This window comes from Streptomyces sp. NPDC042002 (assembly GCF_055588305.1).
Genome location: NZ_JBVJCT010000028.1, coordinates 1 through 54000, shown reverse-complemented (window position 1 = coordinate 54000; position 54000 = coordinate 1). Strand labels below are relative to the sequence as shown.

The 54000-nt window shown below is 69.7% G+C and carries 41 protein-coding genes; 27 read left to right on the top strand and 14 right to left on the bottom strand.

The features are described 5' to 3' along the window. Nucleotides 1–145: 145 nt before the first annotated feature. Nucleotides 146–1105 carry a hypothetical protein gene (locus ACZ6KY_RS30670; RefSeq protein ID WP_469313517.1) on the bottom strand — a complete coding sequence of 320 codons (960 nt, stop codon included), beginning with the start codon at nucleotides 1103–1105 and terminating at the stop codon, nucleotides 146–148. 136 nt (nucleotides 1106–1241) lie between these two features. Here ACZ6KY_RS30670 and ACZ6KY_RS30665 point away from each other — a divergent pair, with 136 nt between their 5' ends. From ACZ6KY_RS30665 to ACZ6KY_RS30615, 11 genes are all read left to right on the top strand, one after another. Then, nucleotides 1242–3893, top strand: coding sequence for a valine--tRNA ligase (locus tag ACZ6KY_RS30665; RefSeq protein WP_469313516.1), 2652 nt, complete (start codon nucleotides 1242–1244; stop codon nucleotides 3891–3893). Nucleotides 3894–4235: 342 nt separating this feature from the next. After that, nucleotides 4236–5774, top strand: a complete 1539-nt coding sequence (gene folC, locus ACZ6KY_RS30660) for a bifunctional tetrahydrofolate synthase/dihydrofolate synthase (protein ID WP_469313515.1) — start codon at nucleotides 4236–4238, stop codon at nucleotides 5772–5774. 5 nt (nucleotides 5775–5779) lie between these two features. Continuing rightward, nucleotides 5780–6163 carry a DUF4233 domain-containing protein gene (locus ACZ6KY_RS30655; RefSeq protein ID WP_469313514.1) on the top strand — a complete coding sequence of 128 codons (384 nt, stop codon included), beginning with the start codon at nucleotides 5780–5782 and terminating at the stop codon, nucleotides 6161–6163. A 185-nt stretch (nucleotides 6164–6348) separates the two neighbouring features. Beyond that, nucleotides 6349–6762 (top strand): nucleoside-diphosphate kinase, encoded by a 414-nt coding sequence (gene ndk, locus ACZ6KY_RS30650; RefSeq protein WP_469313513.1) that lies wholly within the window; start codon nucleotides 6349–6351, stop codon nucleotides 6760–6762. A 439-nt stretch (nucleotides 6763–7201) separates the two neighbouring features. Continuing rightward, a complete protein-coding gene (locus ACZ6KY_RS30645) occupies nucleotides 7202–8221 on the top strand; it encodes a rod shape-determining protein (RefSeq protein ID WP_355851969.1) in 1020 nt (339 codons plus the stop codon). 207 nt (nucleotides 8222–8428) lie between these two features. Next, the gene (gene mreC, locus ACZ6KY_RS30640) at nucleotides 8429–9367 is read left to right on the top strand and encodes a rod shape-determining protein MreC (protein WP_469313512.1); all 939 of its coding nucleotides are present in this window, start codon (nucleotides 8429–8431) and stop codon (nucleotides 9365–9367) included. A gap of 18 nt (nucleotides 9368–9385) precedes the next feature. After that, entirely contained in the window at nucleotides 9386–10060 is a 675-nt protein-coding gene (mreD, locus tag ACZ6KY_RS30635; protein WP_469313511.1) for a rod shape-determining protein MreD, read from the top strand. Nucleotides 10061–10256: 196 nt separating this feature from the next. After that, nucleotides 10257–12515, top strand: coding sequence for a penicillin-binding protein 2 (mrdA, locus tag ACZ6KY_RS30630; protein ID WP_469313510.1), 2259 nt, complete (start codon nucleotides 10257–10259; stop codon nucleotides 12513–12515). Between the two features lie 34 nt (nucleotides 12516–12549). After that, a complete protein-coding gene (rodA, locus tag ACZ6KY_RS30625) occupies nucleotides 12550–13746 on the top strand; it encodes a rod shape-determining protein RodA (RefSeq protein WP_469313509.1) in 1197 nt (398 codons plus the stop codon). Nucleotides 13747–13888: 142 nt separating this feature from the next. Next, a complete protein-coding gene (locus tag ACZ6KY_RS30620; protein WP_469313508.1) occupies nucleotides 13889–15400 on the top strand; it encodes a CYTH and CHAD domain-containing protein in 1512 nt (503 codons plus the stop codon). Nucleotides 15401–15554: 154 nt separating this feature from the next. Next, entirely contained in the window at nucleotides 15555–17525 is a 1971-nt protein-coding gene (locus tag ACZ6KY_RS30615; RefSeq protein ID WP_469313507.1) for a TIGR03960 family B12-binding radical SAM protein, read from the top strand. Between the two features lie 157 nt (nucleotides 17526–17682). Here the strand turns inward: ACZ6KY_RS30615 and ACZ6KY_RS30610 are convergent, their stop codons facing one another. Continuing rightward, entirely contained in the window at nucleotides 17683–18153 is a 471-nt protein-coding gene (locus ACZ6KY_RS30610) for a VOC family protein (RefSeq protein WP_469313506.1), read from the bottom strand. 649 nt (nucleotides 18154–18802) lie between these two features. On the opposite strand from ACZ6KY_RS30610, the gene ACZ6KY_RS30605 reads away from it, so the two are divergent. Continuing rightward, complete coding sequence (locus tag ACZ6KY_RS30605; RefSeq protein WP_469313505.1) at nucleotides 18803–20137, top strand: PP2C family protein-serine/threonine phosphatase; 1335 nt, start codon at nucleotides 18803–18805, stop codon at nucleotides 20135–20137. A gap of 50 nt (nucleotides 20138–20187) precedes the next feature. Here ACZ6KY_RS30605 and ACZ6KY_RS30600 read toward each other — a convergent pair whose 3' ends face one another. The 10 genes from ACZ6KY_RS30600 to ACZ6KY_RS30555 are packed head-to-tail and all read right to left on the bottom strand — an operon-like array spanning nucleotide 20188 to nucleotide 25758. After that, nucleotides 20188–20466 carry a gas vesicle protein K gene (locus tag ACZ6KY_RS30600; protein WP_469313504.1) on the bottom strand — a complete coding sequence of 93 codons (279 nt, stop codon included), beginning with the start codon at nucleotides 20464–20466 and terminating at the stop codon, nucleotides 20188–20190. Then, a complete protein-coding gene (locus tag ACZ6KY_RS30595; protein WP_469313503.1) occupies nucleotides 20463–20690 on the bottom strand; it encodes a gas vesicle protein in 228 nt (75 codons plus the stop codon). Before ACZ6KY_RS30595 ends, ACZ6KY_RS30600 begins: the two co-directional genes overlap by 4 nt. 3 nt (nucleotides 20691–20693) lie before the next feature. Next, nucleotides 20694–21506 (bottom strand): GvpL/GvpF family gas vesicle protein, encoded by an 813-nt coding sequence (locus ACZ6KY_RS30590; protein WP_469313502.1) that lies wholly within the window; start codon nucleotides 21504–21506, stop codon nucleotides 20694–20696. A gap of 51 nt (nucleotides 21507–21557) precedes the next feature. Next, complete coding sequence (locus tag ACZ6KY_RS30585) at nucleotides 21558–21890, bottom strand: gas vesicle protein (RefSeq protein ID WP_469313501.1); 333 nt, start codon at nucleotides 21888–21890, stop codon at nucleotides 21558–21560. After that, nucleotides 21883–22956: an SRPBCC family protein gene (locus ACZ6KY_RS30580; protein WP_469313500.1), complete on the bottom strand. Its 1074-nt coding sequence runs from the start codon at nucleotides 22954–22956 to the stop codon at nucleotides 21883–21885. Before ACZ6KY_RS30580 ends, ACZ6KY_RS30585 begins: the two co-directional genes overlap by 8 nt. Before the next feature lie 6 nt (nucleotides 22957–22962). Continuing rightward, nucleotides 22963–23910, bottom strand: a complete 948-nt coding sequence (locus ACZ6KY_RS30575; protein ID WP_469313499.1) for a histone protein — start codon at nucleotides 23908–23910, stop codon at nucleotides 22963–22965. A gap of 7 nt (nucleotides 23911–23917) precedes the next feature. Then, nucleotides 23918–24172: a gas vesicle protein GvpG gene (locus ACZ6KY_RS30570; RefSeq protein ID WP_469313498.1), complete on the bottom strand. Its 255-nt coding sequence runs from the start codon at nucleotides 24170–24172 to the stop codon at nucleotides 23918–23920. A 1-nt stretch (nucleotide 24173) separates the two neighbouring features. Further along, on the bottom strand, nucleotides 24174–24923 hold the full coding sequence (locus ACZ6KY_RS30565) for a GvpL/GvpF family gas vesicle protein (protein WP_469313497.1): 750 nt from the start codon (nucleotides 24921–24923) through the stop codon (nucleotides 24174–24176). A 3-nt stretch (nucleotides 24924–24926) separates the two neighbouring features. Further along, complete coding sequence (gene gvpJ / locus ACZ6KY_RS30560) at nucleotides 24927–25397, bottom strand: gas vesicle protein GvpJ (RefSeq protein ID WP_469313496.1); 471 nt, start codon at nucleotides 25395–25397, stop codon at nucleotides 24927–24929. 40 nt (nucleotides 25398–25437) lie between these two features. Then, nucleotides 25438–25758, bottom strand: coding sequence for a gas vesicle protein GvpO (locus ACZ6KY_RS30555; protein ID WP_469313495.1), 321 nt, complete (start codon nucleotides 25756–25758; stop codon nucleotides 25438–25440). A 335-nt stretch (nucleotides 25759–26093) separates the two neighbouring features. Here ACZ6KY_RS30555 and ACZ6KY_RS30550 point away from each other — a divergent pair, with 335 nt between their 5' ends. From ACZ6KY_RS30550 to ACZ6KY_RS30540, 3 genes are all read left to right on the top strand, one after another. Next, a complete protein-coding gene (locus ACZ6KY_RS30550; protein WP_469313494.1) occupies nucleotides 26094–26708 on the top strand; it encodes a PH domain-containing protein in 615 nt (204 codons plus the stop codon). 314 nt (nucleotides 26709–27022) lie between these two features. Beyond that, nucleotides 27023–28015, top strand: coding sequence for a phospholipase D-like domain-containing protein (locus ACZ6KY_RS30545; RefSeq protein WP_469313493.1), 993 nt, complete (start codon nucleotides 27023–27025; stop codon nucleotides 28013–28015). 414 nt (nucleotides 28016–28429) lie between these two features. After that, nucleotides 28430–28864 (top strand): barstar family protein, encoded by a 435-nt coding sequence (locus ACZ6KY_RS30540; protein ID WP_469313492.1) that lies wholly within the window; start codon nucleotides 28430–28432, stop codon nucleotides 28862–28864. 141 nt (nucleotides 28865–29005) lie between these two features. Here ACZ6KY_RS30540 and ACZ6KY_RS30535 read toward each other — a convergent pair whose 3' ends face one another. Further along, on the bottom strand, nucleotides 29006–29788 hold the full coding sequence (locus tag ACZ6KY_RS30535) for a hypothetical protein (protein ID WP_469313491.1): 783 nt from the start codon (nucleotides 29786–29788) through the stop codon (nucleotides 29006–29008). A gap of 258 nt (nucleotides 29789–30046) precedes the next feature. On the opposite strand from ACZ6KY_RS30535, the gene ACZ6KY_RS30530 reads away from it, so the two are divergent. The 10 genes from ACZ6KY_RS30530 (at nucleotide 30047) to ACZ6KY_RS30485 (ending at nucleotide 46195) form a co-directional block, all read left to right on the top strand. Further along, nucleotides 30047–31189, top strand: coding sequence for a tetratricopeptide repeat protein (locus tag ACZ6KY_RS30530; protein WP_469313490.1), 1143 nt, complete (start codon nucleotides 30047–30049; stop codon nucleotides 31187–31189). A 90-nt stretch (nucleotides 31190–31279) separates the two neighbouring features. After that, nucleotides 31280–32476, top strand: coding sequence for a hypothetical protein (locus ACZ6KY_RS30525; protein ID WP_469313489.1), 1197 nt, complete (start codon nucleotides 31280–31282; stop codon nucleotides 32474–32476). Nucleotides 32477–32524: 48 nt separating this feature from the next. After that, complete coding sequence (locus ACZ6KY_RS30520) at nucleotides 32525–33313, top strand: TIGR03936 family radical SAM-associated protein (RefSeq protein ID WP_469313488.1); 789 nt, start codon at nucleotides 32525–32527, stop codon at nucleotides 33311–33313. Between the two features lie 260 nt (nucleotides 33314–33573). Next, nucleotides 33574–37629, top strand: a complete 4056-nt coding sequence (locus ACZ6KY_RS30515) for an Rne/Rng family ribonuclease (RefSeq protein ID WP_469313487.1) — start codon at nucleotides 33574–33576, stop codon at nucleotides 37627–37629. A 401-nt stretch (nucleotides 37630–38030) separates the two neighbouring features. Beyond that, the gene (locus tag ACZ6KY_RS30510) at nucleotides 38031–39146 is read left to right on the top strand and encodes a DegT/DnrJ/EryC1/StrS family aminotransferase (protein WP_469313486.1); all 1116 of its coding nucleotides are present in this window, start codon (nucleotides 38031–38033) and stop codon (nucleotides 39144–39146) included. After that, a complete protein-coding gene (locus ACZ6KY_RS30505; protein WP_469313485.1) occupies nucleotides 39143–40168 on the top strand; it encodes a Gfo/Idh/MocA family protein in 1026 nt (341 codons plus the stop codon). Before ACZ6KY_RS30510 ends, ACZ6KY_RS30505 begins: the two co-directional genes overlap by 4 nt. Then, nucleotides 40158–41741 carry a glycosyltransferase family 4 protein gene (locus ACZ6KY_RS30500; RefSeq protein WP_469313484.1) on the top strand — a complete coding sequence of 528 codons (1584 nt, stop codon included), beginning with the start codon at nucleotides 40158–40160 and terminating at the stop codon, nucleotides 41739–41741. The genes ACZ6KY_RS30505 and ACZ6KY_RS30500 overlap by 11 nt, the downstream gene beginning before the upstream one ends. Continuing rightward, nucleotides 41738–43417, top strand: a complete 1680-nt coding sequence (locus ACZ6KY_RS30495; RefSeq protein ID WP_469313483.1) for a glycosyltransferase family 2 protein — start codon at nucleotides 41738–41740, stop codon at nucleotides 43415–43417. Before ACZ6KY_RS30500 ends, ACZ6KY_RS30495 begins: the two co-directional genes overlap by 4 nt. Nucleotides 43418–43426: 9 nt before the next feature. Beyond that, on the top strand, nucleotides 43427–44710 hold the full coding sequence (locus ACZ6KY_RS30490; protein ID WP_469313482.1) for a nucleotide sugar dehydrogenase: 1284 nt from the start codon (nucleotides 43427–43429) through the stop codon (nucleotides 44708–44710). A 183-nt stretch (nucleotides 44711–44893) separates the two neighbouring features. Beyond that, a complete protein-coding gene (locus ACZ6KY_RS30485; RefSeq protein WP_469313481.1) occupies nucleotides 44894–46195 on the top strand; it encodes a hypothetical protein in 1302 nt (433 codons plus the stop codon). A 155-nt stretch (nucleotides 46196–46350) separates the two neighbouring features. On the opposite strand, the gene ACZ6KY_RS30480 is transcribed toward ACZ6KY_RS30485, so the two are convergent. After that, nucleotides 46351–46953, bottom strand: coding sequence for an acyltransferase (locus ACZ6KY_RS30480; RefSeq protein WP_469313480.1), 603 nt, complete (start codon nucleotides 46951–46953; stop codon nucleotides 46351–46353). A gap of 1632 nt (nucleotides 46954–48585) precedes the next feature. Here ACZ6KY_RS30480 and ACZ6KY_RS30475 point away from each other — a divergent pair. Further along, nucleotides 48586–49983, top strand: coding sequence for an integrin alpha (locus tag ACZ6KY_RS30475; RefSeq protein ID WP_469313479.1), 1398 nt, complete (start codon nucleotides 48586–48588; stop codon nucleotides 49981–49983). Between the two features lie 62 nt (nucleotides 49984–50045). After that, nucleotides 50046–53684, top strand: coding sequence for a LamG-like jellyroll fold domain-containing protein (locus ACZ6KY_RS30470; protein ID WP_469313478.1), 3639 nt, complete (start codon nucleotides 50046–50048; stop codon nucleotides 53682–53684). The last annotated feature ends 316 nt before the right edge of the window (nucleotides 53685–54000 follow it).

The following is a 54000-nucleotide window of genomic DNA, read 5'->3' as shown; positions in this document are numbered from 1 at the left end:
CCCCTGCCCCCCAACACACGGCGGGACCGGGAACGGGAGAAAAAGAAGACGGCGCACCCAAACAACGACAAAGGAGGGGCACCCAAAAAAACCCCCCCCGCCCGCCCCTTGTCCGTTGCGTTCACCGCAGGACGGTCGGCCCAGGTCAGGAGACCGGGACCCGGACGTCCTTGCGCAGCTTCACGGCGATGTCGGCCGCGGCCTCAGGGGTGCTGCCCTTGCCGGCCATCATGCTCGCGAAGTCGATCGGCATCACCAGGCCGAGCGTGCTGTGGTCGCCCCAGATGCAGACCGGCATCGTGAACGAGCTGGGGCCGGACGAGGTGTTCTTGATCTTGACTTCCTGGCACTTGAGGACGGCACCGTCGAGACCGCTCGGGGTGTACGCCTTCGGACTGCCGACGAACTCGCCGTCCTTGGTGCCTTCCTTCTCCTGGCTCTTCTTCATGCCGGCGAACATGTTGTCGACGGCCGCACCCGGGTCGTCGATGGTGCCCCAGATGCCGCCGAACGAGAGCTGCTTCATCGCGAGCGGGTTGCTCTTGTCGCCCGACTGGTAGGTCGCGTTGACGTCCTTGGGGTTCTTCACGCCCCAGCCCTCGGCGTCCTTCAGGTCCGACTTGGTCATGCCGTTGTCGTCGCCGCTGTCGGTGGACTTCTTGTACGCGCTGTCGAGGACCGACGCCGGCGTCGTCAGCTTGTGCGGCCCGTCGTCCGCGACGGAGCTGCTGCCGCTGCCGCCGAGTACGAGGTACGCCCCCACCGCGATGGCCGCCACCACGGCCACGCCGCCGATTATCAGGCCCGTCCGCTTCTTGCCGCCGGACGGTTCGGGTGGCATCGGGACCGTGCCGTAGGGGGGCTGCTGGCCGTACGGAGGGGTCTGCGGCGGGGCGCCCTGGGGGTAGCCGTACCCGGGCTGCGCGGGGGGAGGCTGCTGGGGGTAGCCGTAGCCGGGCTGCGCGGGGGGAGCCTGGGGCGGGTAGCCGTAGCCGGGCTGAGGGGCCTGCGGCGGCTGGCCGTAGGGGCCCGGCTGGCCCGGCTGACCGTAAGGTCCGGGCTGCTCGGGCTGCCCGCCGTACGGGCCCGGCTGGTTGTAGCTCATTCCTGGGTTCCCCTCCAGATACTTATGCGTTCCGAACATCCTGGCGCACAGGTCAGGCCCCAAAGCCCCCGGGGACCGCACCGTTACGAAGTAATCGCGTTTCGGGACAGGGCCATGACGCCTCTAAACTGATCCCGTGACCGAAAACGCTCAGCAGCAGCCACCAGAGCCCAACGCCGAACTGCCGACCCAGTACGCGCCGGCCGATGTAGAGGGGCCGCTGTACGAGCGCTGGGTGGAGCGCGGCTACTTCGAGGCGGACGCGAAGAGCGACAAGCCTCCGTTCACGGTCGTCATCCCGCCGCCGAACGTCACCGGCAGCCTGCACCTCGGACACGCCTTCGAGCACACCCTCATCGACGCCCTCACCCGCCGTAAGCGCATGCAGGGTTTCGAGACGCTGTGGCAGCCCGGCATGGACCACGCCGGCATCGCCACGCAGAACGTCGTCGAGCGGGAACTCGGCAAGGAGGGCAAGTCGCGGCACGACCTCGGCCGGGAGGCGTTCGTCGAGCGCGTCTGGCAGTGGAAGGCCGAGTCCGGCGGGCAGATCTCCGGGCAGATGCGCCGCCTCGGTGACGGCGTCGCGTGGTCGCGCGAGCGCTTCACCATGGACGAGGGTCTCTCCCAGTCCGTCCAGACCATCTTCAAGAAGCTCTACGACGACGAGCTGATCTACCGCGCCGAGCGCATCATCAACTGGTGCCCGCGCTGTCTCACCGCCATCTCGGACATCGAGGTCGAGTACCAGGACGACGACGGTGAGTTGGTCTCCATGAAGTACGGGGAGGGGGACGACTCCATCGTCGTCGCCACCACCCGTGCCGAGACCATGCTCGGTGACACCGCCGTCGCCGTTCACCCGGGCGACGAGCGGTACAAGCACCTCGTCGGCAAGCTCATCCGCCTGCCGCTGACCGAGCGTTCCATCCCGGTCGTCGCCGACGAGCACGTCGACCCCGAGTTCGGCACCGGCGCCGTCAAGGTGACGCCCGCCCATGACCCGAACGACTTCGAGATCGGGCAGCGCCACAACCTGCCCAACATCGCCGTGATGGACGAGCACGCGGTCATCACGGTCCCGGGTCCCTTCCAGGGCCTGGACCGTCTGGAGGCCCGTTCCGCCATCGTCGGCGCGCTGCGCGCCGAAGGCCGGATCGTCGCCGAGAAGCGGCCGTACAGCCACTCCGTGGGCCACTGTTCGCGCTGCAAGACCACCATCGAGCCGCGGCTTTCCATGCAGTGGTGGGTCAAGGTCGGTCCGCTGGCGAAGGCCGCGGGCGACGCCGTCCGCGACGGCCGCGTCAAGATCCACCCGCAGGAGATGGAGAAGCGGTACTTCGACTGGGTCGACAACCTCCACGACTGGTGCATCTCGCGGCAGTTGTGGTGGGGCCACCGCATCCCGGTCTGGTACGGCCCGAACGGTGAGATCGTCTGCGTCGGTCCCGACGACGAGGCGCCGACGGGCGAGGGCTGGCACCAGGACACCGACGTCCTCGACACCTGGTTCTCCTCCGGCCTGTGGCCGTTCTCCACGCTCGGCTGGCCCGAACAGACCGAGAGCCTCGCGAAGTTCTACCCGAACTCCGTCCTGGTCACCGGCTACGACATCCTCTTCTTCTGGGTCGCCCGGATGATGATGTTCGGCCTGTACGCGATGGACGGCACCCCGCCGTTCCACACCATCGCCCTGCACGGCATGGTCCGCGACCAGTTCGGCAAGAAGATGTCCAAGTCCTTCGGGAACGCGGTCAATCCGCTGGACTGGATGGACAAGTACGGCAGTGACGCACTGCGGTTCACGCTCGCGCGCGGCGCCAACCCCGGTGTCGACGTGCCGATCGGCGAGGACTGGGTCCAGGGCTCGCGCAACTTCGCCAACAAGATCTGGAACGCCACCCGTTTCGCGCTGATGAACGGCGCGACGGTCGAGGGCGAACTCCCGCCCGCCGACGAGCTGTCGGCCACCGACCGCTGGATCCTGTCCCGGCTGAACGCCACGGTCGCCGAAGTCGACGCGCTCTACGACGACTTCCAGTTCGCCAAGCTGTCGGACGCGCTGTTCCACTTCGCGTGGGACGAGGTCTTCGACTGGTACGTCGAGCTGTCCAAGACGACGTTCATGGCCGGCGGCGAGCCCGCGAAGGTCTCCGGCCGGGTCCTCGGCGAGGTCCTGGACGTGACGCTGCGGCTGCTGCACCCGATCGTCCCGTTCGTCACGGAGACCCTCTGGACCACCCTCACGGGCGGCGAGTCGGTCGTCATCGCGGACTGGCCGACGTCCGTGTCCGTCCCCGGCGCCGCCGCGGCGGGCGGCTTCCGTGACACCGCCGCCGAGCAGGAGATCGAGAAGCTCCAGCAGGTCATCACGGAGGTCCGCCGCTTCCGTGCCGACCAGGGCCTCCAGCCCGGCCAGCGGGTCCCGGCCCGGCTGACCCTCGACGGGACCGCGCTGGCCCCGCACGAGGCGGCCATCCGTCAGCTGCTGCGACTCCAGCCGGAGGGCGAGAGCTTCTCGGCCACGGCGACGCTGCCGGTCGCGGGAGCCACGGTCGCGCTCGACCTGTCGGGCACGATCGACATCGCCGCGGAGCGCAAGCGGCTGGCCAAGGACCTCGCCGCCGCCGAGAAGGAGAAGGCCGCGGCGAACGGCAAGCTCGGCAACGAGGCGTTCCTCGCCAAGGCCCCGGACAACGTCGTGGACAAGATCCGCGGGCGGCTCGCCAAGGCGGACGAGGACATCGCCCGTATCCAGGAGCAACTGGAGCGCCTGCCCGAGGCGTAGCCGCTCGACCCTGCCCAGGCGAAGGCCCTCCGGACCGTTCGGTCCCGGGGGGCCTTCCGCCGTACCCGGCCGTACTTTTCCTCGCCCCCTCCGCCCCTTCCCGTCCCGTTCCCGGGGACCGCGCCCCCAGACCCGCGCTTCGGCCCGACGGTCTCGTCCTCCATCGCCGGACGGGCTAAGACTCTCCAGCGCCGGACGAGAGAAAAACAGCCCCTCCGGCGATTGAGGAGCGGGGGGCCGGGGCCAGCACCCCCGTTACGGGACGGGTAGGGGCGGAGGGGGCGAAAACCCCCACACGCCCCCACACGCCCGCACACCCCGCCGTCTCCGTAGACTGGCCCCGTGAGTGACCTCCCCCCGCACGACAGCAGCGCGTCCGACGAGTCGGAACACCCTGACCCGCACGGCCTCTTCGACGAGATCGTGGCCAACGAGACCGACCGCGACCCCGACCTCGCGGTGATCGAGGCCGGCAGCCGCACCCTGCGAACCCGGGGCGCCGACGGCCCGCAGGCCGACGTACCCGGGCGGCCCTTTGACCCCGAGGTCGACAAGGCGCTGCGCGAGGTGGAGGCCGAGCTCGCCACCCGCTGGGGCGAGACCAAGCTGGAGCCGTCCGTCAGCCGGATCGCGGCGCTGATGGACGTCCTGGGGGAGCCGCAGCGCGCGTACCCCTCGATCCACATCACGGGCACCAACGGCAAGACCTCCACCGCCCGCATGGTCGAGGCGCTGCTCGGCGCCTTCGACCTGCGCACCGGGCGCTACACCAGCCCCCACGTCCAGTCGATCACCGAGCGGATCAGCCTGGACGGGGTGCCGGTCTCCGCCGAGCGGTTCGTCGAGACATACAACGACATCAAGCCCTACGTCGAGATGATCGACGGGCAGCAGGAGTACCGGCTGTCGTTCTTCGAGGTGCTCACCGGCATGGCGTACGCCGCCTTCGCCGACGCGCCCGTGGACGTGGCCGTCGTCGAGGTCGGGATGGGCGGCAGCTGGGACGCCACCAACGTGATCGACGGGGACGTCGCCGTCGTGACCCCCATCGACCTCGACCACACCGACCGGCTCGGTGAGACGCCCGGCGAGATCGCCGTCGAGAAGGCGGGCATCGTCAAGCAGGGCGCCACCGTCATCCTGGCCCAGCAGCCGGTCGACGCGGCCCAGGTGCTGCTGAAGAAGGCCGTCGAGGTCGACGCGACGGTGGCCCGCGAGGGACTTGAGTTCGGTGTCGTGGGGCGCCAGATCGCCGTCGGCGGGCAGCTGCTCACCCTGCGCGGCCTCGGCGGGGAGTACGAAGAGGTCTTCCTCCCGCTGCACGGCGCCTACCAGGCGCACAACGCGGCCGTGGCGCTCGCCGCGGTCGAGGCGTTCTTCGGTGTCGGCTCGGCACACGCCCAGCGGCTCGACATCGACACCGTGCGCAAGGCGTTCGCCTCGGTCACCTCGCCGGGCCGCCTGGAGATCGTGCGGCGCTCGCCCACCGTCGTGCTCGACGCCGCCCACAACCCGGCGGGCGCCCGCGCGACCGCCGAGGCGGTGAGCGAGGTGTTCGACTTCAGCCGGCTGATCGGGGTCGTCGGCGCGAGCGGCGACAAGAACGTGCGGGGACTGCTCGAGGCCTTCGAGCCGATCTTCGCCGAGGTCGTCGTCACGCAGAACTCCAGCCATCGCGCGATGGACACGGACGAACTGGCCGGGATCGCCGTCGAGGTCTTCGGCGAGGACCGGGTCCAGGTCGAACCGCGGCTCGACGACGCCCTGGAGGCCGCGATCACACTCGCAGAGGAAGAGGGCGAGTTCGCGGGCGGGGGCGTGCTGGTCACCGGATCCGTCATCACGGTCGGCGAGGTCCGACTGCTCCTGGGGAGGGGCTGACTCTCATGCGTACGCTCTGTGCTTCCACACTGATCGGCGAGTTCTTCGTCATCGGCTTCGCCGGGCTCGTCGCCATGAAGGAACCCGATCTGTCCACGGCCACGGTCTGGACGGTCTGCGGGATCCTCATGGCGCTGAGCGTGCTGCTGTGCGGCATGATCACGCGGCCCGGCGGTGTCCAGCTCGGCTGGGCACTACAGATCCTGCTGATCGCCGGCGGCTTCGTCGTTCCGTCGATGTTCGTCCTGGGCCTGGCCTTCGCCGCCCTGTGGTGGGCCTCGGTCCACTACGGCCGGAAGATCGACGAGGCCAAGGCCAGGTTCGCCGCACAGCCGCAGTCTCAGCCGCAGCCCCCGGCACAGGCCGAGCCGGGCGGCAACCCGGCGTAGCCGGGCGCACCCCGGTGTCAGGGGCTTGCGCCGGCCCCGCGCGGCGCCCCGGCGCGCGGCTTCGGCGGACAGGAGCGTGTGCCGGTGCCCCGTGTGCCGTTACCACCTGACGCTGTGTGACAGCCACCCGGACACGCCCTGTAGCCTCGTTCATCCGCACAAGTGTGACCCGAAGGAGCCATCCCGTGAGCCAGCGCACCCTCGTCCTTCTCAAGCCCGACGCCGTCCGTCGCGGCCTGACCGGCGAGATCATCAGCCGTATCGAGCGCAAGGCCGGCTGGCAGATCACCGCGCTGGAGCTGCGGACCCTGGACCAGGACACGCTGGAGCAGCACTACGGCGAGCACAAGGGCAAGCCCTTCTACGAGCCGCTGGTGGAGTTCATGGCCTCCGGCCCGGTCGTGGCGCTGATCGTCGAGGGCGAGCGGGTCATCGAGGGCGTGCGCGCCCTGGCCGGCCCGACCGACCCGATCGCCGCCGCCCCCGGTTCCATCCGCGGCGACTACGGTGTGATCGTCCGCGAGAACCTGATCCACGCCTCGGACTCCGAGGAGTCGGCCGACCGCGAGGTGAAGATCTTCTTCCCCGGCCGCGTCTGAGCGTACGGACGACTGTCCCCGCGTGCGCGCCCCCGTGTACGCACGGTCACCGTCTCGCGTACGGACGGTCGCGTCCGAGGCCGCGGGCGGTCTCGGTGAGGCCGCCCGGACGATCTCCGGAGCACACCGGGCAGCACTTTTTGAAGAAATTTTCTGAGACGGCGTCAGCGCCGCTCTGACAGTCTGACCTGGGACGGCCGTGAAAAATCCGGCCGTCCCGTGGCATATGCGCTCTGATCGAGGGAACGCGTGACCCCGATGGCCCGTCTCCACAAGCGAGTCGGTCCGCCATCTGCTGACAATGGCGAAGACCCTCGCGCAGTGTTCGTGTATGCGCGTCTACGATGGAAGCGTTCACGTCGCTGCACCAACCTCGCCGTCCTAAAAAGCCGTCAAAGCTCCACTTGGGAAGGCCAGACGAATCCTGATGGGGAACTCAATGTCGTTCATCGGCCGTGACATGGCTGTCGACCTCGGGACCGCCAACACGCTGGTGTACGTCAGGGGTCGAGGGATCGTACTCAACGAGCCGTCCGTCGTCGCGATCAACACCAACACCGGCGGGATCCTCGCGGTGGGCGCGGAAGCCAAGAAGATGATCGGGCGGACGCCGGGCAACATCGTTGCCGTGCGCCCGCTGAAGGACGGCGTCATCGCCGACTTCGAGATCACCGAGCGCATGCTCCGCTACTTCATCCTGAAGATCCACAAGCGCCGCTACCTCGCCCGCCCCCGTGTCGTGGTCTGTGTGCCCTCCGGCATCACCGGCGTCGAGCGCCGCGCCGTCATCGAGGCGTCGTCCCAGGCCGGCGCCCGCCAGGTGCACATCATCGAGGAGCCCATGGCCGCGGCCATCGGCGCCGGCCTGCCGGTCCACGAGGCCACGGGCAACATGGTGGTGGACATCGGCGGCGGCACCACGGAGGTCGCGGTCATCTCGCTCGGCGGCATCGTCACCGCCCAGTCCATCCGCGTCGCGGGTGACGAACTGGACAACGCGATCATCCAGTACATCAAGAAGGAGTACAGCCTCCTTCTCGGTGAGCGGACGGCCGAGCAGATCAAGATCACGATCGGTTCGGCGTACGACCTCGACACCGAGGAGCACACCGAGATCCGCGGCCGGGACCTGGTGTCCGGACTGCCCAAGACGGTCGTCATCTCGGCGTCCGAGGTCCGCAAGGCGATCGAGGAGCCGGTCAACGCGATCGTCGACGCCGTGAAGACGACGCTCGACAAGTGCCCGCCCGAGCTCTCCGGTGACGTGATGGACCGCGGAATCGTTCTGACCGGCGGCGGAGCCCTGCTGCGCGGCCTGGACGAGCGACTGCGCCGCGAGACCGGCATGCCGATCCACATCGCGGAGGACCCGCTGGACAGCGTGGCGCTCGGCTCCGGCAAGTGTGTCGAGGAGTTCGAGGCGCTCCAGCAGGTTCTGGACGCCCAGCCGCGCAGATGAAGTAACACTTCGATTCCGCCGTACGAGATCAGCCCTTCTCGTGCGGCGGATCGTTGGTATGGAGGCATAAACTCCTGCGACATAGAGTCATAACCTCCCCCATAACACCCCCCGTCACACCCCAGCCTCATCGCACCGTGGGCATCCTTTTCGCCCAGGGTGCGCCCCTGTTGACCCAACACGACGAGGAAGGCACGGCCGCCGCACGTGAGGGACACACGAGAGAGCCGGCTGCTCCTGGTGCTGCTGATCGCCATCGCGTTCGCACTGATCACGGTGGACATCCGCGGCGGGCAGGACTCACCGGTCGACGGTGCCCGCCAGGCCGCCGCGACGGTCTTCGGCCCGATCGAGAACGGGGTGTCGTCCGCGGTCGACCCCGTCGGCAACGCGATCTCCGCGGTCCGCGACTCGGGCGGACGGCATGATCGGCTCGCCCAACTGGAGCACGACAACGCGGCGTTGAAGGCGAGGCTCGGCAGCAACGACCGCAACCGCAGCCGCCTCAAGCAGCTCGACAAGATGATCAAGGTGGCGGGCGAGGGCCAGTACGGCATCAAGGGTGCCGAGGTGATCGCCATAGGGGCGGCCCAGGGCTTCTCCTGGACCGTCACCATCGACGTCGGCGCCGAGGACGGCATCCAGCGCGACATGACCGTCCTGAACGGCGACGGACTGGTCGGCCGCGTCACCACCGTCGGCCCGGACACCGCGACCGTACTGCTCGCCAACGACCCCGACTTCACCGTGGGCACGCGCATGGAGTCGACCGACGAACTCGGCTTCGCCTCCGGCCAGGGCGACCGCCCGCTGCGCGTCGAACTCCTCAACGCCAAGGCGAAGATCAAGAAGGGCGACCGGCTGGTCACCTTCGGCTCGCAGGCCGACAAGCCGTTCGTGCCCGGCGTTCCCGTCGGTGTCGTCTCCCGGGTCGACCCGTCCGGCGGCGACCTGACCCGCACGGTCTACGTGACGCCGTTCGTCTCGTTCACCAGGCTCGACATCGTCGGTGTCGTCGTCGCGGCACCCAAGAGCGACCCGCGCGACACCGTGCTGCCCCCGAAACCCAGACCGACGCCCACGCCGACCGTGACCGTGACGGTCACCCCCTCGGCGAGCGCCCCCGCCCTCGGCCAGCAGCAGTAGCAGGAGGAGCCGAATCCCATGCGTTTCAACCGGATGCTGCTCTCCGTCACCCTGGTGGTCGTCGCCCTGGTGATCCAGGTGAGCGTTCTTGCCCGACTCCATCTCCCGGGCGCCGTCCCGGACCTGGTGCTGCTGACCGTGCTCGCCCTCGCCCTGGTCTACGGCCATGTCGGCGGCGCGCTCATCGGCTTCGGCGCCGGTCTGCTCTCCGACCTCGCCCCGCCCGCCGACCACGCCGCCGGGCGCTACGCCCTCGTGCTCTGCGTCATCGGCTACCTCGCCGGCCTGGCCAAGCCGGAGAACGGCCGCCTCAAGTCGGCCACCGGACCGATGGCCGTGGTCGTCGCCGCCGCGATCGGCTCCACCCTGCTGTACGCGAGTGTCGGCGCCCTCGTCGGCGACACCGCCGCCCGCCATGTCGGGCTCGACAGCCTGCTCCTCACGGCCGCCGTCTACGACCTGCTGCTCGCGCCCTTCGTCGTCCCGGTGCTGATGGCACTGGCCCGGCGTGCCGAGAACGATCCGCTCGCCGACGGCGGTTCGGCGTCCAAGGGGGCCGACGTCGCGTCGGGCTGGCTGTCCTCCGGCGGCACCGGTCTGCGCATCGGCAGCCAGCGCGGCGGACTGCGCGTGAAGGCGGCCAAGGCACGGGTCGCCCGCGCCGGACGCATCAAGGGGGTCAAGCGGCTGTGACGACAGCGAGGAGCGCCGGCCGGCGGACAGGTCAAGCGCCGCACGGGTCATGGCACTTGACCGACCGCGGTGTCACCGCGCACAGGTTCGCCGTGTACTCGTATGACTCGTACACACACTGAGAGGGGGAGGCAGCAGCTGTGACCAACGCCCACCCGTCGCCCACCACCACCCTTCCAGGGGATGGGCCGCGCCCATGACCAACATTCCCGAGACCGGCCGGACCCCACGGGTCCAGATCCGGCTCGTCGTCATCCAGATTCTCGTACTCTCCCTCCTCGGCACCCTCGGCGGACGCCTCTGGTTCCTCCAGATCCGCAACGGCGACCAGTACGCCAAGGAAGCGTCCGGCAACCACGTCCAGCAGGTCGTCGAGCCCGCCGTACGGGGCTCGATCCTCGACGCGCGGGGCGTTCCGATCGCCGACAACGAGACCCGGCTCGTGGTCTCCGCCTCGCGCACCGACCTGCTGAAGATGCCGGACGACGGGAAGGCCGTCCTCACCAAGCTCGCCGGCGTGCTGGGCCTCAAGGCCGAGGACGTCATCCAGAAGGTCCGCCTCTGCGACGCCAAGACGCCGCAGCCGTGCTGGAACGGCTCGCCTTACCAGCCGATCCCCATCACCGACAAGGCCACCGCGCGCCAGGCCCTCCAGATCCGCGAACGCTCCGAGGACTTCCCCGGCATCACCGCCGAGCCGGAGGCCGTACGCCGTTACGCGGCACCCGGCAAGTCCAACGCCGCGCAGGTGCTCGGCTACCTCTCGCCCGTCACCGACGACGAGATCACCAAGGCCAAGGACACCGACTCGCCCTACCTCCGCTCCGACCAGGTCGGCCGCTCCGGCCTGGAGCGCGAGTACGACAAGGCGCTGCGCGGCAAGGCCGGCGTGACCCGCTACGAGGTCGACAACCTGGGCCGCGTCATCGGCAAGGCCAAGAGCGACAAGGCCGAGCCCGGCGCCAACCTCGTCACCAGCATCGACGCCCGCGTCCAGCGCGTCGCCGAGTACGAACTGAACGACGCGATGAAGGTCGCCCGGACCCAGTTCGACAAGATCACCGGCGAGAACTACAAGGCCGACTCCGGCGCGGTCGTGGTGATGGAGGCCAAGACCGGCCGCGTCGTCGCCATGGCGTCCCAGCCGACGTACGACCCGAACGCCTGGGTCGGCGGCATCTCCGGCAAGGACTACACCGCGCTCACCGGCAAGAAGTCCAACTACCCGCTGCTGAACCGCGCCATACAGGGTCAGTCGGCGCCCGGCTCGACGTTCAAGGTGGTCTCCACCGCCGCCGCGGTCCAGGCCGGTTACGCCTTCGACGGCCACTACCCCTGCACCAGCTCCTACTCCGTCGGCAGCCAGGTCTTCAAGAACTTCGAGGGGGAGAGCTTCGGCCCCATCTCGCTCGGCCGGGCCCTGGAGGTCTCCTGCGACACCGTCTTCTACGGACTCGCCGACAACGAGTGGAAGAAGGACGGCGGCATCAACCCGAAGAAGACCCCCAAGGACTACTTCTACAAGACCGCCCACCAGTTCGGACTCGGCAAGGCGACCGGCATCGACCTCCCCAACGAGGTCACCGGCCGCATCCCGGACCGCCAGTGGAAGCTGAACTACTGGAAGGCCAACAAGGTCGCCTGGTGCAAGAGCGGCAAGAAGGGCGGCACCTACGTCCAGCGGATCGAGTACGAGAACTGCCTCGAAGGCAACAAGATGCGCGAGGGCGACTCGATCAACTACTCCATCGGACAGGGTGACACCCTCCTCACCCCGATCCAGGAAGCCGCCATGTACTCCGCGGTCTCCAACGGCGGCACCCTGTACGCCCCGACCATCGGCAAGGCCATCGTCAGCGCCGACGGCAAGACCGTCCAGGACATCAAGCCGAAGGTGAACGGCAAGCTGCCGGTCAGCAAGGCGACGCTCAAGGGCATGAACGAGGCCTTCGCGGGCGTCGTGACCCGCGGTACCGCCGCCTGGAAGTTCGGCGGCTGGCCGCAGGACAAGATCCCGCTGCACGCCAAGACCGGTACCGCCGAGGTCTACGGCAAGCAGACGACGTCCTGGCTCGCCACGTACTCCAAGGACTACACGATCATCATGACGATCTCCCAGGCCGGTACGGGCTCGGGAGCGTCCGGTGAAGCCGTGCGCAAGATCTACAACGCCCTCTACGGAGTCTCCGCCGACGGCGCCATCGACAACAAGAAGGCCCTCCTGCCGACCCCGCAGAAGAGCCTGCCGAAGATCCAGACCGACGGCTCGATCGACGCCCCGGCCATCTCCAAGGACCCGGCCAAGGACCAGCAGGCCAGCCAGGCACCCAAGGACGGCACCGGCGACCCGAACCTGCCCGCCGGCACCACCGCCTCACCCAGCGCCGGCAACCGCGTCACCCGAAGGCGGACGGCGCACCCGCCCAAGAGGCGGGGGAAGAGGATCCTGACATGACGACGGCGGCGACCAAGGTGCTGAGGATCCTGACATGACCGGAGCCAACAACTTCTCCGTCTCCGGGTACGGACCCGAGCGCGCGGGCTGGACACGTCTGTTCGCCCGCGACTCGCTCACCCGCCGGCTCGACTGGCCGATACTGCTGTCGGCCGTCGCGCTCTCGGTGATCGGCTCGGCCCTCGTCTACTCGGCGACCCGCAACCGCACCGAGATCAACCAGGGCGACCCGTACTACTTCCTCATCCGCCATCTGATGAACACCGGCATCGGCATCGGCCTGATGATCGGCACGATCTGGCTCGGCCACCGCACCCTGCGCACGGCCGTGCCGATCCTGTACGGGTTCTCGGTCTTCATGATCCTGCTGGTACTGACCCCGCTCGGCGCGACGATCAACGGCCAGCGCAACTGGCTCGTCGCGGGCGGCCTGTCACTCCAGCCCGCCGAGTTCATCAAGATCACGATCATCCTGGGCATGGCGATGCTGCTGGCGAGCCGGGTGGACGCGGGCGACAAGCCGTACCCGGACCACCGCACGGTGGTGCAGGCGCTGGGCCTCGCGGCCGTCCCGATGATGATCGTGATGCTGATGCCCGACCTCGGCACGATCATGGTCGCGGTCGTCATCGTGCTCGGTGTGCTGGTCTCCTCCGGCGCCTCCAACCGCTGGGTGTTCGGCCTCATCGGCGCGGGCACCCTCGGCGCGGTCGCCGTCTGGCGGCTGCACATCCTCGACGAGTACCAGATCAACCGCTTCGCGGCCTTCGCCAACCCCGACCTGGACCCGGCCGGCGTCGGCTACAACACCAACCAGGCCCGTATCGCCATCGGCTCCGGCGGCCTCTTCGGCACCGGCCTCGGCCACGGCTCGCAGACGACCGGCCAGTTCGTGCCCGAGCAGCAGACCGACTTCGTCTTCACGGTCGCCGGCGAGGAACTGGGCTTCGTGGGCGCGGGCCTGATCCTGCTGCTCCTCGGCGTGGTCCTGTGGCGCGCCTGCCGCATCGCCCGCGAGACGACCGAGCTGTACGGCACGATCGTCGCCGCCGGGATCATCGCCTGGTTCGCCTTCCAGGCCTTCGAGAACATCGGCATGACCCTGGGCATCATGCCGGTCGCCGGTCTGCCCCTCCCGTTCGTGTCCTATGGAGGATCCTCCATGTTCGCGGTCTGGGTGGCGATCGGCCTCCTGCAGTCGATCAGAGTGCAACGCCCGATGTCGGCCTAGCCCAGGCCCGGCCCGCCGAAGGCCGGGTGCCGCCTCGGAGAACACGAGGTGACACCCGGTCCAACGGGAAAAGGCCGCCTCCGGCCAAGCCGGGGCCGATCGGGTACTGCCCACGGCCCGCAAACGCGTCTAGATTCGGGTCATGGCGGACACGAAGCGTGAAATCGAGCGCAAGTACGAAGGTCCCGCGGTCGAGGGCGGCACCGACCTGCCGGACCTGAGCGGTGTCCCCGGAGTCGCCGGGGTCGTCGACAAGGGCGTCGCCGAACTCGACGCGACCTACTACGACACGTCCGACCAGCGCCTCGCCGCCGCCTCCCTCACCCTGCGCCGCCGCACCGGTGGCGCAGACGCCGGCTGGCACCTCAAACTCCCCGTCTCCGAGGGCGTACGCGACGAGATCCAGGCCCCCCTCTCCGACACCGTGCCCCGCGCGCTGTCGGGCCTCGTCCGCTCCCGCGTGCGCGACGCCGAGCTCGTCCCCCTCGTACGCCTGCGGTCGGCCCGCGACATCCGCCACCTCGTCGACGGCTCCGGCGCCCTGCTCGCCGAGGTCAGCCTCGACCGGGTCCGCGCGGAGCGGCTCAGCGGGGGCGAGGGCACCGCCGTATGGACCGAGATCGAGGTGGAACTCGCGGACGACGGCGACCCCGCCTTCCTCGACAAGGTCGAGAAGAAACTCCGCAAGGCCGGTCTGAGCCGCTCCGCCTCGTCCTCCAAACTGGCGAAGGCGCTGGCCGAGACCGGGAAGCGCGCCAAGAAACCCGCTCCCGGGAAGGAGCCGGTCACCGCGGGCGACCACGTCCTCGCCTACCTCCGCGCCCAGTACGACGCCATGGTCGAACTCGATCCGGCCGTCCGCCGCGACGTCCACGACTCCGTGCACAGCATGCGCGTCGCCACCCGCCGGATGCGCAGCACCTTCCGGTCGTACGGGAAGATCCTCGACCGCGCCGTCACCGACCCGATCGGCGACGAGCTGAAATGGCTGGCCGGCGAGCTCGGCGTCGACCGCGACCAGGAAGTCCTCACCGAGCGGCTCACCGAGGCCCTCGGCCGGCTGCCCCGCACCCTGCTCTCCGGCCCGGTCCGCACCCGGCTGCGCACCTGGGCGCACGCCCGCCACGGCGGCTCCCGGCGCCGCCTGATCGCCGTCCTGGACGGGAAGCGCTACATGGCGCTGCTGACCGCGCTCGACGCGCTCGTCACCGACCCGCCCCTGCTCAAGGCGGCCGCGGGCGACCCCGCGAAGGTGATCGCGAAAGCCGTCCGCAAGGACTTCGGCAAGGTCTCCGACCTCGTCGTAGAGGCCCTCGACCGGCCGCCGGGCGCCGACCGCGACCACGTGATGCACGAAGCCCGCAAGAAGGCCAAGCGCACCCGCTACGCGGCCGAGGCCGCGGCCCCCGCCCTGGGCGGACCGGCCGCCGGCCTGGTCAAGTCGATGAAGTCCCTGCAGAGCCTGCTCGGCGACCACCAGGACAGCGTGATGACCCGCGAGGCCCTGCGGGAACTGGCGGCCCTGGCCTACGCGGCGGGGGAGACCTCGTTCACCTACGGGGTGCTCTACGGCCGCGAGGAACAGCGCGCGGCGGCGGCCGAGGCGGCGCTGCCGGGGGCCTGGGAGGCGATCGAGGCACAGGCGGCGGTCTGACGGGGCCCCATGGTCTGTGAGGGCTCACGGGCCCGACGGTGCCGCCGGGGCCGGGCGGCGGTGGAGGCCCGATGTGCGTCCGGCGGTGCGGCGGGTCCCTCCGGTCGCGTTACGCTAGATGGTCACCCCCCATCAGCTCACGAAGGTTCGCGAGATGCCTGCCGAAACCGCCGTGTCGGTCTTCCCACAGCTCGAAGCTCTGCTCCCGCATGTGCAGAAGCCGATCCAGTACGTCGGCGGAGAGCTCAATTCCACGGTCAAGCCCTGGGACACCTGTGACGTCCGCTGGGCGCTCATGTACCCCGACGCCTACGAGGTCGGCCTGCCCAACCAGGGCGTCATGATCCTCTACGAGGTACTGAACGAGCGCGAGGGCGTCCTCGCCGAGCGCACGTACAGCGTCTGGCCGGACCTCGAGGAGCTGATGCGCGAGCACCGGGTCCCGCAGTTCACGGTGGACAGCCACCGCCCGGTGAAGGCCTTCGACGTGTTCGGCCTGTCCTTCTCCACGGAGCTGGGCTACACGAACATGCTGACCGCCCTCGACCTGGCGGGCATCCCGCTGGAGTCCAAGGACCGCACGCTCGACGACCCGATCGTGCTGGCCGGCGGTCACGCGGCCTTCAACCCCGAGCCGATCGCCGACTTCATCGACGCGGCGATCATCGGCGACGGCGAGCAGGCCGTGCTCGACATGACGGAGATCATCCGCGCCTGGAAGGCGGAGGGCCGCCCCGGAGGCCGCGAAGAGGTCCTCTTCCGTCTGGCGAAGACGGGCAACGTCTACATCCCGGCCTTCTACGACGTCGAGTACCTCCCCGACGGCCGGATCGCCCGCGTGGTCCCGAACAAGTCGGGCGTCCCGTGGCGCGTGTCCAAGCACACCGTCATGGACCTCGACGAGTGGCCCTACCCGAAGCAGCCCCTGGTGCCCCTCGCGGAGACCGTCCACGAGCGCATGTCGGTGGAGATCTTCCGCGGCTGCACGCGCGGCTGCCGCTTCTGCCAGGCGGGCATGATCACCCGCCCGGTGCGCGAGCGCTCCATCACGGGCATCGGCGAGATGGTGGAGAAGGGCCTGAAAGCGACGGGCTTCGAGGAGGTCGGCCTGCTCTCCCTGTCCTCCGCCGACCACTCGGAGATCGGCGACATCGCCAAGGGCCTGGCCGACCGGTACGAGGAAGACAAGATCGGCCTCTCCCTCCCCTCCACCCGCGTGGACGCCTTCAACGTCGACCTGGCCAACGAACTGACCCGCAACGGCCGGCGCTCGGGCCTGACCTTCGCCCCCGAGGGCGGCTCCGAGCGCATGCGCAGGGTCATCAACAAGATGGTCTCGGAAGAGGACCTCATCCGGACCGTCTCCACCGCCTACGGCAACGGCTGGCGCCAGGTGAAGCTGTACTTCATGTGCGGCCTGCCGACGGAGACGGACGATGACGTCATGCAGATCGCCGACATGGCGATGAACGTGATCGCCGAGGGCCGCAAGGTCTCCGGCCAGAACGACATCCGCTGCACGGTGTCCATCGGCGGTTTCGTCCCCAAGCCCCACACCCCCTTCCAGTGGGCGCCGCAGCTCTCCGCCGAGGACACGGACGCCCGCCTCACGAAGCTCCGTGACAAGATCCGCGGCGACAAGAAGTACGGCCGTTCGATCGGCTTCCGCTACCACGACGGCAAGCCCGGCATCGTCGAGGGCCTCCTCTCCCGGGGCGACCGGCGCATCGGCTCCGTCATCCGCGCCGTCTACGAGGACGGCGGCCGCTTCGACGGCTGGCGCGAGCACTTCTCGTACCAGCGCTGGATGCGCTGCGCCGACAAGACCCTCCCCGCCTTCGGCGTGGACGTCGACTGGTACACCACCCGCGAGCGCACCTACGAGGAGGTCCTGCCCTGGGACCACCTCGACTCGGGCCTCGACAAGGACTGGCTCTGGGAGGACTGGCAGGACTCCCTCGACGAAACCGAGGTCGAGGACTGCCGCTGGACCCCGTGCTTCGACTGCGGCGTGTGTCCGCAGATGGACACCAGCATCCAGATCGGCCCGACCGGCAAGAAGCTGCTGCCTCTGACGGTCAAGAACGCGGGTACGACGCCCGCCGCGAGTGGTCACACCCACTGACGGGAGCGGGCACTCGATCGGGTGATCGCGGCGTCGGCGGGGGTGAGCGAGGAGGAGGCTGCGGCACCGGTTGCGGTCGTCGCTTCGCCCCCTCGCTCGTCGGCGCCGCCGGCGTAGCCGGCCGCAGGCCGACGGCGCGCGTGCGGAACGCGGTGGGTCAGACCGAGGCGTCGGCGTCCTGCACCGAGGCCGCGAACGCCTCGGGGCCCTGCTCCGCCGCCGCCGGGTCCATCCACATGACCTGCCAGCCGTGGCCGTCGAGGTCGAAGAAGCTGCGCGAGTACATGAAGCCGTAGTCTTCGGCGCCGTCCGCCTCGGAGCCGCCCGCCGCGAGCGCGGCGGCGCTGACCGTATCGACCTCGTCACGGGATGACACGCTGAAGCAGTACAGCGCCAGCGTGTGCGTGGTGGGATCGGCCATCGGCAGTTTCGCGAACTCCGCGAACTTCTCGCGGCTGAGCAGCATGACGAAGGCGTGCTCGCCGACCAGCATGCAGGCGGCGGTCTCGTCGGTGAACTTCGGGTTGAAGCCGAACCCGAGCTCAGTGAAGAACGCCTTGCTGCGCTCCAGGTTCGCGACGGGCATGTTCACGAACAGCATGCGGCCGGGGTGTGCGGGATCGGTCATGGCGGGTCTCCAGTCGGTGGCTCGATGGCGTACGTCCTGGTAGACCGGCGCAGTCGGCGGAACTCATCGGTGGATCTCGGCCGGGCCGCGGTCGCAGCGTGCTCGATCGGTGATCGGCGCTCCGCCGGGGGCGAGCGAGGACGAGGTCGCCGCCGCGCCGGCTGCGGGAGGCGCTTCGTGTCCTCGCCCTCCCGTGCCGTCGGCCGGCCTCGTCCCGCGCTCCGCCGCCGGGCCCCGGAGGTGCCTCACAGACCGTCTCCCGGAGCGGCGGGCCAAAGGGGCGCGCCGCCCGTCCAGGGGTCTCACACACGACCTGCGGGCGGGGGCGTGTGTCAGCGGCGGCGCAGCATCATGACGACGGCGACGACGACGATGATGAGGACGACGGTACCCAGGCCTATGTACACGGGTTTCTCTTTCCTTCGGGGAGCGGTACCCATTGGTGCCGCACAGACCCGAGTGCCCCGATCGGGGCTTTTCAGCCGGCCCAGGTGATTCTTGTCCCGCCGTTGACCGCTGCGACTCGCCGCCCGTGCGTCGGTCTCAGGACTGGCCGCGACTGCTTTTCCCCTCCCATTTGCGACACTGACCTGCAGGAAGTCGATGTGGCTTCCTCGGGACCGGATCAGGTTCAGGGAAGGACGGACGCGTGGCAGGCGGGGTCGACTTCGCCGGGGGACTGAGGGCAGACGGCCTACCCGCCGCGCTGTCGGATCCGTCGCGCGTGGCGGCGGTGGAGGCGACCGCGCTGCTGGACACCGGACCGGAAGAGGTCTTCGAGGACCTGGCGGTGCTGGCGGCCAGGGTGACCGGGGTGGGACGCGCATTCGTCACCCTGGTGGACGCGGACCGCTCGTTCTGGAAGTCATGCGTCGGAGTCGATGCCACAGCCATCGCCGACCGCCAGAACCCGGTACGCGAAAGCTTCTGTTACTTCCTCGTCGGTCTGGCCGGCGACCCCTTCATCGTGGACGACGCCGCCGCTGACGCTCGCACCCGCGAGCATCCTTCCGTCGAGTCGATGGGCATCGGCGCCTGGGCCGGCTATCCCCTGCTCTCACCGGACGGCCAGGTGCTGGGCAGCTTCTGCGTCATCGATGACCTCCCGCGCGAGTGGAGTGAGGCAGACCTGGCGACCCTGGCCACCTTGGCCCGCTCGGTATCGGCCGAAATCCACCTGCGCCAGTCCCTGGCCGCCTCCCAGAAGGCGCACCAGGTCTCCGCCGAGCTCGCCCACACCCTCCAGCAGGGCATGCTGCCCCCCGCGCTGCGGCCCGTGCCCGGCCTGGACGCGGCGGCTTCCTACCTGCCGGCCTCCGGGCTGGCCCGCAGCGACATCGAAGTGGGCGGCGACTTCTACGATCTCTTCCACACCCGTGGCCCCTTCTACGGCGCAGTCCTGGGAGACGTGTGCGGCAAGGGCGTACAGGCTGCGCAGGTCACTGCCATGGCCCGCTACACCATTCGGGCTGACGCCGGCGGCACCGCCTCGCCGGCGGACCTGTTGGGCCGCCTGAACACCGCCATGCTCGCCCAACGCGCCCCGCGATTCCTCACCGCCGTCTACACGTCCTTCCGCCTCACCGCTGCCGGCCTGGCGGGCCGGATCAGCCTGGCAGGACATCCGCCGGCCCTGGTCCGACGCGCGGACGGGCGGGTCTGCGAACTCGGTGAGCCAGGGACGCTGCTGGGCGTCCTGAAGGAGGTGAGCCACACCGATGTCCGCTTCCGTCTCTCGCCCGGCGATGCGCTCCTGCTCTACACCGACGGCGCCTGCGAGGCGCGCCCCCGCCCCGGCACCGCACCGGATCGAGTGCGACCCGAGTTCGGCGAGGACGAACTCGCCGGCACCCTGGCGGACACCCACGGCATGGATGCCGCCGCGACCATCGACCACATCAGCGGCACGCTGAACGCCCTGCACGGAGGCTGGGCCAGCGACGACACGGCTCTGCTCGCCCTGCGTGTCCCGCCCTCTGTCTGACCAGGCCGGCCGAAGGCGCGATCCCGATGTGCTCGCCTGCCCGAACACCTTCAGCTTCGAGGCAGAAGTGACCCAAGAGGCCCGAGGTCCAGATTGAGGTCCTCCGGACGCACTCCGTGCTGCTCGCAGAGTTCGGTCATCCGCTGGTCGAGCAGCATCAGCGTGGTCCCGATCTCGTCGACCTGCTCATCGCTGAGGTCGCCCTGCTCGATGCGGCGAATCGCCTGGCGCTCCATCAACTGCCGGAGGAGTTCGACCACGGTGAGTACCAGGGCGACGAGGTCGCGTCCCATCTGGTCGGAGTCCAGGTCGAGTCGGGAGCCGGTCACAGCGGGCCGCCGTCCGCCCAGGGAGCGGGGACGCGTTCGTTCACGGATGAGAGCAGGGCGTGAAGCGACAGGCGTACCAGCGGAACGTCAGCGATGGCGATGACCAGGTCACCGCTGATGACGACGCCGGTTGCCAGCACACGGTCCAACAGGTCGACGAGCGGCACCCCGATGGGTCCGCTGAGCGGCCCGGGGCTGTCCCATGGCACCACCTCGTGCGTCACCGTCTACACCTCGCCGACGAATGAATAGGGCACCCACGGCCCTGACAGCTCGATCTGTGCCCCGGTGCGTTCCCGCAGCGTCCGGGTCAGGCGGGCGAGCTCCTCGGCGCGGTGTTCCGCCACCAGGTACGTCGCGTTGAGGACCTGGACCCGGCGGTCCCCGGAGGGCTGGGGATGCGGCCGCAGTCTGCGGGACGCCGTGGCGAGTCCACGGACTTCGGTATCCACGGCCTCCGCGGTCCGCAACGCCTCGTTCTGGCTCCGCTCGCGGCGCTCCTGAGCTCCCCGTTTGAGGTTCAGGTAGGCGAGGCCGGCTCCGGGTGCGGGGCGCGATCGGTCGGCCGGTGTGACGGGTCGGGCCGCGGTCCGGCCCGTCTCGTCCCCCGAGGAGGGCGGCGCGTAGACCTTCACGCCCCATTCGGCGTGGTGCGCGATGCGCTTGAGGGCGGCGTGGAACCGGTCGGCCTCGTTGGCCAGCGCCTCCCTCGCCCTCTCCGCACCGTGATACAGAGTGGCCATCGGCAGGGGAACCGTAGGACAGCAGGCGGCGACCGCTGAGACGACGTCGTGGTGCGCGCGTGCGTATCGCTCCAGTTCCTGCTGGTCGGACAGACGCGCCTGCCAGGCTTCGTCAGTGAAGTCGCCGGCTCGGACCGTCTGGACGATCGCTGTCAGTGTCCCCAGCGACAGCGTTCCCACGGGCGCCTCGTCGCTCACTCCCGGCAGCCCGGCGACGGCCGACAGGTCCGGGTTCCAGCAGACAGCGAACACGTAGGTGGTGCTGGCGTCCGAAGGCTCGGGGTCGCGCTCCGTCATACCTCGGTTCTCCTTGTTCCTCGCTGCCTTGTTCCGCGCTGCCTTCGGGAATCACTGAGGCTGTTTCTCCGGTGTCTCGGATTCGAGCTCCTTCAGCCGCTCACGCAATTCGCGGTTCTCGTCCTGCAAAGCGTTTCGGGAAGCGTGTGAGCTGAGTGCCGGATCGTTTTCCCACCAGTCGATTCCGGCCTTTTTCGCGGTGTCCACGGATGCCACGAACAGACGGAGGCGAATGGTGAGAAGTTCGATGTCGAGGAGATCGATTTTGATATCTCCGGCGATCACGATCCCTTTGTCGAGAACGCGTTCGAGGATGTCGGCGAGGTTGGTCGTCTGAGGTCCGGGGACAGGGTAGGCACCTTGTCTGAAGTCAATGTCAGACACGGCGCTTCCTCTTGCCTCTCCTCTTCTTGGGAGCGTCCTCGTCCTCGTCTGTATCTGCGTCTGCGTCTGCGTCCTGGTCTTCGGCTCCCTCCTCGTCCTCGTCCTCGTCCTCATCCGCGTACTCGTCCTCGGCCTCCGGGGCCTCTTCGTCCTCGTCCTCGTATGCGGAGTCGGCGCCGTCCTCGGCATCGTCTTCGCTCTCGGCCTCGCCCTCGTCGCCCTCCAGTTCCTCCTGCTCGGCCTCTTCCTCCTCCACAGCGTCCTCATGGGACACGACGACTTCTCCGTCACGGATTTCGCCGCGCCAGCCGTCGGGCTCCTCGCTGGTGAGGGTGACGTACCGCTGGAAGTTCTTGAAGTCCAGTCGCATGCGGCGTCCCTGCGCCCGCCAGAGGTTTCCCGTCTTCTCGAAAAATCCGGACGGGTAGTACTCCACGACCAGGACGATTCGGGTCAGGGTGGGCGACAGTTCATGGAAGCTGACCGCGCCGCGGGTGGTGCCCTTGGCCCCTTCGGAGGTCCAGACGATGCGATCGTCAGGAATCTGTTCCTGGACGGTCGCTTTGAAACTGCGCGTCGAAGGGCCGACTTTGACTTTCCAGTCGCTCCCGGTCTCATCGCTCTTCGAAACGTCGCGAACGCCCTTCGCGAAGCTGCTGAACTGGTCGTACTGCGTCCAGTAGTCGTACGTGTCTCGCAGGGGCACTCCCACGTCGAGAACCTCGACGATGTTCATGACCTTGCCGCCGCTGGCCTTGCGTTTCCCCTTCCCCCCGCCGAGGGCTTCCTTGGCCTTTCCCACGACGTTGTCCTTGACGCCCTTGGCCTTCTCCGAAACGAATGCCTTCAACGGTGAGTCGCCCTGCAGGATGCGGGATCCGATCGCGGGGAGTGAGCCGCCGTTCTGGGCCGCGTCCGTGAGCTGACCGGTGATGTCGGTCAGTTTGTCGCCGGCCTTCTCCGCGAGATTCTCCATTTGCGTGGACAGGAACTTGGACAGCTCTTCACGGAGCTGTCCCGCGCCCGATGTTTTCTCGGAGGCTTCGTCTTGTTCCGTCTTGGTCATGGCTGCCTACCTCCGACGATCGGCGCGCTTGGACGCGGCTCGCTTCGACGATGCCGTCTTCCTGGCCGCGGTCTTCTTGGCCGGAGCGGTTTTCTTCGCTGCCGTCTTCTTCGCCGGCGCGGTCTTCCCGGCGGCGGTCTTCTTGCCGGGGGCGGTCTTCTTCGCCGCGGTCTTCTTGGCCGGAGCGGTTTTCTTCGCTGCCGTCTTCTTCGCCGGCGCGGTCTTCCCGGCGGCGGTCTTCCTGCCCGGGGCGGCCTTCTTCTCAGCGGTCTTCTTCGCCGGTGCGGTCTTGCGCGCCGTGGCCTTCTTGGCCGTCCGGGACCTCTCGCCGCGGGTGGGAGCAGCCTTCTCCCGTGCCGGTGCGGAAGCCCCGCGGGACCGACCCGATCGCGAACCGCGGCGCCGCTGCGGTCGCGTCTCCTCCGGCTCCTCTTCCTCTTCCTCCCCCTGTTCCTTCTCTTCCTCTTCCTCTTCCTCCTCCGGCTCTTCCTCGTCCTCGTACTCGTCTTCCGGCTGCTCCTCCTCCCCTTCCTCCCCTTCCTCGTCCTCGTCGTACTCGGCCTCCGGCTCTTCGTCTTCCTCGTACTCCTCCGGGGCGTACTCCTCTTCCTCCTCTTCCTCCTCTCCCTCTTCGTCCGCCTTCCCTCCGACCAGGGCCGTACGGTCGCTGATGGCGTCGGCAAGCGTGCTCATGCCCCGGTCGGCGGCGGCAGTCATCGCCTGCCGGGCCGCGTCCAGGACTTCGCCCGTCAGCTGCTCCTGCAACTCGGCGACCTGCGGAATCTCCCCCAGCCTGCGCATCCCTTCGGCGGCGAGCTGACGGGGTTCAAGGCCGAACCGTCGGCCCGCCAGATAGGTCGCGATGGACAGGGCCAGCCGGCCCTTCTTCGTGCGGCCCAGTACGTAACCACCCACTACAGCGGCCGCGAGAGCTACCTTTTCTTTGTCATCCATGACTGCGTCACCTTCGATCGTTCGGCGCGGAACAGGCCCGTGCGGCGTGCAGCCGGTCGAGCAACCGTTCTTCTTCTCGTTCGAACTCCTCCAGGTTGATGTCTCCGTCCTCGAATTCCCTGTTCAGGACGGCCAACTGGGTACGGAGCACCGCTGGGTCGTGCAACTCGCGCTCGGCGGCGTCATTGAGCTTTTCCGCCACCCAGACGACACCGCGGACCGGTGCGAGGGGCAGGGTGAGCAGTCCGGTGATCAGTCCCATGTCAGACCCCAGCGGTTCGGACGGGCGTGCCCTCGGCTGAGACGAAGCTGTAGCAAGGCAGCGGACCCGAGAGGCGCAGCTCCACACGGTCGCGGTTCGTGCGGGCGAATCGCTCTGCCGCCTTTCGGAAGTCATCGCTGTCGTCGCGATCGAGGAGGAACGACACGTTGAGCACGCATCCCTGGACTTCGGGTCCCGAGGCCACCGCGCGGGCCTTGGGTGCGAGCTCTCGGAGAACCCGCCGGCCGGCTTCGGCGGCCCTGCTCTCCAGAGCCGCCGCGATGGCCTGGCCCAGTTGGAGGCTGGCTTCGTAGCCAGGCCGTCGACGCGCTTCGTCCCGCAGTCGGCGGACCTTCTTGTCCTCCGCGACAACGCCGGCCAGCGCGTCCTGCGCCGGAAGCGCCTTGATGTTGACCTCGACCCCGCCGGCAAGGTGTTCCAGCGCGGTCATATGGTCCGCCTCGCGGGCCGTCAGCTGGTCGCGCACCGTTTCGTCGTCGGCTGCGACCATTCCGAACCGCATCGGCAGTACCGGGCCCTGTTCCGACAGGCGCATCAGCAGATCCTGGTGAGCGAGCAGGTCGCGGCGCCTGGCGCGGAGGTTGGGGGGAGCCTCACTGACGACGGCGGCGACCCGCCCCTGCCGGATCTCCCGCAAGGGGGCCGCCGGGCTGCCCACACCCCGTGCGTCCGCCGGCAGCGGCCTTCCCGCCCGGATGATCGCGTAGACGTAGACACCATCGGCTGTCATGACTCACGCCTCCGCGGGCCGTCGTCGTCGGCTCGTACCGCTTCGCGCCGGAGCGCGCCGCTTCCTCGGCCGTTCCTGCTGTTCTTCGTCGTCCTCGTCAGGCTCGTCGGAGTCGTCGTCACCGCCGCCGATCACCTTGCGAACGGTGTCACCGACACCCTCCGCGGCCTTGCGCACCTTGCGTTTGCCGATGGACTTGGCGGCACCACCGCTGAGCAGCTCGGGGATGGTGGTGCTGCCGGAGTCGCGTTCCAGGTCGAGCCGGTTGCACGCTTCCGCGAATCGCAGGTACGTGTCGACACTCGCTATCACGATGCGCGCGTCTATCTTGAGGATCTCGATGCCGACCAGGGACACCCGGACGAACACGTCGATCACCATGCCCCGGTCAAGGATGAGTTCGAGCACGTCGTACAACGTGCCGGCGCGCGGTGGGCACGCCACTACCTCGTCGGAGTAGGTGGTCGCAGGCATGGGGCGTCCTTCCGGTTGTCGGGCAAACCTGAGTCACTGCTCACTCGTCGGCGGATCCCCGCCGATAGCGGCGGACCCTGCGGTACTCCATGAGTTCGCCGTCCTGGTCGAGCCGCACCTCGTACGACGCGAGCAGGCTCGTCGTGTCCGGAATCCGGGGCAGTTCAAGGACGTCCACGACGACACACCAACCGTCGTCCTCGCGCCGCACCGCTGACACACCCTCCGTGGGATGGCCGATCAGACCTTCCAGGCTCCGGCAGGCAGCACGCGCGGCATGTCCGGCTCCACGCACGGACGGTGTGCGGCGAGCGGCTGTCGTCGAGGATTTCCTGGCGCGTGGCCGACGCTCTTCTGCCATGAATTCAAGTCTGGTAGATATCCGGCACGGCGCACCTTGAGTGAGGCAGTCGGGCGCTCCCTGCCCGGCTGCTGTCGCCGCGATCGCCTCCCTGAAGCGCGCAGCACCGTCCGGCGTCAGGCCGACGGGCGGTGAAACAGGCTGGTCACAGGGCTGGGGCCTGTGTGACCATCCCTCGACGGTGGCCTCTGGGGGATGTTCCGCAGTTGAGGGGTCACGTCTTCAGGGAGGGGTTTGTGGGAGGGGCCGAACCGGTGAGGGAGTACCGGAGGCGTCGTCAGTCACCGGGAGAGCTGGGCCGGTTGTGTGTGCCTCTTGTCCCCGTGGTGTTCTACGTGGCACGGAGCTTGCAGAAGAACGATCCTCTGGCCCGGTGGCTCGGTGTCGGTTGCCTCGTCATGACGCTCGGCGGATTGGCCTGGGCGCTGCTCTATCTCCGGCGGGCTTTCACCCGGGTCGACGCGAGCGGCGTCGCCCTCCACGGTGTCTTCCGCGTTCGTCGTATCCCCTGGAGCGAGATCTACGAACTCGATGTACGGCGACCTCCGCGGGCGGCGAGAGACGGAGCGTTCGTCGGCACGATGAGCGGCCGGCGTCGTTCGCTCCCCCAGGTGAACCAGCTGCAAGGGGGAAGGCTGCGCGCGGAAATGGCCGCGCTCCGGGAGATCGGCACCCGGTACGGCGGGCGCACGTGGGAGCGTATGCCGGTGGTCGAGCACGCCCTCCGGCGACGGGCGGGGCGGACACGCTCCGTCAGCAAGGCGCCGGCCGCGGCCGTGAGGACATGGCTGGTGACGGCCGCTCTCTTCGCCGTCCTGCTCGTGACCGGCCGGCGGCCGTCCGCACTCCTCCTGCTCCTCTGGATGCCGGTCGGAGCCCTCGTGTTCTTCATGGCCTTCTTCTGGTGGCGCTGGGAGACGCACGCGCCCCGCGGGAGAGACGCCTGGTAGCGCCGGCCGAGTCCTGGTGACGCGGGCGCCGTGGTGGACGGTTCCCTGCCCCGCGGGCCCGCGTCGAGGCGCTGCGGCCGGGGCTCTCCCTGGGCGGACTCGGGTGCTTCTCAGGGCTCGCTACGAAGATTTTGCGATCGCGCGGGGATCGCATGAACCGCTTTCCAGCTGCGCGGAGTCCCCTTTGTCCGCCGGTTCGGCGGACCGGTAACTGCGCGTTCACCCACCTTCTCTTCCTCGGCAGTCTACGCGCGTGGTGTCATGCACACGCCCACAGTCCCCCGGGTGGGCGTCAACTCGACTAGGAGTCACGCATGTTGTGGAAGGTCTTCGGCCGCGCCGGTGTCACGCTGGCAGCAGGCGCCGCCGTGCTCGCCACCGCCGTCCCCGCGAACGCCGCGAGCTACACGGCGTTCGCCTTCTCGCAGAGCAGCAGCCAGCCCACGATCTACGGCTTCATCAACTCGGCCACCACGTCGCTCGACATGACGATGTACGAGCTTGAGGACACCACGGCCGTCAACGACCTCATAGCCCTGGAGAACAAGGGCGTCACGGTGCGGGTGATCCTGGACAGCGCGCACAAGTCCGCCAACCAGTCCGCGTACAACTCCCTGACGAGCGCGGGCGCGGGAGTGGCCTGGTCGTCGTCCACCTTCGTCTACACTCACCAGAAGACCATCACGGTGGACGGCACGAAGTCACTGATCCTCACCGGCAACCTCACCTCCCAGTACTACCCGACCGGGCGTGACTACGGCGTTTTCGACGACGACAGCCGCGACGTCGCCGCGATCGAGAAGGTCTTCAACGCGGACTACGCCGGCACCGCGATCACCCCGACCGACGGTGACCATCTGCTCTGGTCGCCCACCGACTCCCGCAGCCGCCTGGTGTCCGTGATCAACAGCGCCACCAAGACGCTCGACGTCGAGGAACTGGAGTTCAGCGACAGCACGGTGGTCAACGCCATCGTGGCCAGGGCGAAGGCGGGCGTCGCCGTACGGGTGGTCCTGGAGAGCCCCTCCAGCTACTCCAGCCAGGTGTCCGCGATCAAGGCGGCCGGCGGCACCGTCGTCGGATACTCCGACCCCAACGGCTTCTACATCCACGCCAAGGCGATGGTCGCCGACTACGGCCTGTCCACCCAGGAGGTGGAGGCAGGTTCCATGAACATCAGCAGCAACTCGCTGAGCAACAACCGGGAACTGGGCCTCATCCTCACCGGCACCGGCGTGGCCCAATCCGTCGCCACCACCATCGAGACCACCTTCAACAGCGACTACGCGGGCGGCACCGCCGCCTAGAACCGTCGGGAAGGCCCGCTGACGAGGACGCGGACCGCGCCGGGGTGCCGAGGACGCGGTCGCGTTCGCCCGCGTCCCGGCCGGTCCGGCCGGGACGGCGGGTTCACCCGGTCCGGGCGCGCTTCGACTCGGATGCCCGAACCGCCGGCCGACGCTGGTGTGGGCGTCGTTCAGGTGCGAAGGCCGCGGCTGCTTCTCCTTGTACGGAGAGCGACGCGGGTTCGAATCCCGCCGCCGGCTCCGGCTGGTGCCGTCCAGCGGCCCACCCGGCGGATGGCGTCACCCGGTCCCGGATGAGCGGGGTGTCGTGCTCGTGGACGGACAACCGGATCCCGGCCGAGCCGCGTGTGGTGTACTCATCCGGCGATCATCAAAAGACTGCGTGCGGGGGACTTGGTGAGTACCGAGGACGAGATGCTTGACGCTTGGGTGGACGTCGAGGAACGGCTGCCCTGGCTGCCGCTCGACCCCTATTTCGTGGGTGAGGAACGGCAGGGCCTCCTGGTGGAGGAACTGGAACGGTCGGGCTTCTCCGTACTGGAGATCGACCTGGCGACGGTGCGCGAGGAGCGGCAGCTCAAGTCCGCGCTGGGCCGGGCGTTGGTCAAGCCGCAGGAGTACGCCGACAACTGGGACGCGCTGCGCGACCTCCTCCAGCAGCGCGGTGAGGACCGCCCGTGGCTCATCGCCTTCGTGTTCACGGAGGCCCACTCGTTCCTCCGCGCGGACGTGCACGGTTTCGTGCGGTCCGTGACGGTGCTGCACAGCCTGGCCGAGGAACTGTCGAACATCGACGAACCGTACGGCCAGCTGGAGCTGTTCTACGTGGGGGACTGGACCGAGGTCTGACCCGGCGGCCGTCCGTCGCACGGGGTGTCCTGGGGGTCGGGTGCCGACCCGTCGGACACCCCGTCCGCGTGGCGGTGGTCCGGCCCGTTCAGGTACGGGGCGCACGGGCCGTACGGGGAACCGGTGGCGGAGAGCCGATGGTCATACGCCGCCGTTGAGGGCGTCGGGTGTCGGCTGGCGGGTGACCAGGATCCAGGGCTTGGGATGGCCCGTACGGTCGGCGCAGTTCAGCGTCGCGGGGCGGGTGGTGGTGAACGCGACGCAGGCGGCTTCCCAGATCTGGCCCGTGGTGGTGATGACGTCGAACTTGATGCGCTTCACCGTGGTGTTCCGGTTGTGCGCGTTGACGGAGACGTCGCAGGGCAGGCCGGCCGCGCCGCCCGCGGGATAGTCGGGACGGCCACTGAGGTCGGTCCACAGGAAGTCCTGCTTCTCGCCGGTCCGCTGGTCACGGATGCCCGCGTACGTCCTTCCGCCGCTCAGCGCGACACGGATCTCGAAATCCTCCGAGGCCTGGTCGGCGTCGATGCCGACGCAGGGGCCCGTCGGGCCCGTCGCGCCGGTTTCACCCTGCGGGCCGGTGGCTCCGGTGGCTCCGGTGGCTCCGGTCACGCCGGTCTGCCCCTGAGGCCCGGTGGGCCCGGTCGCACCGGTGGCGCCCCTCGGACCCCGCGGGCCCCTGCACAACCTGCCGTCGGCGGCTTCGCCCGGGAGGGTCTGGACCTCCTGGTGGCGCGGCCTGCATCGGTCGCCACCGCCCGCCGCCTCCGTCGTGCGATCGGACACGCTTCGGCTCGCCGGGGCCGCGGGGCCGACCACTCCCGACGCCGTCACCAGCGCCAGCGAGGCGACCACGCCGGCCCTCTTGAACCGGCCGCGGCCCGGCGGGCCCAGCAAGCGGGCGGTCCTGGACTCAGGATTCATGCGGGGTGCTCCTTGATCGATCGGTGGGGAATTCCCCGAAGCCGATCGCGAGCTTGACCCGCCAATGCCGATCAGATCATCCTATTGCGTCGAAACGCGCCCTATATCATCAAATCAGACCAATTGAAGGCGACCTGATGGGGTAATTACCCGCCATTGGTTCGAAGTTGGAGGCACCTTCGGCCAATCAGGCGCTGTTCGCCTCCCAGGCCCGCGCCTCGCGATCCCGGGCGCCCGGCATGTGCCACATTGTCCGCCGTGAAGCCGCAGACCATCTGCCTCTGCATGATCGTCAAGAACGAGTCGCGGGTCATCGAACGCTGCCTCGGCTCGGTCCGCCACCTGATCGACACATGGGTGATCTCCGACACCGGCTCGACGGACGGCACCCAGGACCTGATCCGCACGGCGCTCGCCGGCATCCCGGGCGAGCTCCACGAGGACGCCTGGGTCGACTTCGGCCACAACCGCACCCGGAACATCCAGCACGCCCGCGGCAAGGCCGACTTCCTCCTCACCGTCGACGCCGACCACGTCCTGCGCCAGGACGCCCCGCTGCCCCGGCTGACGGCGACCTCGTACATGCTGCGCTACGACACCCCGGGCATCCAGCACCGCTTCAAGCACCTGATGCGCGGCGACCGGACCTGGCGCTACGAGGGCGTCACCCACGAGTACCCGTGCGCCGAAGAGCCCGACGTCCAGGAGAACCTGGACGCGCTGGTGATCGAGGACCACGCCGACGGCGGCTGCCGCGCCGACAAGTTCGAACGCGACGCCCGCCTGCTGCGGGGCGAGCTGGAGCGCGACCCCGCCAACACCCGCACGGTCTTCTACCTCGCCAACACCGAACGCGACCTCGGGCACGCCGAGGAGGCGATCGCGCTGTACGAGCGGCGCGCGGCGATGGGCGGCTGGCCGGAGGAGGTCTACTGCTCGCTCCTGGAGGCCGGTCTCCTCAAGGCCGACAGGGCCGGGGACTGGCCGGGGGCGATGGACGCGTTCTCCCGGGCCTGGGAGGCGCGTCCGCAACGGCTCGAAGCCTGTTACGAACTGGCCTCCCGGCTGCGGGTCCAGGGCCGTCACCACACCGCGCACGCCCTGCTCGTTGCCGCCCTCGACCGGCCCGAACCCGACGACCTGCTCTTCACCAGGGGCTGGGTGTACCGCTGGGGTCTGCTCTTCGAGTACTCGATCACCGCGTACTGGGTGGGCGACCACGCCGGCTCGGTCCAGGCCTGCGACCGGCTGCTGGCCCTGCCCGACCTGCCCGAGGCCGTCCGGCGCCAGACCGGCATCAACCGCGAGTTCTCGGTCCAGCGCCTCGCCACGGTCCCGCCCCCGGCCTCCGTGCCCGGCGGGCCGAAGGCGTCCCGCGCGGGCAGGGCCGCCAAGAGATGAGGCGGCGGGGCCGGCGGGTGTGACGGGCGGCCGTCCCATCGGGTGCCGACGGGTCGCATCCATCGCGGCGGCCGGTGCGTCTACGCGGGTATGGATCTGGAAAAGCCGTCCGCCGGCCGGCCCGCCACACAGCCCGCGGGATGTCTTGCCGTAGCGATCCGCGTTCCGGTGCGGATCGTGGTGCTCGTCCTCGTCGTGCCGGTACGGATGGTGTGGGACACGCTCGTCGTCGGCGGAAGGTTTCTTCGGGACACCCTGCTGCGGCCGCTGGGCCGAGCGCTCGGGCGGGCGCTCGGCTGGGTGGCGCGGGCGCTGTTCGTCTGGCCCTGGGTGGCGCTGTGGCGGTACGCCGTCCTGCCGGTCGGCGGAGCGCTGGCCCTGCTCGGGCGGGCGCTGCTCGTCGTGCCCGCGGTGTGGCTGTACCGCACGGTCCTCACCCCGCTCGGTCACGCCGTCGCCTGGGCGGCCCGGGGGATCGGCGCCGGGCTCGCCCTGCTGTTCACGGGCGTCGCGGTCGTGGTCACCTGGATCGCCCGCGGTGTCGTGACCGTGCTCGACCGGGTGTACGTGCGGCTGCTCACGCCTGTCGGACGATCCGTCAGCCGGCTGCTCAAGGGGATCGGGCTGGTCCTCGCGGCCGTCGGGGTCGGGGTGTACACCGTCGTGGCCTGGCTGGCGCGGTACCTGCTCGTCGTACCGGCTCTGTGGTTCCACGCCTGGGTCCTCACGCCCGTCGGCAGGGTGATCGCCCTGCTGGCCGGGGGGCTCGCGTGGATCGTCCGGATGGTCTTCGTGGGCATCGGCGCCGCGCTCCACCGGACGGCGCGCGTGCTGCTGGTGCTGCCCGCGCTCGCGGTGTGGCGCTGGATCCTCGTGCCGGCCGGCCGGGCCCTCGCCGTCGTCGCCCGGGAGATCGGCGAGGCACTCGGGCACGCGTGGCGGGTCGCCGGGCACATCTCGCTCGCCGTCGGACGGTTCCTCGCGTGTCTCTTCCGGTGGACCTTCGTGGAACCGGCGCGCTGGGCCTACCGGACCGTGCTGACGCCGGCCGGGCACGTCGTGCGCGACCTGGTGCTGAAGCCCGCGGCCGAGATGGCGCGCGGTGTCCGGCGGGCGGCCCGGCAGGCGCTGGACACCGCCCGGGACAGCGCCCGGCAGGCCCGCGCCGACTTCCGGCGGATGCTCTTCGGGGCGCCCCCGGAACCGGAGCCGGTCGCCCGGCGGGAACCACCGGCCGGTGAGACACGTACTCTAGGTAGCAGTACGACCGCACTCATGAAGGACTGAGCGACACTGGGCAAGCGACAGCCCGAAGGCCCGCCGCCCGCACCCGCGGTGCAGCGCATCCGACTGCGCTACACCAAGCGCGGCCGCCTCCGGTTCACCAGCCACCGTGACTTCCAGCGCGCCTTCGAGCGTGCCCTGCGCCGTGCCGCCGTACCCATGGCGTACTCGGCGGGGTTCACGCCGCACCCGAAGGTGTCGTACGCCAATGCCGCACCCACCGGCACCGGCAGCGAGGCGGAGTACCTGGAGATCGCGCTCACCGACAAGCGCGACCCCGAGAAGCTGAGAGAGCTCCTCGACGAGTCGATGCCCCAGGGTCTCGACATCATCGAGGCGGTCGAGGCCCACGTCTCGGGTCTCGCCGAGCGGCTCACCGCTTCCATCTGGGAGCTGCGCCTCGACGGCGTGGACCCGGCGGACGCGGAGCGCGCGGTGGAGGCCTTCAACGCGGCCGAGACCGTCGAGGTCAGCCGCAAGGCCAAGAACGGCATGCGGACGTTCGATGCCCGCGGTGCCGTCGCAAGCCTTGAGACGGCTTCCGAGACGCACAGTCCACAGGCTGATAGGCCGACCGACCAGCCCTGTGCGATACTGCGGCTGGTTGTTCGGCACGTGACGCCTGCCGTTCGACCCGACGACGTCCTGTCCGGTCTTCGCGCCGTGGCCGACCTGGCGCCGCCGGTCGCCCCAGCGGTGACCAGGCTGGCGCAGGGGCTGTTCGATGAAGAGACCGGCACGGTGACCGACCCGCTCGCGCCCGACCGCGAGGCAGTCGCAGCCGCCCCAGCCGATCGTGCGGGGGCCGCCGAAACTGCCGCCGCGAAGGCGTCGGCGTAAGGAAGGTCCCGCGAAGGACAGATGTCGTAGCGCCGCCCTCGTATCCGGGAGCCACCTGGGTCGGGCAGCGCACCGACCAGAAGACTTTCGCCAGGCCGTACGCACACATGGCGTACGGAACCGGTGAGACAGGACACAGAGAGCTCCCGTGCGGCGCCCGCGCCCCGGACGGCGGCACCGCGCATCGCGCGAGCCGCGGACGTCACCGGCATTGCCGGACCAGGCGCGGCGCCCGGGAGCCTGACGGGAGATCCACCCGCATGCTCGAGCCGACCGAACCCACTGAGGGTTCCGACAACAACAACACTCCCAGCGACACCCTGCCTCCGCGGCGCCGCCGCCGTGCGGCGTCGCGCCCCGCCGGTCCGCCGGCCGCCGCCTCCGAGGCCGTGGCCGAGACCACCGCGCCGGCCATACCGGCCGTGGCGTCCGCCGACCTCATGGCGGAAGAAGCCTCCGCGCGGACCGCGACCTCTGTGAACGACGAGGTCGAGGAGACCGACGAGGCCGACGAGGCTGTCGAGACGGCCGCGGTCACCGCGGCCGAAGAGACGGAGGAGGCTCCGGCCGAGGCCGAGGCCGCCGTCACCACCGAGCCCGACGACGCCGCACCGCGCCGTACGCGTCGCCGTGCCACCCGCCGTGTCTCCGCCCCCGCCGGTGCGCCCGCGGCGGCCGAGACCGCCAAGACCGCCGAGACCGTGGTGCCCGCCGCCGCGGTCGCCGAGCCCGAGGACCGGCCCGTCGAGGAGGCCCCGGCCGCGGTCGAGGAGACCGCGCCCGCCGGCCGTACCCGCCGTCGCGCCACCCGCCGTGTCTCCGCGCCCACCGGCGCGCCCGCCACGGCCGAGGCCGCCGAGGTCGTGACGGCAGCCACCGAGCCGGTGGCCGTCCCCGCCGCAGAGGAGGCCGAGGCGCCCGCCGCCGAAGAGGCCGCCCCGCGCCGTACGACCCGTCGTCGCGCCACCCGGCGTGTCTCCGCCCCCGCCGGTGCGCCCGAGGGCGACACCGCCGACGAGCGTGTGGAGGCGCCCGTGACCAGCGAGAACAAGTCCGAGGAGGGCGCGCAGCCGGAGGCCGTCGAGGCCGAGGCCGCGCGGCCCGACGACGCCGGCGAGGGCGGCCCGCGCCGCTCCCGCCGCCGCGCCACCCGCAAGGCCGCCGTCGGTTTCTCGGCGCCCCCGCCGAAGGAGACCGAGGAGTCCTCGCGTCGCCCCGGCCGCCCCGCCGTCGCCGTGTTCCAGGCCCCGGTGTTCACCGAGCCGATGTTCCAGACGCCCGAGCGCGCCGCCGCCGCGGCAGCCGCCGAGGCCGCCGAGGAAGCCACCGAGTCCGTCGAGACCCCCGAGCCGGTCGAGGCCGTCCAGGAGCCGGCCGTCGGACGCCGGCGCCGCCGTCGCCGGGCCGTCGAGGACGAGCCGGTGACCGTGGCCGAGGAGCCGCAGGAGCCCGTCGAGGACACGGAGTCCACCGAGGACGCGGAGGACGCCGACGAGGCGGAGGACGCCGTCGAGGGTGACGAGGGCGAGGAGGAGTCCGCGGGCTCCCGTCGCCGCCGCCGTCGCGGTGGCCGTCGCCGCCGCCGTGGCGAGTCCGCCGAGTCGGACGGTGAGGCCGGCGAGGACGACTACGTCGCCGAGCAGGCCGAGCAGGACGCCGAGGACACCGCCGAGCAGGCCGAGGAGGACGCCGAGGAGGCCGACGAGCGCGAGGAGCAGGGCGGCTCCAGCAGCTCCCGCCGCCGTCGCCGCCGTCGTCGTCGCGCCGGTGACTCCGGTGGCGAGGCCGAGGCCGGCGAGAACGACCCCGAGCGCACCGTCGTCAAGGTCCGCGAGCCGCGCGGCAGGCGCGAGGAGCACCCCTCGGACGAGGTGCAGTCCATCAAGGGCTCGACCCGTCTCGAGGCGAAGAAGCAGCGCCGCCGTGAGGGCCGCGAGCAGGGCCGTCGCCGTGTTCCGATCATCACGGAGGCCGAGTTCCTGGCCCGCCGTGAGGCCGTCGAGCGCGTGATGGTCGTCCGCCAGAGCGGCGAGCGCACCCAGATCGGCGTCCTCGAGGACAACGTGCTCGTCGAGCACTACGTCAACAAGGAGCAGGCGACCTCGTACGTCGGCAACGTCTACCTGGGCAAGGTCCAGAACGTGCTGCCGTCCATGGAGGCGGCCTTCATCGACATCGGCAAGGGCCGCAACGCGGTGCTCTACGCCGGTGAGGTCAACTTCGAGGCGCTCGGCATGTCCAACGGGCCGCGCCGCATCGAAGCCGCCCTCAAGTCCGGCCAGTCGGTCCTCGTGCAGGTCACCAAGGACCCGATCGGCCACAAGGGCGCGCGTCTGACCAGCCAGGTCTCGCTGCCGGGCCGCTACCTCGTGTACGTGCCCGAGGGCTCGATGACCGGCATCAGCCGCAAGCTGCCCGACACCGAGCGCGCGCGTCTGAAGACCATCCTCAAGAAGATCGTCCCCGAGGACGCGGGCGTCATCGTGCGCACCGCCGCCGAGGGCGCGAGCGAGGACGAGCTGAGCCGCGACGTCGAGCGTCTGCAGGCGCAGTGGGAGGACATCCAGAAGAAGGCGAAGAGCGGCAACGCCCCGACGCTGCTCTACGGCGAGCCGGACATGACCGTCCGCGTCGTCCGCGACATCTTCAACGAGGACTTCACCAAGGTCATCGTCAGCGGTGACGAGGCGTGGGAGACCATCCACGGCTACGTCTCCCACGTGGCGCCCGACCTGACCGACCGGCTGTCGAGGTGGACCTCCGAGGTCGACGTCTTCGCCACGTACCGGATCGACGAGCAGCTGATGAAGGCGCTGGACCGCAAGGTCTGGCTGCCCAGCGGCGGTTCGCTGGTGATCGACAAGACCGAGGCCATGATCGTGGTCGACGTCAACACCGGAAAGTTCACCGGTCAGGGCGGCAACCTCGAGGAGACCGTCACCAGGAACAACCTGGAGGCGGCCGAGGAGATCGTGCGCCAGCTGCGGCTGCGCGACCTGGGCGGCATCGTCGTCATCGACTTCATCGACATGGTCCTGGAGTCCAACCGCGACCTGGTGCTGCGGCGCCTGCTCGAATGCCTGGGCCGCGACCGTACGAAGCACCAGGTGGCCGAGGTGACCTCGCTGGGTCTCGTGCAGATGACCCGCAAGCGGGTCGGCCAGGGCCTGCTGGAGTCCTTCTCCGAGACCTGCGTCCACTGCAACGGCCGCGGTGTCATCGTGCACATGGAGCAGCCGACGTCCATCGGTGGCGGCGGCAAGCGCAAGAAGCGCGGCCGTGGCGGTGCCGACCAGGTCCACGACCACGAGCACGAGCACGAGTTCACGCACGAGTCGGCCGATGAGCCGGAGACGGTCGAGACCGAGGCCGAACTGGCCGCCGAGGTGGCGGAGCCCGTCGCGCTCGTCGAGACCGAGTTCCAGCCGGACGACGAGTTCTACGGCAGTGCCGCCGAGGCCGAGGCCGCGGCGACCCGGGGCCGTTCGCGGCGCCGGGCCCCCCGGCGCGCGTCCGCCCCGGCGGGTGCGCCGAAGGCCGAGGAGCGCGCTCCCCGGAGCAGGCGCGAGGAGCGGGCCGAGCGGGCCGCCGCCTGGTCCCGTGAGGCAGCCGAGGCCGAGCCGTTCGCGGCCGAGGACCCGGTCATCGAGGCGCCGGCCGCCGAGCAGCCGGCCGTCGAGCCGGTGGCCGAGGCTCCGGCCGAGACGGTCCAGGCTCCCGTGGCCGCCGTGACGGAGCCCGAGGCCGCTCCCCAGGGCCGTACGCGCCGTCGTGCGACCCGGAAGGTGTCGGCTCCGGCCGGTTCGCCCAGGACGGCCGAGGAGGCCGTGGTGACGGTCACGGAGCCGGCTCAGGCGCCCGTCGCCGAGGCCGCGCCCGAGGCCGAGCCGACGCCCGAGCCGGTGGCCGAGGCCCCCGCCGCGAGCGCCGCGCCGGCCCGTCCGCGCCGCCGTGCCGTGCGCAAGGCCACCGCGCCCACCGCGTCCGAGGAGGCGGCCGTCACGGTCGTCCCGTCGGCCGCGTCGGAGCCGGTCGCCGAGCCCGAGCCCGAGCCCGTCGAGCCGGAGGCCGTCGAGGCCGACGTCGACGCGGAGGCCCCGGCCGCCAAGAAGACGGCCGCCCGCAAGACGGCCAAGAAGGTGACGGCGAAGAAGGCCGCCACCAAGACCGTGGCGGCCAAGAAGACGGTCGCCAAGAAGACCGTGGCGAAGAAGGCCACGGCCACGAAGGCGACGGCGAAGAAGACCGCCGCGAAGAAGTCCACGGTGGCCGCCGAGCAGACGGCGCCGTCCGTCTCGGCGACGACGGAGGACTGACCTCCGGATCGCCTGCCGAAGCGCGGGACGCCGGTCGACTGGTGTCCCGCGCTTCGGCGTTCCTCGGGCTCCCCCGCTGTTCCGTCGCAGATGGGCGGCGACGCGTTCACTACGGGGCATTCCTGTGACGGACAGCACGTCAACCTGAAGTTTCCTTTTCGTAACCCCGAGGAAAAGCTTTGCTCTTCTGCTGGTAATCTGGCCGCGGACTCGGCTGCTGGTGACATGCGGGTCGTAGACCACGCGAGGCACCCCAGGGGGCAGGGTCTTGCGGGAAACAATCGCCGTCGCAAAGCCGGCGCACTTCCAGGGATGCGGACGTGCCACGCTCGACACCGTCCCTTCCCGACCCATGCACAAAGTGGTGCGCCCTAGAGGTCGCTGATGAGGAGGGGACGTCGATGACCGACGCCCATGAGCTGATATCCGCCGCAAGACCCGTGATCGGCGAGGAGGAGATCGAGGCCGCGGTACGCGTACTGCGCAGCGGCCGGGTCGTACAAGGCCCCGAGGTCGCCGCCTTCGAGACGGAGTTCTCGGACGTGGTGGACGGGCGGCACTGCGTCGCGGTCAACTCCGGTACCTCCGCGCTCCACCTGACGCTGCTCGCTCTGGGCATCGGCTCGGGCGACGAGGTCATCGTCCCGTCGTTCTCCTTCGCGGCCTCCGCCAACGCGGTGCGGCTCGTCGGCGCCGACGTGGTCTTCGCCGACATCGAGGCGGACAGCTTCTGTCTGGACCCGGCGGCGGTCGAGGCGGCCATCACTCCGCGCACCGCCGCGATCATGCCGGTCCATCTCTACGGCCACCCCGCGGCCATGGACCGGATCATGGCGATCGCCGAGCGCCACGGACTAGCCGTGGTCGAGGACGCCTGCCAGGCGCACGCGGCCGCCCTGCACGGAACGCCGGTCGGCGCCTTCGGCAGCGCGGGAACGTTCAGCTTCTACCCGACCAAGAACATGCACAGCCTCGAGGGCGGCATGGTCACCACCGCCGACGCGGAGATCGCCCGCACCCTGCGCCTGCTGCGCAACCAGGGTATGGAGCAGCGCTACGCCAACGAGATCGTCGGCGCCAACGTCCGTATGACGGACGTCTCCGCCGCCATCGGCCGGGTGCAACTCGCCAAGCTCCACGGCTGGACCGAGCAGCGCATCGCCAACGCCGCGTACCTGACGGAGCACATCAGCGCGCCGTCCGTGGTCACGCCGAGCGTCGCCGAGGGCGCGCGCCACGTCTTCCACCAGTACACCGTGCGTGTCCGGGGCGACCGCGACGCCGCCATGGCGGCCCTGACCCAGGCCGGCATCGGCAACGCCGTGTACTACCCGACGCCGATCCACCGGCTGAAGCCGTACTGGGAGCCGGACCAGAAGGCCGGCCGCACCTGGGACCTTCCCGAGACGGAGCGCGCCGCCGTCGAGGTCGTCTCGCTGCCGGTCCACCCGGGTCTGTCCGCCGGGGACCTGGAGCGCATCGTGTCCGCCGTGAACGCGCTGGGGGCCGAGCTGTGAGCAGTGGGAAGAAGCTGCGCGCCGGACTCGTCGGCCTCGGTTCCATGGGGCGTCACCACGCCCGCGTCCTGTCCGGGCTGGAGGGCGTCGAGTTCGTCGCCGTCGTCGACCCGATGGGCGACAAGTTCGGTGCCGCCCAGGGCTCGCCGGTCCTCGACACCGTCGAGCAGCTCATCGGGCTCGGCATCGACTACGCCGTCGTGGCCTGCCCCACGGCGCTGCACGAGCCGGTCGGCATGCAGCTCGCCGAGGCCGGTGTCTGCGCACTGATCGAGAAGCCGGTCGCCGACACCGTGGCGGGCGCACACCGTCTCGTCGAGGCGTTCGAGTCGCGCGGCCTGGTGGCCGGCGTCGGCCACATCGAGCGGTGCAACCCGGCGCTGCGCTCGATGCGCGCCCGGCTGGAGGCCGGCGAGCTCGGCGACGTCTACCAGGTCGTCACCCGCCGCCAGGGTCCCTTCCCGCACCGCATCGCGGACGTCGGCGTGGTCAAGGACCTCGCCACCCACGACATCGACCTCACCGGCTGGGTGACCGGGCGCGAGTACGTCTCCATCGCCGCGCACACCGTCTCCAAGAGCGGCCGCGAGCACGAGGACATGGTCTCCGCGGTCGGCCGCCTCGACGACGGCACGATGGTGAACCACCTCGTCAACTGGCTGAGCCCGCTCAAGGAGCGCTTCACCTCGGTCACCGGCGAGCGCGGCTGCTTCATCGCCGACACCCTCACCGCCGACCTGACGTTCCACTCCAACTCCGCGATGGCCACGGAATGGGAGGCCCTCCAGGCCTTCCGCGGTGTCTCCGAGGGCGACATGATCCGCTACGCCATCCCGAAGCGCGAGCCGCTCCTCGTCGAACACGAGCTGTTCCGCGACGCCGTGCTCGGCAAGCCGGCCGACATCTGCACCCTGCGTCAGGGCACGCGGACGGTTGAGGTGGCGGCGGCTGTGCTGGAGTCGGCGCTGAACAACCGCAGTGTTTCGCTTCTTTCGGAGGACCTGGCCATCCATGGCAGCTGAGAACAACACGTCGACGGACCGGCCCGTGCGCAGGCGGATCGTGATGCTCGTCGACAACGGGGTCAACGGCGATTCGCGCGTGCAGAAGGAGGCCAGGTCGGCCGCCGAAGCGGGCTGGGACGTCGTACTGCTGGGAAAGGCCAAGGGGAAGAAGGAGCAGACCTGGCAGATCGGTGACGCCGAGGTCCGGCTTCTGCCGGTGCCCGGTCCGATGTCCCGCCGACGCCACGAGTACCGGCCTGCCGTGCTGCGTGCCCCGCTCGCCTACCGGCCCGGTCCGCTGGCCGCGTACCGGCGTCAGAAGATCAAGGCCAGGCGTGCCGACCTCAACATCCGGCTGATCCTCGCCAAGCAGGAGGGTTCGGCCCTCGGCCGGCTGAGGCTCCTGGCGCCCCGATTCCTGGCTCGCCTGCTGTACTCCTGGGTGAAACTGCGCCACCGCAGCACCATGGCGCTGGAGAAGCGGCGCAAGGACATGGACTCCGCTCTGGACAGGTTCACCACCGCCTTCTGGAAGAAGACCATGGGCACCCGCGCCTGGCGCAGGCTCGACCCCCATCTCTGGGACTACGAGCTCGCGTACGGCAAGGTCATCGACGAGCTCAAGCCCGACCTCGTCCACGCCAACGACTTCCGCATGCTGGGTGTCGGAGCCCGTGCCACGTTGCGCGCCCGCGCCAAGGGCCACAAGGTCAAGCTCGTCTGGGATGCCCACGAGTTCCTGCCCGGGATCAAGCCGTGGAGCCCGCACCCGCGCTGGCACGTCGCCCAGTGCGCACACGAACTGGAGTACTCGCGGCACGCTGACGCCGTGACGACGGTCTCGGACACCCTCGCCGGGATGCTCCAGGAGCGGCACGGTCTCAAGGCCCGCCCCACCGTCGTCCTCAACGCGCCCGACGCCGAGGTCTCGCCGGAGCAGGCGGCCGAGCCCGTTCCGGACCTGCGGGAGCTGTGCGGCATCGGACCCGACGTGCCCCTCACCGTCTACAGCGGTTCCGCCGCTCCGCAGCGCGGCCTCGACACCATGGTCGAGTCGCTGCCGCAGTTGTCGGACGTGCACACCGCGTTCGTCGTGCTCAACACCGAGTCCGAGTACATGCGGACCCTTCGGGCACGGGCGGAGGAGCTGGGGGTCGGCGACCGGCTGCACATCGTGCCGTACGTGCCGCACTACCAGGTGGTGCGTTTCCTCGCGGCCGCGGACCTCGGGGTCATCCCGATCCACCATTGGCCGAACCACGAGATCGCGCTCATCACCAAGTTCTTCGAGTACTCCCACGCCCGGCTGCCGCTGGTGGTCAGTGACGTGAAGACGATGGGTTCCATGGTCGAGGAGACCGGGCAGGGCGAGGTGTTCCGGGCCGAGGACGTGGAGGACTACGTTCGCGCGGTGAAGTCCGTTCTGGGCGACGCCGAGCGCTACCGGAGCGTCTACGACAAGCCCGGGGTCCTCGACCAGTGGACCTGGGAGGCCCAGGCCGACGTGCTGGACGAGGTCTACAGCGGGCTGCTGCCCGGCAGCGGGGCCCGGCAGGCGGCCGAGCGGACACCGGTGGAGGCGCGGACATGAGCGGTACACCCGACGTCAGCGTCGTTGTCGCGGTCTACAACACCATGCCCTACCTGACGGACTGTCTGAACTCCCTGATCGGGCAGAGCATCGGCCTTGAACGGCTGGAGATCGTCGCGGTCGACGACGGCTCCACCGACGACAGCGGTGCCGAACTCGACCGCTTCGCGGAGCGGTACCCGGGCACCGTCAAGGTGCTTCACCAGGCCAACTCCGGTGGCCCGGCCGCCCCCAGCAACCGCGCGCTGGACATCGCCACGGGCCGTTACGTCTACTTCATCGGCTCCGACGACCACCTCGGCGAGGAAGCGCTGGAGCGCATGGTGGCCTGCGCCGACGAGCACGGCTCCGACGTCGTCGTCGGCAAGATGGTCGGCACGAACGGCCGGTACGTCCACCAGGCTCTCTACAAGGAGAACAACCCGGACGTCGGCCTCACCGACTCCGCCCTGCCGTGGACGCTCGCCAACACCAAGCTGTTCCGGCGCGACATGGTCGAGCAGCACAAGCTGCGCTTCCCCGAGCACCTGCCCGTGGGCAGTGACCAGCCGTTCACCATCGAGGCCTGCGTGCGTGCGCGGAAGATCTCCGTGGTGGCCGACTACACCTGCTACTACGCGGTGAAGCGGGGCGACGCCAGCAACATCACCTACCGCGCCGACCACCTGGCGCGGCTGCAGTGCGCGGTGGAGATCATGGACTTCACGGCCGGTCTCGTCGAGGCGGGCCCGGAGCGCGACGCCGTACTGCGCCGGCACTTCACCTGGGAAGTGGCCAAGCTCGTACAGGACGACTTCCCCGCGCTCGACCGCGGGCTCCAGCGTGAGATCTGCGCGGGCATCGCGCGGCTCGCCGACGCCTACTTGACCGACGGCATCCGCGACGCCATGGAGGTCAAGCGCCGGGTACGCATCTGCCTGGCCCAGGCGGGCGCGGTCGACGAGCTGTGCGAGGCGATCACCTCGGAGAAGGCGAACGGGGCACCGCCGTTCGTCGTCGAGGGCGAGGCTGCCTACGCCCGCTACCCGGGCTTCCGGGATCCCCGCATCGGCCTGTCCGACCGTTGCTACGAGCTCGTCGGTGAGGCCGTCCCCGGCCGTCTCGCGCAGGGCACCGAACTGCTCGCCTCCACCTGGGAGCAGGAGGGCGACGGAATCACGTACACGGCCACCCTGCGGCTGCCGGTCCTCGGCGACGTCGACGGAGCCGTCCTGCGCCTCGTGCAGGGTGCCATGCCCGCGTCGGCGGACAAGCCCAAGGCCAGAAAGCTCCCGGAGGGCCACGAACTCCCCGCTTCGGTCGGCGAGTTCACGACCGAACTCGCAGATGACGGCGCCGCCACGGTGCTGCACGCGCGTATCCCGCTCGAGCGGCGTTCGGCCAAACTGGGCGCCCGGGTCTACCTCGACGTCGCCGGTTCGACGTACGAGATCCCCGTGCGCGGCAAGGGCAAGCCCATGCCGCCGGCGCGCCGCTGGGGCGCCTACGAGGACCCGTACCACGCACGGGCGACAGTGAATCCCAAGGGCCGCGTGGTGATCACCACGGGTCCCCTGCACCCGCCGAAGCGGTCATTGGCCTCCCGGGCGAAGTCGGCCCTCGCCCGGCGACTGACATCCCGATCCGCCGGTCCGAAGCCGAGCGGTTCCCCCACGAGCCGTTCGAAAAGGAAGTAGCGACCGTCCATGAACATCTGTGTAGTAGCCCTCGGCAAGATCGGGCTTCCGCTGGCCGTGCAGTTCGCGTCCAAGGGGCACCGGGTCATCGGCGCGGACGTCAACGAGAAGGTCGTCGAGCTGGTCAACGCCGGCAACGAGCCCTTCCCCGGTGAGCACGACCTGGACGTCAAGCTCAAGCAGGCCGTCGACGCCGGGCTGCTGAGCGCGACGACGGACACCGCGGAAGCGGTCGCGCAGTCCGAGGCCGTGGTCGTGGTCGTTCCGCTGTTCGTCGACGCCGAGGGCACGCCGGACTTCGGCTGGATGGACTCCGCGACGAAGGCCATCGCCCAGGGCCTCAAGCCGGGCACGCTCGTCTCCTACGAGACCACGCTGCCGGTCGGCACCACCCGCACCCGCTGGGCGCCGATGCTGGCCGAGGTCTCGGGTCTGACCCCGGGCGAGGACTTCCACCTGGTCTTCTCGCCGGAGCGGGTCCTCACCGGCCGTGTCTTCTCCGACCTGCGCCGCTACCCCAAGCTGGTCGGCGGCATCGACGAGGCGTCGACCGCCCGGGGCGTGGAGTTCTACGAGCAGGTGCTCGACTTCGACGAGCGCGCCGACCTGCCGCAGCCGAACGGCGTCTGGGACCTGGGCACCGCCGAGGCCTCCGAGCTCGCCAAGCTCGCCGAGACCACCTACCGCGACGTCAACATCGGGCTGGCGAACCAGTTCGCGCGCTTCGCCGACAGCAACGGCATCGACGTCAAGAAGGTCATCGAGGCCTGCAACTCGCAGCCGTACAGCCACATCCACCAGCCGGGCATCGCCGTCGGCGGCCACTGCATCCCGATCTACCCGCGGATGTACCTGTGGAACGACCCGTCCGCGACCGTCGTCCGCTCAGCCCGCGAGGCGAACGCGGCGATGCCGGAGTACGCCGTGGACCTGCTGGCGGCCGCCTACGGCGACCTGACCGGCGTGAACGTCCTCGTGCTGGGCGCGGCCTACCGCGGCGGCGTGAAGGAGACGGCCTTCTCCGGCGTCTTCCCGACCGTCGAGGCGCTCAGGGCCCGTGGCGCCGTCCCGTTCGTCTCGGACCCGATGTACACGGCCGAGGAACTGTCGGCGCACGGTCTGCCCCCGCACGCCGGTGAGAAGGTCACCGCTGCGGTTCTGCAGGCCGACCACGCCGAGTACCGGACGCTGACCCCGGCGGACCTGCCGGACGTCACGGTCCTGGTCGACGGACGCCGTACTACCGACGCGGAGGCCTGGAAGGGCGTTCGCCGGGTTGTCATCGGCGGCTGACACCCCACCCCGCGTCGCAAGGGCCCGTCCAGGCATACTGGACGGGCCCTTGCCGTGACGTGGAGGGGAAGAGCCGGCGGAACAGGCGCCTGGGGCCGGCGCCTCGGTCCGCCTGGAAGTCGTCGTACGATCCGGCCCTCGCCACGCTGCCTGGGCCGGCCGCCCACTGCTCAGGATCCTCACTTGCCCGCTGTCCTCACCGCCGCCACCGCGTCCCCTACGGCACGGATCGCTGCCCGTGTGCGCCGCAGCCGGTCCGTTCTGCCGCTGTCGGTCTGTGTGCTGTACGCGGTGTTCCAGCTCGTCGCGGGGCCGCGGTGGACGCTTTTCCCGGATTCCTACCGGTACGCGCGGGCGGCGGAGCAGTATCTCGGCGCCTCGCGCGAGGAGGCGCATCGCACGGCGCTCGCCGCCTTCTGCGCCAGCCGCGCCGACCGCGCGGCGCATGACGAGCAGCTTCGGCCGACGGTCCACGAGAGCGGGCACGCCCTCAGTGCCACTGCCGAACGTGCCTGCCTCGCCCGGTGGATCGACGCCCCCGACATCACCACCGGTGACGCGCGCTACCAGGCCATCTTCTCCGGCAGGCCGGGTTACCCCTTGCTCGCGGCGCCGTTCGTCGGCGCCTTCGGGGTGCTCAACGGGATGCGACTGCTGGGAGTGCTCCTGGCCGCCGGGGGATCGCTGCTCTTGTTCGGGCTGCTCGGCCGTGCGGGGCTGAACCTGCGGGCCGCCACGGTCGGCCAAGTGGCGTTCCTTGCTTCACCGCTCGGCTGGTGGAGCGCCCAGGCTCTGGGCGAGGGGCTGTTCACGGTGTGCGTTCTGTGCGTGCTCTGGGGTGGTCTGCTGTTGCTCAGGCACCGGTCCATGGCGAAAGGAACGGCCCTGGTGGCCCTCGGGTACGTGGCCGGCGGGGTCACCCGCTACTCGTCGGCCCTGGTGCTGGCGGTGGTCCTCGGCGCGGCCGCGACGTGGGCTCTGTGCCGCAACGGCTCCTTGCGCCACCGGGGTACGGCCGTCCTCGCGGTGTCCTCCGCGGCGACAGCCGGTGGGGTGGTCGCCGCGATACGGATTCTCGGGCTGGCCTCCTCACAGGCCACCCTTCAGGACACCTTCACCCATCACTTCGAGACTCCGGAGATCGCCGATCCCTGGAGCGCGCTGCTGGGTCTCGCCGGCCGGTTCGCGCGGGACTGGATCGCCCAGCAGGCCGGACTGCCGTACTTTCTGGTCCTCACGGTCCTCGCGGCCTGGGCGCTGGCCCGGTACGGCAACGGACTGGGCCTGCTCGCTCTCGCCACCGCGCTCACCGGAGCGTGTGCGGTCGCGGCCCATCCGCTCGTCCAGGAGGCCGACCGCCTCGGTGTCCTGATGTGGACGCCGGTCGTTCTGGGCCTGCCTCTCGTCGTCGACCGTCACTGGTCCTCTGTTCCGGTGACAGAGAACGCCGGCCCATCGCGTCCCGGAGCGCAGACCGAAGACTGACCTGCCGGCTCAGGCGGCAACTGAGCCGGAGATCTCGACCGTCGTACGCGGCGACCGCTCGGCGGCCACATGGACGGCCGACCGTGAGCCTGGAGAGCGAGGCAAGAACCGCTTCCCCGACGAGCTGGGCGACGTTCAGCCGGTTTCGCCCGGCCTCAGGCGCCGCGTTCGACGAGGGTGCCGTCCTTCTCCTCGTAAAGGCTGCCGGTCTGCGGGCACTCCCACACGTCGGCCTCGCCCGCGTGCTCGATCAGCTTGACGCCCGCCCTGCCGACCCAGCCGACCCGTCGCGCGGGAACGCCGACGACCAGGGCGAAGTCCGGCACGTCCTTGGTGACGACGGCACCGGCGGCCACCATGGCCCAGCGGCCGATACTGATGGGCGCGACGCAGACCGCGCGGGCACCGATCGAGGCGCCGTCGGCGATCTTCACGCCGACGGCCTCCCAGTCGCCACCCCTCTTCTGCTTGCCGTCGGGGTCGACGGAGCGCGGGTTGTGGTCGTTGGTGAGGACCACGGCCGGGCCGATGAAGACACCGTCACCGAGCTCGGCGGGCTCGTAGACGAGCGCGTAGTTCTGCAGCTTGCAGTTGTCGCCCATGCGGACGCCCGAGCCAACGTACGCGCCACGACCGATCACACAGCCCTCGCCGAGGCGGGCGCCGTCGCGGATCTGCGCGAGGTCCCAGACGCTGCTTCCCGCGCCGATCTCGGCGGTCTCGTCGACCTGGGCGCTGGGCTGGACCCTGTAGTTCACTTCGTTCTCGCTTCCGGGGGGACGGTTACGCCCGGCGAGCATACGTGCCAGGGCGGACCGTTCGCCCTGCGCCGAACCCCGCCGTACCCGGTGGGGGAGATCTCGCGGTTCCGACCCGTGCAGGACGGTTCTCTCCTCCGGCGCCGGAGCCTGTTCCGGCTCCCGGGCTCGACCACCCGGAGGTGCCACACTGCTCGAGCCCTTCGGCCCTCCAGCACATTTACGGAAGCGGGGTGACGCGGGCTCGTCGCCCTGACCGGGCCCACGGCTTATACCGGACCAGCGATTTGCAGATTAGAATTATTCATACGCGGCGAACATCCCGCCCCAACGTGGTGATCGGCAACTCGAACACGCCTCGTGCTCCGCGGATTTTGCCTCATTTTTTTTCAATCGGAATCACACGCCCGTCAAGACGGGAAGCGCAGCTTGGGAAACGTCAGGTCGCGGCTCTCGTCCTGCTGGTCCGACGCAGTATCGTCGTCCTGTTTGCCGTACTCTGCGACGACCCTTTACGCCGAGCCTCGGCCGTCGACGTTCCTCGACGAAAACATGGCATTTTTCCGTCGTCGGCCCATCGGTCTCCGGCCATTCCCCGCTCGCATCCGCCTCACGCTCTGCGGCGGGGACACGGGGGCTTGAGCCCATCCGCCGCCGCGGCCGGCTCGTTCCCGACAGTAAGCCGTGGAGCACCGTGAAAGATTCTGTCCACATGCTCCTGGGCAGACAGGGCGACCCAGGCAACCGGCACCGTCCTGTCGGACAGCCGACTCACAGTCAGGCGCCCTTGGCGTCTTGCCTGATGGAGGCCACGGGCCCCTGTTCCTGTGTTCCTGTGCCCACGGACACAGTACAGCGTCACCGATGTGATCGACCAAGACCAGTCAGAGGCCGGCCGTTCTTTCCGCGAAGCCGCCGACCCCGTTCGACCCGGCCGGCACCGGGTGGCCGCCGAGGCCCTGCCCACCGCCGCGACAACACCAGGTTTATGGGTCGTCTCACCAGACTATCAGTCAACTCGCCTCGACATGCTGGGAGTTGAGGTCATGCGCCAGGTCGGAGACGGCGCGTTCGGCGGGAACGTCCCGGGGGCCCGTACCGGGTGCGGACCGGTGAACGTGGCCACACAGCCTGGGTTTGTGGTCGGCGCGCGGAATGCACGTGGATCACCTTGTGAAGATGTTGTGGTTTTCTTATCTTCATAAAGTGAGGGTCGGGTCAAGAGGGTGGATTGTGCAGTGAGGTCCATCACGCCTGAAATGCCGTTTTGCCACCTCTTCCTCTCGGGTGGGCTTTTATTTCTCATTGGAACCGGAAAGCGCCGAGACGTTTCCCGTCGTGCGGAATTCAGGGACGTGAAAGGCCTTTGACTTGGGCTTGACACTCTTTACTCACCCCATATTTAGTCTCCGTTAGCAACATTCACAGAGTGGACGGGGTGTGTCCGCTCAAAGCAGCAGCGAGGGGTGGGGTGTGCGTACGCGTACACGGCTGGCGGGATTGTCGGCTGTACTAGCAAGCGCTTTCTTTACGGTGGGGCTCGTCTCCCTGGGGTCGACTCAGGCGGCGGCTGTCGCCTCATGTACGGCGGGAACGTCATCCGACTTCAACGGTGACGGGATCTCCGACACGGTGATCGCAGATCCGAACGCGACGGTGGGCGGGGCCAAGGGTGCCGGACTGGTCCGCGTCGTCCTGGGAGGCGGCAAGGGGGTCTCCGAGATCTCCCAGGCGACCAGCGGTATGGCTGCCACGCCCGAGGCGGGCGATCACTTCGGCTTCTCCAGAACGTCCTACGACGCCGACGGCGACGGGTGCACGGATCTGGTCGTCGGTACCCCGTACGAGGATGTCGCCAAGGACGGGAGCCAACTCGTCGACGCCGGAGCGGTCTACGTCATCCATGGCACGCCCACCGGGATCGGTGCCGGCTCCGTCATCGAGGGGTACACCCAGACACAGCTCGACCAGACCACGTCCACCGAGGCGTACGACTGGTTCGGCTACGCCGTGAGGGCGGGTGAAACCTCCACCGGAGCGCCCTACCTGGTCGTCGGTGTGCCTGGCGAGAACGTCACCGAGAGCGGGACCACCTACGGGGACGCGGGCTGCATCGAGTACGTGCAGGGCACCACCAGGGTCCCGGTGAACGAGAATGACCCGGGCGTCCCTGGTCTTGTCGAGGCAAATGACCGCTTCGGCTACTCGCTGGCCGGAACCAATCGCTATTTCGCCGTCGGCGCACCGGGCGAGGCCATCGGCAGTGAGACCTTCGCCGGCGGTGTCACTGTCTTCAGTCACAGCTTGACCGGTGGGCTGCCCACGCCGCTCGTCGGGCTCGACCAGGATGCCGCGGGGATCAGTGGTGTCGCCGAGGCCGGTGACGGCTTCGGCACCGCGCTCTCCATGACGAACTACCGGCCGAGCGACCAGACGTACAACTCCGATGCCCTGCTGGCGATCGGCGCTCCGAACGAGGACATCGGCACGGCCGCCGACGCGGGCAGCGCGCTGGTCGTGAAGATCCAGCCCTCCGGCGCATACACGGAGATCACGTGGATCGACGCCGCCGTCGCCAACGTCGAGGGCGACCCGGTCGCCGGGGACTTCCTCGGCCAGCGGGTGGCGATTGTCAACACCGACACGAGCGTCGTCACCAGCCCTGCGACCGTCCGCCTCGCTGTCGGCGTGCCGGGTAAGGACACGGCCTCGGTGAAGGACTCGGGCGCCGTCCAGATCTTCCGGCCGCTGGACGCGGCCGTCGGCACCGCCGACAAGTTCCTCATCCGCGGTTCGGGTCTGCCGGGCACCGCCACCCTGCGCGACTACAACGGCCTCGCCCTGGCTTCGGGTACCAGCAACCTCTACCTCGGTGTGCCGTACAGCAAGGCCTCGGACAGTCCCAAGGGAGTGCTCTACGTCCTTCCATGGACGGACATCGACGGTACGACGAGCACCGGGACCACCACCTACAAGCCCGGCTCGGCAGGGCTGCCCGACGAGGGCGTGGCGTTCGGAGCGGTGGGATGACCGGCGGTTCAGGGACTTCGGGGAGTCCGGGGAGAGGGAAACACAGCACGATGAAACTCCGTATGCACGAAAGACCGCGCGGCAGGCGTCGCGCCGTCGCTGTCGGCACGGCTCTCGCGGCCCTGCTGACGACCGGTATGAGCGGCGCGTCCACCCTCGGTGGAGCGACGCAGACCGATGCGGCGAAGGCCGCGAAGAGCTCCGACAGTCCGGCGCTCACCCAGGACGCCGCGCAGGCCGCGGCCGCCAAGTCGGGTGACTCCGTAGAGGTGATGAGTCTGCGCGACGAGCGGAGCACCACCGTCGCCAACCCGGACGGCACCTTCACCGTCACCCAGTACGTACAGCCCGTCCGCACCCGCAAGAACGGCAAGTGGACGGCGATCGACACGACGTTGGTCAGGCAGCGGAACGGGTCGTACGCGCCGCGGGCCGCGCTCACCGCCATGTCCTTCTCCGGCGGCGGCGATTCGACGTTCGCGGAGATAGACAAGGACGGACGCTCGCTGGCCCTCGACTGGCCGAGCAAACTGCCCGAGCCGAAGATCGACGGTTCGACCGCCACGTACAAGAACGTCATGGACGGCGTCGACCTCAAGGTCACCGCCAGTGCCGAGGGCTTCTCGCACATCCTGGTGGTCAAGGACGCGAAGGCAGCGGCCAATCCCGAGCTGGCCCGGCTCGAACTGCCCATGGAGTCCTCCTCGTCCGTCGAGCTGAAGAAGACCGCGGACGGCGGGCTGACCGCCATCGACAGCGGCTCCGGAGGCACGGTCTTCGAGGCGCCACAGCCTCTGATGTGGGACTCCAGTCACGGGAGTGGGACAGCGGACGGCGCGAAGCCGTCGCCCTCCCCGTCGGCCCAGGCGACCGCGGACACCGAGGCGGTCACACCTCCCGACGGAGCCCAGGTCGCGGATGTGGCCGTCGGCCTGGCGCCGGACACCATGACGCTCACCCCGGACGCCCGGCTGCTCGCCGACGAAGACACGGTGTTCCCGGTCTACATCGACCCCGTCGTCAAAACCGCCAACCGCAGCAGCTGGACGATGGTGTCCTCGCACTGGTCCTCCAACTCGTACTGGAAATTCGACGACGACGAGGGCGTGGGCCGCTGCCCGTCCGACGTGTCCTTCCGCTGCGCCAGCAGCGACGACGTCAAGCGGCAGTTCTTCGCGATCCCCACGGGGACCTTCGAGGGCAAGGACATCGTCGATGCCGAGTTCGCGGTGACGATGGTGTTCACCTACAGCGACTCCGCGCGCGAGGTACAGCTGGCCCGGGTCAACAGCGGTGGCGCGAGCGCGATCAGCTCGTCGACGAACTGGTCCAACCAGCCGTCCTCGAAGGCCACCGTCGCCTCCAAGTCCCCGACCAACCCGGCGGGTTCCTGCACGTCGACCAACCAGAACGTGCGGTTCGACGCCAAGAGCACGATCCAGAAGGCGGCCGACAGCGGCTGGGACACCACCACGTTCCGTCTCAAGGCGGCCAGCGAGTCCGACACCTCGTACTGGAAGCGCTTCTGCGGTAACGCGTACGTCTCGGTGACGTACAACCGACCGCCGCTCCAGCCGGACGCGGACCAGCTGGAGATGGCTCCCGGCGGCGCATGCGAGTACGGCAAGGCGACCCAGCACTACGTGACCGAAGCGCCGCACGTGACCGCGGTGATCGAGGACTATGACCACAACGACGTCAAGGGCAACACCGAGTCCCTGCAGGCGAAGTTCAAGGTCTGGTGGACGAACAGCTCCGGCGTCGAGATCGACCACTACGCGACGACCGGCAAGCAGAACACCACCGGCAAGGGCAACACCGGCCAGGCCGTGTTCAAGTACGTCATCGGCAGCGACGTCACCGGCGACGGCGAGCCGGGCTTCACCATCCCGCCGAACACCACCGTCGCCTGGGCGGTCCAGGGCTATGACCAGACGTCGTGGGGTCCCTGGTCCACCGACGGTGACCAGACCCGCTGCGAGTTCATCTTCGACAGCACCAAGCCCAAGCCGGCCGTGATCACCTCGGCCCTGTACCCGGACGACGACGCCTGGCACGCGGGCACCGGTGACTACGGCGACTTCACCGTGGACTCGCCATCCACCGATGTGACGAAGTACAAGTATTACTTCACCGGGCCGCATGCCGTGAACACGCCGTTGACAGTGAACGCCGAATCGACCGGTGGCCCGGCGACGATCCGCTGGATGCCGCCGAGCGAAGGCCCGTACTTCCTGCACGTCACGGCGATCGACGGAGCGGGCAACCCGCAGTTGACCTCGACCACCCATACCTTCCTGGTCAGCGACGGCCGTGCCCCGGTCGCGGGCTGGACGCTCGGTGACGCCAAGGGAGCCTCGAAGGCGGCCGGCAGCAACGGAGCACCCAGTGCCACCGCCGGTTCCGGGGTGGCCTTCGGGGCCGGTGGACCGCTCGGCTCCACCGACACCGCCGCCTCCCTGGACGGCACCGCGAACGCCTACCTGGACGCCGGCGCACCGGCCGTCGACACGGGAAAGACTTTCTCCGTGAGCGCCTGGGTGATGCTTCCCTCGCTGCCCACCGAGAGCATGACCGTCGTCAGCCAGGACGGCACGTCCCAGCCCGGGTTCGAGCTCGCCTACGACGCCGACACCAAGTCATGGATGTTCCGGACACCGGTCAGTGACATGGAGTCGCTCGGCACCTGGAAGGTCTCGGGAGCTGCCGCCGTCCCTGACGTCTGGACCCACCTCATAGGGGTCTACGACGCGGAACTCGGCAAGATGATGCTCTATGTCAACGGCACCCTGGTCGCCGACGACGTCCAGGCCCGGCGCACCACCTGGAATGCCACCGGTGGCCTGCAGATCGGCCGCAGGCTCTCCCTCGGCGGCTACACGAGCTACCTCAAGGGCAGCGTGGCCGACGTCAAGCTGCACGACCGGGTCATCCCGGAGACCGAGGGACAGGAACTGGGCGGCATCCAGCCCCACCAGCTCGCCTACTGGCAGCTGGACGAGGCGACGTCTTCCGTTTCGCCGGAGACGGGCGGCGGCACCGGGCTGACGATGGGCGGCGGAGCCTCCATCTATCTGCCCGACGACTCCTGCGATCCCGAGCTCGATCCGGACTGCGTACCCCCGGCCGAACCGCTGTGGGGCGACGGACACCTGGCGCTGAACGGCACGACCGCCTACGCCTCCAGGGCGGCGGGCCTGCTCTCCGCACAGGACAGTTTCACGCTGACGGCCCGCGCCCGGCTCGCCGCGACGAACCCGGGCAGCAACGAGACGGTCCTCTCGCTGTCCGGCACGAACGGCAGCGCGGTCACGGTGAAGTACCTGGCCGCGAGCAACCGCTGGCAGCTGGCGGTGACAGGTGCCGACACGGCCGCCCCGGTCACCACCACCGTCCTGGACAACGGTGACCTGCCCAGTTCGGAGGGCGACGGCGACCATCTGGCCCTCGTCTACAACGCGGTCTTCGGCGACGTGCTCCTGTACGTCAACGGTGTCGCGGCAGCCGAGGCCCCCTGGGACAACACGTGGGACTTCGGCAAGACGGGCCTCCAGATCGGCCGGACCCTGACCGGCTCGGCCGGTAGCGAGTACTTCTCCGGCGCCATCGACGAAGTGCGTATGTACCAGGGGCCGTTGGACGCTTCGCTGGTCTCGCTGGTGGCGGTCATGCCGGCCGGCGCGAGCATCGACGAGACGTAGGCGCTCCGCAAGAAGGCGGTTCCGGCGCCGCGGTCCCCACGGGCGGCGGAACCGCCGACGGCACGGTCCCGGGGCCCCCCGGGGGGGGGGGGTCGCCCGAAACCCAGAACGGGGGGGGGGGGGGGGGAGAGGCCCCCCGAAGGGTTGGGCCCAAAAAAAGGGAGGGGGGGGGGTGGGGTGGGGGCGGAGGGGGGGGGTGAAGCGGGGCTCGTGTGCCCCGCGGGTCCCTGGTTTTTTTTCTTGGGGTTCTGGGAGAAGGTACATCACCGTGCCGACGGCGCCCACGTAGAAGACGGCGCCGCACAGGATCGCGGTC

Coding starts and splice junctions, on each gene's coding strand:
- ACZ6KY_RS30670 (WP_469313517.1), bottom strand. CDS start 1,105: ATGAGCTACAACCAGCCGGGCCCGTACGGCGGGCAGCCCGAGCAGCCC.
- ACZ6KY_RS30555 (WP_469313495.1), bottom strand. CDS start 25,758: ATGGCAGAAGAGCGTCGGCCACGCGCCAGGAAATCCTCGACGACAGCC.
- ACZ6KY_RS30645 (WP_355851969.1), top strand. CDS start 7,202: ATGTCGTTCATCGGCCGTGACATGGCTGTCGACCTCGGGACCGCCAAC.
- ACZ6KY_RS30515 (WP_469313487.1), top strand. CDS start 33,574: ATGCTCGAGCCGACCGAACCCACTGAGGGTTCCGACAACAACAACACT.
- ACZ6KY_RS30525 (WP_469313489.1), top strand. CDS start 31,280: ATGGATCTGGAAAAGCCGTCCGCCGGCCGGCCCGCCACACAGCCCGCG.
- ACZ6KY_RS30655 (WP_469313514.1), top strand. CDS start 5,780: ATGCGTACGCTCTGTGCTTCCACACTGATCGGCGAGTTCTTCGTCATC.
- ACZ6KY_RS30615 (WP_469313507.1), top strand. CDS start 15,555: ATGCCTGCCGAAACCGCCGTGTCGGTCTTCCCACAGCTCGAAGCTCTG.
- ACZ6KY_RS30545 (WP_469313493.1), top strand. CDS start 27,023: ATGTTGTGGAAGGTCTTCGGCCGCGCCGGTGTCACGCTGGCAGCAGGC.
- ACZ6KY_RS30620 (WP_469313508.1), top strand. CDS start 13,889: ATGGCGGACACGAAGCGTGAAATCGAGCGCAAGTACGAAGGTCCCGCG.
- rodA (WP_469313509.1), top strand. CDS start 12,550: ATGACCGGAGCCAACAACTTCTCCGTCTCCGGGTACGGACCCGAGCGC.
- ACZ6KY_RS30610 (WP_469313506.1), bottom strand. CDS start 18,153: ATGACCGATCCCGCACACCCCGGCCGCATGCTGTTCGTGAACATGCCC.
- ACZ6KY_RS30510 (WP_469313486.1), top strand. CDS start 38,031: ATGACCGACGCCCATGAGCTGATATCCGCCGCAAGACCCGTGATCGGC.
- ACZ6KY_RS30575 (WP_469313499.1), bottom strand. CDS start 23,910: ATGGATGACAAAGAAAAGGTAGCTCTCGCGGCCGCTGTAGTGGGTGGT.
- ACZ6KY_RS30490 (WP_469313482.1), top strand. CDS start 43,427: ATGAACATCTGTGTAGTAGCCCTCGGCAAGATCGGGCTTCCGCTGGCC.
- gvpJ (WP_469313496.1), bottom strand. CDS start 25,397: ATGCCTGCGACCACCTACTCCGACGAGGTAGTGGCGTGCCCACCGCGC.
- ACZ6KY_RS30565 (WP_469313497.1), bottom strand. CDS start 24,923: ATGACAGCCGATGGTGTCTACGTCTACGCGATCATCCGGGCGGGAAGG.
- ACZ6KY_RS30500 (WP_469313484.1), top strand. CDS start 40,158: ATGGCAGCTGAGAACAACACGTCGACGGACCGGCCCGTGCGCAGGCGG.
- ACZ6KY_RS30570 (WP_469313498.1), bottom strand. CDS start 24,172: ATGGGACTGATCACCGGACTGCTCACCCTGCCCCTCGCACCGGTCCGC.
- ACZ6KY_RS30535 (WP_469313491.1), bottom strand. CDS start 29,788: ATGAATCCTGAGTCCAGGACCGCCCGCTTGCTGGGCCCGCCGGGCCGC.
- ACZ6KY_RS30580 (WP_469313500.1), bottom strand. CDS start 22,956: ATGACCAAGACGGAACAAGACGAAGCCTCCGAGAAAACATCGGGCGCG.
- mreD (WP_469313511.1), top strand. CDS start 9,386: ATGCGTTTCAACCGGATGCTGCTCTCCGTCACCCTGGTGGTCGTCGCC.
- ACZ6KY_RS30590 (WP_469313502.1), bottom strand. CDS start 21,506: ATGACGGAGCGCGACCCCGAGCCTTCGGACGCCAGCACCACCTACGTG.
- ACZ6KY_RS30470 (WP_469313478.1), top strand. CDS start 50,046: ATGCACGAAAGACCGCGCGGCAGGCGTCGCGCCGTCGCTGTCGGCACG.
- ACZ6KY_RS30540 (WP_469313492.1), top strand. CDS start 28,430: ATGCTTGACGCTTGGGTGGACGTCGAGGAACGGCTGCCCTGGCTGCCG.
- mrdA (WP_469313510.1), top strand. CDS start 10,257: ATGACCAACATTCCCGAGACCGGCCGGACCCCACGGGTCCAGATCCGG.
- ACZ6KY_RS30495 (WP_469313483.1), top strand. CDS start 41,738: ATGAGCGGTACACCCGACGTCAGCGTCGTTGTCGCGGTCTACAACACC.